This window comes from Olegusella massiliensis (assembly GCF_900078545.1).
GTDB classification, from domain to species: Bacteria; Actinomycetota; Coriobacteriia; order Coriobacteriales; family Atopobiaceae; genus Olegusella; species Olegusella massiliensis.
Window position 1 is genome coordinate 57,672 of the sequence record NZ_FLLS01000002.1, and the last position, 57,671, is coordinate 115,342.

Annotated in this window: 54 protein-coding genes, 2 tRNA genes and 1 other RNA gene (2 of these 57 cut by a window edge); 15 read left to right on the forward strand and 42 right to left on the reverse strand. The window is 50.3% G+C overall.

All coding sequences use genetic code 11. The features are described 5' to 3' along the window. Positions 1 to 541, reverse strand: partial view of a P-loop NTPase family protein gene (locus BN4314_RS00490; RefSeq protein ID WP_021734830.1) — the 5' portion only. Its footprint begins 191 nt before the window's first position; the window shows 541 of its 732 coding nt (coding positions 1–541); the start codon lies at positions 539 to 541; the stop codon falls past the left edge of the window. A 324-nt stretch (positions 542 to 865) separates the two neighbouring features. Between BN4314_RS00490 and gltX the strand changes: the two genes are divergently transcribed. Together gltX and sdaAA are read left to right on the forward strand one after the other, a co-directional pair. Further along, a complete protein-coding gene (gene gltX, locus BN4314_RS00495) occupies positions 866 to 2,389 on the forward strand; it encodes a glutamate--tRNA ligase (RefSeq protein ID WP_021734823.1) in 1,524 nt (507 codons plus the stop codon). A gap of 67 nt (positions 2,390 to 2,456) precedes the next feature. Next, positions 2,457 to 4,058, forward strand: a complete 1,602-nt coding sequence (gene sdaAA, locus BN4314_RS00500; protein WP_035097793.1) for an L-serine ammonia-lyase, iron-sulfur-dependent, subunit alpha — start codon at positions 2,457 to 2,459, stop codon at positions 4,056 to 4,058. A gap of 96 nt (positions 4,059 to 4,154) precedes the next feature. Here the strand turns inward: sdaAA and BN4314_RS00505 are convergent, their stop codons facing one another. From BN4314_RS00505 to BN4314_RS00515, 3 genes are all read right to left on the reverse strand, one after another. Next, entirely contained in the window at positions 4,155 to 5,426 is a 1,272-nt protein-coding gene (locus BN4314_RS00505) for a lysylphosphatidylglycerol synthase transmembrane domain-containing protein (RefSeq protein WP_232309693.1), read from the reverse strand. A 76-nt stretch (positions 5,427 to 5,502) separates the two neighbouring features. Further along, positions 5,503 to 6,930 (reverse strand): D-alanyl-D-alanine carboxypeptidase family protein, encoded by a 1,428-nt coding sequence (locus tag BN4314_RS00510; protein WP_068539193.1) that lies wholly within the window; start codon positions 6,928 to 6,930, stop codon positions 5,503 to 5,505. Positions 6,931 to 7,182: 252 nt separating this feature from the next. Beyond that, positions 7,183 to 7,419 carry a hypothetical protein gene (locus BN4314_RS00515; protein ID WP_068539195.1) on the reverse strand — a complete coding sequence of 79 codons (237 nt, stop codon included), beginning with the start codon at positions 7,417 to 7,419 and terminating at the stop codon, positions 7,183 to 7,185. 315 nt (positions 7,420 to 7,734) lie between these two features. Here BN4314_RS00515 and BN4314_RS00520 point away from each other — a divergent pair. Together BN4314_RS00520 and BN4314_RS00525 are read left to right on the forward strand one after the other, a co-directional pair. After that, positions 7,735 to 7,808, forward strand: a tRNA-Gln gene (locus BN4314_RS00520). Positions 7,809 to 7,830: 22 nt separating this feature from the next. Continuing rightward, positions 7,831 to 7,907 (forward strand) — tRNA-Glu (locus tag BN4314_RS00525). A 236-nt stretch (positions 7,908 to 8,143) separates the two neighbouring features. On the opposite strand, the gene BN4314_RS00530 is transcribed toward BN4314_RS00525, so the two are convergent. After that, on the reverse strand, positions 8,144 to 9,538 hold the full coding sequence (locus tag BN4314_RS00530; protein ID WP_068539197.1) for a CCA tRNA nucleotidyltransferase: 1,395 nt from the start codon (positions 9,536 to 9,538) through the stop codon (positions 8,144 to 8,146). A gap of 156 nt (positions 9,539 to 9,694) precedes the next feature. On the opposite strand from BN4314_RS00530, the gene BN4314_RS00535 reads away from it, so the two are divergent. Both BN4314_RS00535 and BN4314_RS00540 read left to right on the forward strand, forming a co-directional pair. Then, complete coding sequence (locus tag BN4314_RS00535) at positions 9,695 to 11,071, forward strand: C1 family peptidase (RefSeq protein ID WP_068539199.1); 1,377 nt, start codon at positions 9,695 to 9,697, stop codon at positions 11,069 to 11,071. Positions 11,072 to 11,160: 89 nt separating this feature from the next. After that, entirely contained in the window at positions 11,161 to 12,639 is a 1,479-nt protein-coding gene (locus tag BN4314_RS00540; RefSeq protein ID WP_068539201.1) for a C1 family peptidase, read from the forward strand. A 152-nt stretch (positions 12,640 to 12,791) separates the two neighbouring features. Here the strand turns inward: BN4314_RS00540 and BN4314_RS00545 are convergent, their stop codons facing one another. Both BN4314_RS00545 and BN4314_RS00550 read right to left on the reverse strand, forming a co-directional pair. Continuing rightward, positions 12,792 to 13,433 (reverse strand): IMPACT family protein, encoded by a 642-nt coding sequence (locus BN4314_RS00545; RefSeq protein WP_068539202.1) that lies wholly within the window; start codon positions 13,431 to 13,433, stop codon positions 12,792 to 12,794. A 9-nt stretch (positions 13,434 to 13,442) separates the two neighbouring features. Beyond that, positions 13,443 to 13,997 carry a PTS sugar transporter subunit IIA gene (locus BN4314_RS00550; RefSeq protein WP_082911105.1) on the reverse strand — a complete coding sequence of 185 codons (555 nt, stop codon included), beginning with the start codon at positions 13,995 to 13,997 and terminating at the stop codon, positions 13,443 to 13,445. Between the two features lie 113 nt (positions 13,998 to 14,110). On the opposite strand from BN4314_RS00550, the gene rnpB reads away from it, so the two are divergent. Then, positions 14,111 to 14,480: RNase P RNA component class A (gene rnpB / locus BN4314_RS00555), an RNA gene on the forward strand. A gap of 259 nt (positions 14,481 to 14,739) precedes the next feature. On the opposite strand, the gene BN4314_RS00560 is transcribed toward rnpB, so the two are convergent. The 10 genes from BN4314_RS00560 to murC all read right to left on the reverse strand — a co-directional run bounded on the left by BN4314_RS00560 (position 14,740) and on the right by murC (position 24,197). After that, positions 14,740 to 15,456 carry a DivIVA domain-containing protein gene (locus BN4314_RS00560; RefSeq protein WP_068539206.1) on the reverse strand — a complete coding sequence of 239 codons (717 nt, stop codon included), beginning with the start codon at positions 15,454 to 15,456 and terminating at the stop codon, positions 14,740 to 14,742. Between the two features lie 159 nt (positions 15,457 to 15,615). Beyond that, entirely contained in the window at positions 15,616 to 15,879 is a 264-nt protein-coding gene (locus BN4314_RS00565; RefSeq protein WP_021734813.1) for a YggT family protein, read from the reverse strand. A gap of 9 nt (positions 15,880 to 15,888) precedes the next feature. Then, entirely contained in the window at positions 15,889 to 16,695 is an 807-nt protein-coding gene (gene proC, locus BN4314_RS00570) for a pyrroline-5-carboxylate reductase (protein ID WP_068539208.1), read from the reverse strand. Between the two features lies 1 nt (position 16,696). Further along, a complete protein-coding gene (locus BN4314_RS00575; RefSeq protein ID WP_068539210.1) occupies positions 16,697 to 17,383 on the reverse strand; it encodes a cell division protein SepF in 687 nt (228 codons plus the stop codon). 86 nt (positions 17,384 to 17,469) lie between these two features. After that, entirely contained in the window at positions 17,470 to 18,222 is a 753-nt protein-coding gene (locus tag BN4314_RS00580; protein ID WP_068539213.1) for a YggS family pyridoxal phosphate-dependent enzyme, read from the reverse strand. Between the two features lie 23 nt (positions 18,223 to 18,245). Then, positions 18,246 to 19,052, reverse strand: coding sequence for a polyphenol oxidase family protein (locus BN4314_RS00585; RefSeq protein ID WP_068539215.1), 807 nt, complete (start codon positions 19,050 to 19,052; stop codon positions 18,246 to 18,248). Between the two features lies 1 nt (position 19,053). Further along, positions 19,054 to 20,187: a cell division protein FtsZ gene (gene ftsZ / locus BN4314_RS00590; protein ID WP_021735003.1), complete on the reverse strand. Its 1,134-nt coding sequence runs from the start codon at positions 20,185 to 20,187 to the stop codon at positions 19,054 to 19,056. A 367-nt stretch (positions 20,188 to 20,554) separates the two neighbouring features. Further along, the gene (locus BN4314_RS00595; protein ID WP_068539217.1) at positions 20,555 to 21,844 is read right to left on the reverse strand and encodes a cell division protein FtsQ/DivIB; all 1,290 of its coding nucleotides are present in this window, start codon (positions 21,842 to 21,844) and stop codon (positions 20,555 to 20,557) included. 11 nt (positions 21,845 to 21,855) lie between these two features. Further along, on the reverse strand, positions 21,856 to 22,770 hold the full coding sequence (gene murB, locus BN4314_RS00600) for a UDP-N-acetylmuramate dehydrogenase (RefSeq protein ID WP_068539219.1): 915 nt from the start codon (positions 22,768 to 22,770) through the stop codon (positions 21,856 to 21,858). After that, entirely contained in the window at positions 22,767 to 24,197 is a 1,431-nt protein-coding gene (murC, locus tag BN4314_RS00605; protein ID WP_068539221.1) for a UDP-N-acetylmuramate--L-alanine ligase, read from the reverse strand. Before murC ends, murB begins: the two co-directional genes overlap by 4 nt. A gap of 284 nt (positions 24,198 to 24,481) precedes the next feature. Between murC and BN4314_RS00610 the strand changes: the two genes are divergently transcribed. The 6 genes from BN4314_RS00610 (at position 24,482) to BN4314_RS00635 (ending at position 31,445) form a co-directional block, all read left to right on the forward strand. After that, the gene (locus tag BN4314_RS00610) at positions 24,482 to 25,105 is read left to right on the forward strand and encodes a TetR/AcrR family transcriptional regulator (protein ID WP_068539223.1); all 624 of its coding nucleotides are present in this window, start codon (positions 24,482 to 24,484) and stop codon (positions 25,103 to 25,105) included. Positions 25,106 to 25,190: 85 nt separating this feature from the next. Next, on the forward strand, positions 25,191 to 26,897 hold the full coding sequence (locus BN4314_RS00615) for an ABC transporter ATP-binding protein (protein ID WP_148424823.1): 1,707 nt from the start codon (positions 25,191 to 25,193) through the stop codon (positions 26,895 to 26,897). Further along, positions 26,879 to 28,633: an ABC transporter ATP-binding protein gene (locus BN4314_RS00620; protein ID WP_198145535.1), complete on the forward strand. Its 1,755-nt coding sequence runs from the start codon at positions 26,879 to 26,881 to the stop codon at positions 28,631 to 28,633. Before BN4314_RS00615 ends, BN4314_RS00620 begins: the two co-directional genes overlap by 19 nt. 10 nt (positions 28,634 to 28,643) lie before the next feature. Then, complete coding sequence (locus tag BN4314_RS00625; RefSeq protein WP_021626015.1) at positions 28,644 to 29,234, forward strand: MptD family putative ECF transporter S component; 591 nt, start codon at positions 28,644 to 28,646, stop codon at positions 29,232 to 29,234. Then, positions 29,234 to 29,956, forward strand: coding sequence for an energy-coupling factor transporter transmembrane component T (locus BN4314_RS00630; RefSeq protein ID WP_021626014.1), 723 nt, complete (start codon positions 29,234 to 29,236; stop codon positions 29,954 to 29,956). The genes BN4314_RS00625 and BN4314_RS00630 overlap by 1 nt, the downstream gene beginning before the upstream one ends. 1 nt (position 29,957) lies before the next feature. Continuing rightward, positions 29,958 to 31,445, forward strand: coding sequence for an ABC transporter ATP-binding protein (locus BN4314_RS00635; protein WP_035097801.1), 1,488 nt, complete (start codon positions 29,958 to 29,960; stop codon positions 31,443 to 31,445). An 85-nt stretch (positions 31,446 to 31,530) separates the two neighbouring features. Here the strand turns inward: BN4314_RS00635 and murG are convergent, their stop codons facing one another. The 10 genes from murG to BN4314_RS00685 form a co-directional block, all read right to left on the reverse strand. Continuing rightward, entirely contained in the window at positions 31,531 to 32,655 is a 1,125-nt protein-coding gene (gene murG, locus BN4314_RS00640) for an undecaprenyldiphospho-muramoylpentapeptide beta-N-acetylglucosaminyltransferase (RefSeq protein ID WP_021734848.1), read from the reverse strand. After that, positions 32,645 to 34,204: an FtsW/RodA/SpoVE family cell cycle protein gene (locus BN4314_RS00645; protein ID WP_021735046.1), complete on the reverse strand. Its 1,560-nt coding sequence runs from the start codon at positions 34,202 to 34,204 to the stop codon at positions 32,645 to 32,647. The genes murG and BN4314_RS00645 overlap by 11 nt, the downstream gene beginning before the upstream one ends. After that, positions 34,197 to 35,618, reverse strand: a complete 1,422-nt coding sequence (gene murD / locus BN4314_RS00650; protein WP_021734960.1) for a UDP-N-acetylmuramoyl-L-alanine--D-glutamate ligase — start codon at positions 35,616 to 35,618, stop codon at positions 34,197 to 34,199. Before murD ends, BN4314_RS00645 begins: the two co-directional genes overlap by 8 nt. A gap of 75 nt (positions 35,619 to 35,693) precedes the next feature. Beyond that, a complete protein-coding gene (gene mraY, locus BN4314_RS00655) occupies positions 35,694 to 36,725 on the reverse strand; it encodes a phospho-N-acetylmuramoyl-pentapeptide-transferase (protein WP_021734938.1) in 1,032 nt (343 codons plus the stop codon). After that, complete coding sequence (locus BN4314_RS00660) at positions 36,725 to 38,185, reverse strand: UDP-N-acetylmuramoyl-tripeptide--D-alanyl-D-alanine ligase (RefSeq protein ID WP_021734796.1); 1,461 nt, start codon at positions 38,183 to 38,185, stop codon at positions 36,725 to 36,727. Before BN4314_RS00660 ends, mraY begins: the two co-directional genes overlap by 1 nt. Before the next feature lie 14 nt (positions 38,186 to 38,199). Next, positions 38,200 to 39,987 carry a peptidoglycan D,D-transpeptidase FtsI family protein gene (locus BN4314_RS00665; protein WP_148424824.1) on the reverse strand — a complete coding sequence of 596 codons (1,788 nt, stop codon included), beginning with the start codon at positions 39,985 to 39,987 and terminating at the stop codon, positions 38,200 to 38,202. Position 39,988: 1 nt separating this feature from the next. After that, entirely contained in the window at positions 39,989 to 40,462 is a 474-nt protein-coding gene (locus BN4314_RS00670; RefSeq protein ID WP_068539226.1) for an FtsB/FtsL family cell division protein, read from the reverse strand. Between the two features lie 179 nt (positions 40,463 to 40,641). Continuing rightward, complete coding sequence (gene rsmH, locus BN4314_RS00675; protein WP_021734951.1) at positions 40,642 to 41,601, reverse strand: 16S rRNA (cytosine(1402)-N(4))-methyltransferase RsmH; 960 nt, start codon at positions 41,599 to 41,601, stop codon at positions 40,642 to 40,644. A gap of 39 nt (positions 41,602 to 41,640) precedes the next feature. Next, positions 41,641 to 42,072 (reverse strand): division/cell wall cluster transcriptional repressor MraZ, encoded by a 432-nt coding sequence (locus tag BN4314_RS00680; protein ID WP_068539228.1) that lies wholly within the window; start codon positions 42,070 to 42,072, stop codon positions 41,641 to 41,643. A gap of 388 nt (positions 42,073 to 42,460) precedes the next feature. Next, positions 42,461 to 43,441 (reverse strand): site-specific tyrosine recombinase, encoded by a 981-nt coding sequence (locus BN4314_RS00685; protein WP_068539231.1) that lies wholly within the window; start codon positions 43,439 to 43,441, stop codon positions 42,461 to 42,463. 181 nt (positions 43,442 to 43,622) lie between these two features. Between BN4314_RS00685 and BN4314_RS00690 the strand changes: the two genes are divergently transcribed. Continuing rightward, positions 43,623 to 44,438, forward strand: coding sequence for a tRNA threonylcarbamoyladenosine dehydratase (locus BN4314_RS00690; RefSeq protein WP_068539233.1), 816 nt, complete (start codon positions 43,623 to 43,625; stop codon positions 44,436 to 44,438). Positions 44,439 to 44,570: 132 nt separating this feature from the next. Here BN4314_RS00690 and BN4314_RS00695 read toward each other — a convergent pair whose 3' ends face one another. Both BN4314_RS00695 and BN4314_RS00700 read right to left on the reverse strand, forming a co-directional pair. Continuing rightward, positions 44,571 to 44,858, reverse strand: coding sequence for a TMEM199/VMA12 family protein (locus tag BN4314_RS00695; RefSeq protein ID WP_021734918.1), 288 nt, complete (start codon positions 44,856 to 44,858; stop codon positions 44,571 to 44,573). An 83-nt stretch (positions 44,859 to 44,941) separates the two neighbouring features. Beyond that, entirely contained in the window at positions 44,942 to 45,523 is a 582-nt protein-coding gene (locus tag BN4314_RS00700; protein WP_068539235.1) for a TlpA family protein disulfide reductase, read from the reverse strand. A gap of 209 nt (positions 45,524 to 45,732) precedes the next feature. On the opposite strand from BN4314_RS00700, the gene BN4314_RS00705 reads away from it, so the two are divergent. Continuing rightward, positions 45,733 to 46,530, forward strand: coding sequence for a TatD family hydrolase (locus BN4314_RS00705; RefSeq protein WP_187369518.1), 798 nt, complete (start codon positions 45,733 to 45,735; stop codon positions 46,528 to 46,530). Here BN4314_RS00705 and BN4314_RS00710 read toward each other — a convergent pair. The 13 genes from BN4314_RS00710 to BN4314_RS00770 form a co-directional block, all read right to left on the reverse strand. Further along, complete coding sequence (locus BN4314_RS00710; RefSeq protein ID WP_068539237.1) at positions 46,527 to 48,158, reverse strand: DNA repair protein RecN; 1,632 nt, start codon at positions 48,156 to 48,158, stop codon at positions 46,527 to 46,529. The two genes, BN4314_RS00705 and BN4314_RS00710, sit on opposite strands and share 4 nt — an antisense overlap. 2 nt (positions 48,159 to 48,160) lie before the next feature. Beyond that, positions 48,161 to 49,015: an NAD(+)/NADH kinase gene (locus BN4314_RS00715; protein ID WP_068539239.1), complete on the reverse strand. Its 855-nt coding sequence runs from the start codon at positions 49,013 to 49,015 to the stop codon at positions 48,161 to 48,163. Positions 49,016 to 49,187: 172 nt separating this feature from the next. Beyond that, entirely contained in the window at positions 49,188 to 49,922 is a 735-nt protein-coding gene (locus BN4314_RS00720) for a TlyA family RNA methyltransferase (protein WP_068539241.1), read from the reverse strand. Positions 49,923 to 49,927: 5 nt separating this feature from the next. Next, positions 49,928 to 50,212, reverse strand: a complete 285-nt coding sequence (locus tag BN4314_RS00725; RefSeq protein WP_068539242.1) for a hypothetical protein — start codon at positions 50,210 to 50,212, stop codon at positions 49,928 to 49,930. Beyond that, entirely contained in the window at positions 50,212 to 50,820 is a 609-nt protein-coding gene (gene nusB / locus BN4314_RS00730) for a transcription antitermination factor NusB (protein ID WP_068539244.1), read from the reverse strand. Before nusB ends, BN4314_RS00725 begins: the two co-directional genes overlap by 1 nt. 6 nt (positions 50,821 to 50,826) lie before the next feature. Next, complete coding sequence (locus BN4314_RS00735) at positions 50,827 to 51,195, reverse strand: Asp23/Gls24 family envelope stress response protein (RefSeq protein ID WP_021735011.1); 369 nt, start codon at positions 51,193 to 51,195, stop codon at positions 50,827 to 50,829. A 129-nt stretch (positions 51,196 to 51,324) separates the two neighbouring features. Next, on the reverse strand, positions 51,325 to 51,897 hold the full coding sequence (gene efp, locus BN4314_RS00740) for an elongation factor P (RefSeq protein ID WP_021735080.1): 573 nt from the start codon (positions 51,895 to 51,897) through the stop codon (positions 51,325 to 51,327). 144 nt (positions 51,898 to 52,041) lie between these two features. Continuing rightward, positions 52,042 to 52,908 (reverse strand): hypothetical protein, encoded by an 867-nt coding sequence (locus tag BN4314_RS00745; protein WP_068539247.1) that lies wholly within the window; start codon positions 52,906 to 52,908, stop codon positions 52,042 to 52,044. A gap of 3 nt (positions 52,909 to 52,911) precedes the next feature. Continuing rightward, on the reverse strand, positions 52,912 to 53,316 hold the full coding sequence (locus BN4314_RS00750) for a DUF956 family protein (protein ID WP_068539249.1): 405 nt from the start codon (positions 53,314 to 53,316) through the stop codon (positions 52,912 to 52,914). 199 nt (positions 53,317 to 53,515) lie between these two features. Continuing rightward, on the reverse strand, positions 53,516 to 54,493 hold the full coding sequence (locus BN4314_RS00755; protein ID WP_021734947.1) for a PTS system mannose/fructose/sorbose family transporter subunit IID: 978 nt from the start codon (positions 54,491 to 54,493) through the stop codon (positions 53,516 to 53,518). Positions 54,494 to 54,513: 20 nt separating this feature from the next. After that, a complete protein-coding gene (locus BN4314_RS00760) occupies positions 54,514 to 55,323 on the reverse strand; it encodes a PTS mannose/fructose/sorbose transporter subunit IIC (protein ID WP_068539251.1) in 810 nt (269 codons plus the stop codon). Positions 55,324 to 55,335: 12 nt separating this feature from the next. Then, positions 55,336 to 56,325, reverse strand: a complete 990-nt coding sequence (locus BN4314_RS00765) for a PTS sugar transporter subunit IIB (protein ID WP_068539253.1) — start codon at positions 56,323 to 56,325, stop codon at positions 55,336 to 55,338. A gap of 592 nt (positions 56,326 to 56,917) precedes the next feature. Beyond that, positions 56,918 to 57,671 carry the 3' portion of a M24 family metallopeptidase gene (locus BN4314_RS00770; RefSeq protein WP_021734842.1) on the reverse strand. It continues 365 nt past the right edge of the window, so the window shows 754 of its 1,119 coding nt (coding positions 366–1,119); its start codon lies off the right edge, out of view — the gene reads right to left on this strand; its stop codon occupies positions 56,918 to 56,920.

Sequence of the window (57,671 nt, forward strand, 5' to 3'; positions counted from 1 at the left end):
GAAGCTCAGTGAGGTCACGTTCGATTTCTTGTACAACCAAAAGCTTAGGGTTCCCCGCCATACCCAGCGCAATACCTACGAGGTCATAGGTCATACGATCAAGCTCTTCGAGGTTCTTTTCGGCTACATCCAAAAGTCCCCACTGCTCAAGATAGGCATCGGTGGCTACTCGGTTAGACTTTTTGCCCATCAGCCCTAATTCAGCTGAAATGCACGTGCGCACTCTCAGTACTTTTTCGAGCTCGTTGACATGAGAAAACCAGCCCAAACCAGAGAGTTTCTTTATCGTATGAAGTCCCCTGACCGAGCGCGCATTAAGCCCACCTATCGTAAGCTCACCCGAGCTTGCCAACATATGGCCTGCCAAGGTCAGCAACAATTCGCGTTTACCAGCCTTGTGCTCAGCCAACAAAGCATGCGCCTGGCCTGCAGCTAAATCCAAATTAATATCTTTGTATGCCGTCATACGTGCGGTTTTCATCGTCAGCGCCTGCGCATGAATGGCAGGTCCCAACAAGCTGAGTTCGGCTTGTGTACTCATAGGCAAATTCATCTCCCTACACATGCGCTCGGCAGAGTCAGTAGGAGCTCTGTGTGAGCAGTTCATCAACAGCCGTAGGGCACTCTACCCTTTTTTGACTAGTTTTTGACTCTTTTTCAAATATTTTTAATATTTCGAATAAAATCCAAACAACACCTTCACACGCCAGATTTAACCCGCAGCATCCAAGAAGATTTCCGTTGCTTCTTTGACACTTCGTGATGAGTGCATAACAGCTTTGCTGAGCAGCTATACTGTGCTTCGGCTTTGTTAATACTATTGATTGACGCAACGCGCGTCCGATAAGTTCAAAGGAGCATCATTTTGGCTTCGCACGACAACAACATACAAACTGATGGCACACCCAAAATTCGTGTGCGTTTTGCCCCCTCACCTACGGGCAAGCTTCACGTAGGAGGCGCGCGTACGGCAATTTTTAACTGGGCTTTTGCTCGTGCACATGAAGGCACTTTTATTCTACGTATCGACGATACCGACCCTACACGCTCCACTGAGGAAAACACTCAGATTATTTTGCGTGCCATGCGTTGGCTAGGACTGGACTGGGATGAGGGTGAAGGTATTGGTGGTCCTTATGGCCCTTACCGTCAGACCGATCGTATTGAAATCTACCGTAAGGCAGCAGAACGTCTGGTAGCAGAGGGCAAGGCTTATCCTTGCTTCTGCACAGCCGAAAAACTTGCTGCTGATAGAGAAGCAGCCCAACAGCGCCACGACTCTTTCCAAGGCTATCAGCGCACCTGTCGTGATATCGACCCGGCTGAGGCTAAGGCACGTATCGACGCAGGTGAACCATATACCATTCGCATCAAGGTGCCTTTGGATCGTGGCGATGTAGTCATTGACGATGCAGTACATGGTCGCGTAAGCTTCAATGCGCGTGAGCTGGATGATTTTATCCTCATCCGTACTGACGGCACCCCCACCTACAACTTCACCACTGTTGTTGACGATGCGATGATGGGTATTACCCACGTTATCCGTGGTGATGACCATCTCTCCAACACTCCGCGTCAAGTCATGGTATACGAGGCTTTGGGCTATCCCACGCCGACGTTTGCACATATTTCTATGATTTTAGGCTCTGATGGCAAGAAGCTCTCCAAGCGTCATGGCGCAACTTCTGTTGAGGAATATCGCGATGCAGGCTATCTGTCCGATGCTTTTGTAAACTATCTTGCTTTGCTTGGCTGGGCACCTGATGGCGAGACTACTATTGTCCCCCGCGATGTCCTGGCAAAAAGTTTCAGCCTAGACCGTGTCAGCAAAAACCCCGCTACCTTTGACCCCAAAAAACTCGACTGGATTCAGCAGCAGTATCTGCAGGCAATGAGCAATTCAGAGTTTTCTCGGCAGGTGCTGGTGCCCCAGCTAGTCGCTGCAGGCCTTGAGAGCGGCGACACTGAGAGTGCGTATGCAGCACGCCCTGCTTGGTTTGATTTGCTCTCGGAACAACTAAAGCCCCGGACAACCCACATGCCTGAGGTTGTCGACAAAGCGCGCTTTCTCTATGAGGGGGCTAACGTCACGATGGACGAGAAGTCTGTGACAAAAAACCTTGCCAAGGAAGGTGCACGCTCCTTTGTTAGCGCAGCTTATGAGGCACTCAGTAAGCTTGATGAGGAGTCGTGGCATGCCAAGCAAATTGATGCCGCTCTCGAGCCGCTGCCCGAAACCCTTGGAGTCAATAAACGCAAGTTTTATGGTGCGGTCCGGGTAGCTGAATGCGGAAATCAGGTTTCTCCCCCACTGGGCGCTTCCATCGAGCTTCTGGGTCGTGAGATTGGTCTTGCTCGTTTAGATCGTGCGCTATCTTTTACGCTCTAAATTTTGTCGCACACTGTTTAACGTTCTAAATCTTATCGCACACTGCCCTGTGTGACAGAAAGGTACTATCGTGAACATCTCAGCATTCGAGATTCTAGGGCCCATTATGGTAGGTCCTTCAAGCTCGCACACCGCAGGCGCCTTGCGCATCGCGTTGGTTGCGCGTTCGCTGGGACCTAAACATCTGGCACGTGTGGACTTTACTCTATATAACTCTTTTGCCAAAACCTATCGCGGGCACGGTACTGACCGTGCCCTCGTAGCGGGAATGCTGGGCTTTGCTTCCGATGACGAACGAGTGCGCGATTCTTTTGCACAAGCAACCGACGCGGGACTTATCTTTAGCTTTTCGCCTGCTTCTGATGAAGAAGGAGCAGGTCGCCATCCCAATACAGTGACTTGCGTTATGACTGGTGTTGATGACACTACGGTCTCGGTCACCGGCGAATCATTGGGTGGCGGACGCATACGTATCAGCCAGGTAGACGGTGTCAATGTAGAGCTATCGGGCGATTATCCTACCTTATTTATCTCACACCATGACCATCCCGGCGTGCTTGCTGCCCTAACAGGTACGCTTGCTACTGCAGGCGTGAATATCGCTACCATCAATACGTTTCGTAAGGAACGCGGTGGTATGGCATATACCATCATTGAGCTGGACGAATCTGCCTCCAAAAAAGAGCTTGAGGGACTGCGTAAGCTACCTAAGGTTATCAGTGCCTGCGTCGTTGAAATTCCAGGTACGATGCCTATTTCTGCCGATGCAGAAATGACGCTTGATTATAACAATGGCCATGAACTACTCAAGCTTTGTCAAAATAAAAAACTCTCAATTGGTGCGTTAACTCGTGCTCGCGAGATTGAGCAGAGTTCAGGCGATGTAAAAGCGGTGGATGCACAAATGGAGCGTGTACTGGTCGCTATGCGTGGCCAAACCACAGATCCTATTGACCATCCTCGTCCTTCCTTAGGTGGGCTCATTGGAGGACAAGCTCGTGCCGTCTTTGATAATGCGGATACGCTTGCTGCACCTTTGATGGGTAGCACACTTACCCGAGCTTCTGCCTATGCGATGGCTACGCTGGAGCGATCTGCTTCTATGGGTGTCATTGTGGCTGCTCCCACAGCTGGTTCGTCGGGTATTGTTCCTGGCGCCGTCCTTGCTGTAAGCGAGGCGATTGGTGCAAACGATCAACAGATTAAGGAAGCTTTGTGGTGCGCCGCTGGCATTGGAGCCATTATGACCCGCAATGCCACTGTTGCTGGCGCTGAAGGAGGTTGCCAAGCAGAGGTGGGTTCTGCCGCCGCTATGGCTGCTGCTGCAGTTGCTCAACTTTTGGGAGCAACTCCTTCAGTGGCACTATCAGCTGCTTCCACTGCTATCGACAATCTACTTGGCTTGGTCTGCGATCCTGTACGTGGACTCGTTGAACATCCTTGCCAAGACCGTAACGTTATTGGTGTGAGCGCTGCGCTTAGCTCTGCTCAGCTAGCGCTATCAGGTGCCCTTGACCCCTTGCCTTTTGATGAAGTCGTCGAAGCTATGCGTCAGGTGGGTGCAGCTTTGCCTGCGACCCTACGCGAAACTGCACTAGGCGGCCTCGCTGCTGCACCATCTGCACAAAGCGCACGCAGTCGATGTGCCATCTGTGGTCTTTGCGACTAATATTTCCCGCTTCAATACAAAGGTGTTTTCCTCTGCTTCTCAAGTGATTGCAAGAAAACACTTTTGCGCTCGCGCATACATAACGCGCGCTTGCAGCTACTTGTGTTTCTTGTTGAGAGACTTGAGGTCAACCGAAGCTACACCAGGAATCTTGCCGCGCTTTTTTGCAGTGCCACTTTTCTCATGTGACAGAGAGGTCTTTTTGAAGCGAAAACCACCCTTAACGGTAGCAGTTCCCGACTCACGTCCCACAAGTCGCATCCAGCGGTGGTAAATACTTACACCCGAATCAGAACGCAAGCCAAGCAAGGGTGCTGCCAACAAAGTCGGTGCAAAAAAGGTCACAATACGCCAGACCAAGTATCCTGCAGGGGCAGATTCTGCAAAAAGAGGTCCATAAAACAGTGCAAAACCACCCTCAGCACCACCTGTACCTCCCGGCAGAGGTACAGCCGAAGCCACCATTTGCACCATCGACCCCGCTGCCATACAGGCAAGAAAGTCTGCATTATGCCCAAAGGCTCGCAAGACAAACCAAGGAATCACATATAAAGATGCCAACTGCGCCATCGTAACCACCAGCGTTAACAGCATAGAAGGCATATCTTGGGCAGCACGACGAAATGCATCAGCAAACTCTTGCACCTGCACATTAACCAACTCGCGTGCATGCTCGGGATTGCGCATCCACTTGTGACGCTCAGCAAAATTAATGCTCCAGTTGCCAATAGTGCGAACAAAAGAGGGGCAAAGGCAAATAACAAAAAGTGCAACTAACTCAAGAAAATGTACCCCGAAAACAACGAGATTCAGAATAACGATGTCGCCGTAACTCTCAAGAAAAAAGCTAAACTTTGCAACCAGCATAATGGCTGCAAAAAGTACCACACCCAACTGAAACATGATAAAGCGGGTAAACTGCGTTGCACTTGCTTCACCCGCATCAAGTCCCGTATGCGTAAGTCGCAAAATCTGAGACGGCACTGCGCCTGCCATCATGGGCGTGAGATTGCCAAAAAATACACCAGATGCCTCCACACTCATGAGATCACGAATACCTACAGGCGATTCGTGATCAAGCACAACTGCTATCGCATAGGCGATAACACCAAAGAAGAAATAAAAGGCATAACAAAGAGCTGCCAACCAAACCCATCGCATATCAACTTCGCGCAGAGCCTCGATAAAACTACTCATCTGCCCAGAAACTATCAGATAAATAATGTAGGCAATCACAGCTCCAACAAGAAAAAGTGCTCCTTTGCGCGCCTTTGCCTCATTTTCATTATTGGTATTAAGGCTCATTCGTGGCTTGGGCTTGTGCTCAGTAGCAACGCCCTTGTGTGCCTTATTGGCTGTACTTGTCACGTTGCCTACTCCCTATACCGCTCACTCATGAGTACAGATATTTTACTGCAGACAGGAAAAACTGCACACATTACAACTATTGCTTTGCCAAATCGTTTGCTTCTTTTGGACTTTGGCTTTCATCGTGCTTATTGCGTCCAACCATCATGCGTATACCTGAGATAACGAGCACAACAAGCAAAACACTTCCCGCAGCCACACCAGCCAACACAAGTTTGTCTTCATTGCTAAAGGGCATCATAGTCTGATCCACATACAACGGAGTTTCACTTATCAGTTTGCCCTCACAAAATACCTGCATAGTTGCAATCTGACTGCCTGCCTTGATAGGAGTTTGCAACTCACACGTATCTTCGGAGCCTTCTTTAACGCAATTCTTGTCCCAGTTAATTTTAGTTTTATATTTCAGGGTGGCATCGATAGTTACCGTCTTTGGGGCATCTTTGCGCCGCACTCTCAGTGTGATGTTGTGGTTGAGAAAATCCTGTAAAGAGGGATTGTTGATTGTCACCGTATAAGGCAGTACATCTGTACCCCAACTATGGCGTTCATACTCGTTGAGTGCGCTCTCAAGGGCGGCGCCTGTTGTTTTGTAAATAGTAGGCTTATCAGGTAGGTGCAAGACGACGCCAACAAAAGACATCTTTTTGTTTTTACCCGCAAAGGCAAGACAGCGACCTGCTTCTTCGGTATAGCCCGTCTTGATACCTTGGCATTCTGCTTTGTAATAAGGATTATCAACACCCGTCTCGCCCGCATCTACCAATGCGTTTTTCTCAATCTTGCCCGCTGTTTTATCTACGAGCCAGTTGGTGTTGTAAACCGTAACGTTAGCATCCTTTTTATTGACGCATTCATGGGATTGAGTCGAGACTACCTCGCTCAAAAAATTATTTGCGAGTACCGCCTGTGCAATAGATGTGAGGTCATGCGCGCAACTGTAATGATTTTTGTCATGAAAGCCATGTACATTATTAAAGTGAGTTCCAGCTAGGCCCATCGTCTTGGCTTTTTCATTCATCAAACCAATGAATTTTGCAAGAGCGTCTTTAGGGTCAAGTTTAGAATCATTTGCTGATAGGCGACCTACATGGGTGCCCAATACCAATGCCGCATCGCTTCCTGAGGGAAGCATCATGCCATATATCAAATCACGCCAACTGTATACATCACCAGAATGACAGCCCATGATTGTACTATCCTCAGGCGTTAATTTGACCTCATCGCCAACGCTTACTTCTTCGTCTAATTTATCGCCTACATAATCCATTGCGACAAGCGCGGTCATCATCTTGGTAAGACTTGCAGGATACATCTTTTCATCTGCACGCTGCGTAGCAATAACGTCACCTGTTTGGTCATCTATGAGATAGATTGCTGCGTCTTTGGGTAGCTGTGGCATCGATGAGGCCCATACGACAGAGACTGGGGTCACCATTAAAAGACTCAGCACACAGGCAACTAACAGTCGCATAACACGGGTGTTCTTGCTACAAATAGACATTGACATTCCTCGTCCCTGCTTCATCTATCAAGATCTAGCCTTTTTAGCATAGCAGCCTCAGCGGACAGAAAAAGCACTTCGCACGATATCTCTTCGTTTGCGAAGTGCTTTTGCAAAAAGCCCACAGCCATACACTTTTGTGAAAAGCGCCAACTTAAGCGAGCACATGGCATTACCACTCACCCTAAAAAGAAGGGCAAGAAGCTATCACCCCTCGCCCTTTTCCTTGCTAAATTGTAATTACAGAGGAACTTACGCCTCGAAAGCCTCAGCATCCTTCTTGGAAATAGGCTTGAGATCCTCGGTAGGATACGGGGAATCGGCTCCGCCTACGCCCACGACAAAGTAGAGACCCTGTTTAGTCTGATAGAGGGTTTCCTCATAACCAGCAGGATCACCAAAGCCGCCAGAGCTACGGTGTGCAACCTCAGTAGCCTTAGCAGTGTCATAGACATGACGCTTACCTTGAAACATCTTAGTCTTGCGCATAATCTCCCAATCATCGACAACATGGTCTCGTATAAACGAGCCCTTACTAATACTTTAGCGTTTTTTTACCTGCGAGAACAGCCTAGCAATAGAATCGTTACTATTTTGGGATGCATACTCGAGGGATTAACATGTATATGCGGATGCTCGATAAGCTCGCTAAAGAGCCTAATGTGCATATGAATGTACATAAATTCTCAACTTTTTGCCTCCACGAAAAGATTTTTGAAAAGGAGGCTTGCATTGCATTGCGCCTTCCTATAAAGTGAATTCTCGCGTTGAGGAGCATGAGCTTAACGCAAGGACGAAAATCATTGGGATGTCGTCTAGTGGTAGGACAACGGATTCTGGTTCCGTCAGCGGGAGTTCGACTCTCTCCATCCCAGCCATTTTCCGTCCTACACAGTATATGGCCCGTTCGTCTAGCGGTTTAGGACGCCGCCCTCTCAAGGCGGAGATCACCAGTTCGAATCTGGTACGGGCTACCAAATGTTCAAGGTCAGAGTTTCGGCTCTGACCTTTTTGTTTTGACGCAAATGCAAACCTATGCTGTGTTGAAGGACAGTATTTCAGAAGATGGTTCGTTTCTCGAGCTAGGAGAAAATCTGACCTGCGGTTTTATTGTTGCGCAGGTCGACACGTGAACCATTTGGCATTTGGCATATGCCATGTGCTATGCGCTATGTGGCATTTGGTATGTGCCATTCGCCATGTGCTAATAGTGCTAATAGCCTCGAATCTGGGCAAGCAAAACCTCGCGCTCATTGGGGATTTCATCATTAATAACAGCGGCCAGTAAGGTATCCAGTACAAGGCCCACCGCTGGTCCTGGCTCGAGCTGCATCTCTGCTATGACATCCGCCCCACTGATTGCAAGCTGTTGTACTTTCAGTGGAGGCACTGCCGCCACTTCTCGGCGCAAAGCATGCGCAATAACATCCAGCTCGATGGCATAGTTCGCCGCTCGAGGTACCTTTGCCACTGCATCGGAACGCTTCAGATCAATCAGCTGCCAAGTCAGTGCCACCGCACGGCCTGGGCAAGCAAGTTCAAACTTGCGCAACGTACGCCTAATAGAGCGCGTCGTAGGCACAACCACATGGTCATGCATGCGCACCAACATGCGCGTAGCATTGACCAGCTCACTGGGCAACGCCATGCGACGCATAATGCTTTCTGCCATCTCAGCACCAAGCTTGGGATGCCCAAAGAAATGTCCACGTCCCGTGTCATCTTTGCTAAAAGTCGCTGGCTTAGCAATATCGTGAAGCAAAGCAGCCCAGCGTAGCTCTGGGGCAACCACTCCCCCTTCGAATTCTTCTACCGCACGACACACACGCGCCGTGTGCTCTAGCACGTCAAAGGCATGGTAGGGACTGCATTGGTCAAAGCCAACCATCGCTGCAAGCTCAGGAATTGCCTGCACCATAACATCGGTCTGGTGCATCAATGCCCAGTCAACATGACCTGACTCCACGATGCCACGCATTTCTTGTCCTATGCGCTCTTGAGCAACATGTGCTAACTGAGGTGCACAAGCAACTAAGGCAGCGTGCGTCTCTTCTTCCACCTCAAAGCCAAAACGACACGCAAAACGCACCGCACGCAATACGCGCAGGGCATCCTCTTCAAAGCGCTCTTTCGCCACTCCGACCGCGCGTATCAAGCCTCGCTCAAGGTCTGCTTGCCCGCCATAGGGGTCAAGCAGACCACGGGTGGGATGATATGCCATGGCATTAATCGTAAAATCGCGGCGCCCAAGGTCATCACAAACATTGCGGACAAAGCGCACCTCATCGGGATGTCGATGATCGCTGTAACTGCCCTCAACACGATAGGTTGTAACCTCAATAGGCATAAAATCGCAAACAGCTGTAATAGTGCCATGCGCCGTACCCGTCTCGTGCACTGCCATTCCCGCAGCCAAAAGTACCTGTTTTGACTCCTGCCAGCTAGCTGAAGTAGTTACATCAACATCATGACTTGTCCTTGCCAGCAAGGCATCTCGCACCCAGCCACCAACCGCCCATGCCTCAAAGCCTGCAGATTCTAGCGCCTCAATTACACGCAGAGCAGGTCTCGGGAGCTCAAGAGAGATGTCTGATGTCGCGAGAGGCATTCAACTTCCTTCCTCAGCAAAATTACGGGGTGCTGGCGCGTAAAAAGTCGTTGCATTTTCGGTAGAACCAGTATACCGCCGACTCGTTGTCAGTGTCTGGTGCTATCCTCATTGAGGATGTATTCACAACAGTTGTTATTGACTATTGGAGGTCATATGGCAAGTGAAAACGAAAGCGTGCGCGCCATTGGTACAGATGCCCTAAACGAAGCGCGAGAGGAGTTCGCTGCTGACCGCGCGGCTCAGATTGCAAAAAACGCCACCAGCTCTATGGGTCTGCGTGAGGCTGCCCGCGTACCTGAGGGTATTGCAGCAAACGCGCTCGGCTTTGATATTGAGGTCAAGCAGGGCGAGCGTTGCGACCAAATGCGTTCTGGTCGCTGCTGGATGTTTGCCAGCCTTAATACCATGCGCTTCCGCACTATCAAAAAATACAATCTCAAGACTTTTGAGCTTTCTCAGGCATACCCTCTGTTCTTTGACAAACTGGAGAAGTCCAACTGGTTTTTAGCCAATATCCTCGATACACTCAACGAGCCTTTGGATGGTCGCCTCGTATCCTACCTGCTCTCTGATCCTATCGGTGATGGTGGTCAGTGGGATATGTTCTCCGCACTGGTGGAAAAATATGGTGTTGTCCCCAAGGAGGCCATGCCCGAAACTGCGTGCTCCAAAAATACGAGCGACATGGATGGCTATTTGACTCGTTTCCTGCGCAGCTGTGCCAAGCGACTGCGTGAAACTGCCGCTGCTGGCGCAAGCACAGATGACCTTGAAGCAATGCGTGCCGAGATGATTTCTGAGGTGTGGCACTTTCTTGCCATTTGCTTGGGTACACCTCCCGAGAGCTTTGAAGCCCGTATTCGCGACAAAGACGACCAGCTAGTCGAGGCCATCTCTGGTCATTTCACTCCGCAGGAGTTCTTTAAGGCGGCTGTGGGCATGGAGGTTTCCAACTACGTCTCGCTGATTTCTGCTCCTACTGCTGATAAGCCCTTTGGTCACACCTTCACCGTGTCACGTCTCGGAAATGTTATTGAAGCAGGCGGCGTGCGTTATCTCAACCTTCCCATCGATCGTCTTAAGGAACTTGCCATCGCTCAGATGCGCGACGATCTACCTGTATGGTTTGGCTGCGATGTCAACCAGTCCTATCTGCGTAATGAGGGCATCATGGATACCGCTGCTCTCGATATTGACGGGCTGCTGGGCATGACAGTGGAAGGTGGTCTTACCAAGGCCGAGCGCCTGGATTACGGTGAGTCCCTGATGACTCACGCAATGGTACTTGAAGGCGTTCGCCTAGATACTAACGGTAAACCTCAGTCTTGGAAGGTCGAAAATAGTTGGGGCAAAGATCATGGCCGCGATGGCTTTGATACCCTCTCGGATAACTGGTTTAACGAGTATGTCTTCCAGGTTGTTGTGGACAAGAAGTACCTAAGCGATGAAGAGCGCGCCATCTATGAGACCGAGGAAGCAACTGTGCTTGCACCTTGGGATCCCATGGGTTCGCTGGCACTTTGCCACTAGTAAATAAGTCCTGTCTTGAGGCACTGCTTATCTTTTGACAAGCAGTGCCTTTTTTTGCTTGAAATATTTATTCCTAAAAGGAGTGTTGAATGACCAAATCCGCAATCGAGACCAGCTGGTCTGATGAGCGTCGCGAGGAGTTTTTGGCCAATCGCGGCAATCGCGTCGCTCGCAATGCTGTTACCTCTGACAACATTATGAAAGCTGCACGCAATGCCTCTACCTTGCGTACCTATCACGACACATTCTCAGTCAGCCGTCCCAAAACAGGCGAGGTTACCAATCAACGCCACTCTGGTCGCTGCTGGATGTTTTCCTCGTTTAACGTGCTGCGTGCTGCCACGATGAAGCTCCTAGATGTTGATACGTTTGAGTTTTCTCAAGCCTTTGGCATGTTTTATGACAAGCTTGAGAAGTCCAACACCATGCTTGAGAACGTCATCGCACTTATTGATAGACCTATCGATGACCGTGCGCTCTGCTTTGTACTTGAGGAGGGTGTAGGCGATGGTGGCTACTATCCTTACGCAATGAATCTCGTGAGCAAGTGGGGCATTGTTCCTAAGGATGCTATGCCTGAGTCTGCTTGCTCTAAGGATTCCACCCAAATGAACGCCCAGCTTGAGCGCCTCCTGCACCGAGATGCAAGTATTCTGCGTGCGATGCATACCGAAGGTGCTGACGAGGCGACATTGCGTGTCGAGAAGAAAAAAATGCTTGAGGAAGTCTGGCGTCTGCTTGCGGTATGCCTCGGTGAGCCTCCCGTGCGCTTTGACTTTGTTCAGTCTGTAGGAAAAAACGCCACGGTAGACGAAACAAAGGTGTACGAGCAGACCGGCGATGACCGCAAGGATGCCTCAAAAGTTGCAGACGATGCCGCTAGCAAAGAGAAAGATGATGACAAGCCTCGCTGCGTTCTGTGCGACCGCGCTATTACCCCACGCGAGTTTGCCGAGCGCTATGTGCCGATAGATCCTCAGGACTACGTAGAGCTGGTTTCAATTCCAGGTAAGACGCGCCCCTTTGGCACTGCTTGGCATATTCGCTATATGGATAGCGTCCAAGACGGTCGCCAGCTTCGCATGCTCAACGTTGACCAACATACGCTTGAGCAAGCAGCCATTGCTTCACTCAAGGCGGGCGTGCCCTGCGAGATGGCCTGTGATGTTATGCAGGAGTTCCCCCGCGGCATTGAAGACTTCCCTGGTATTTTGGCGCTGGATACCATGGATTACGACGCACTCTTTGATGTGGATTTATCAATGGAGCGCGCAGAGATGTATGACATGCGCGAAAGTTCTCTGACCCATGCTATGACCTTCCAGGGCGTTGAGTTGGATGAGCAGGGTGAGCCTGTAGCATGGCGTGTCGAAAATAGCTGGGGCAAGGATGCTTGTAAGGACGGATACTTGGTAGTTTCTGCTGAGTGGTTCCGTCTGTATGGTGGTGAGGTATCGGTTCGTCGAGAGTTTGTCGATGCCGAGACGCTACGTCAGTGGGATGAAACGCCTGCGACTGATGTTGATCCTTGGTCGGCTGTTGCTGCTGCAGTAGCTCCAAAAGTCTAAGAGTAGCCTTAAAAAATCTTTGAATCCGCAGGTAATTAGTTTTCACCTGCGGATTTTTTATTAATTATTATCCGAACTCTTTGGCGTATGCCCATTCTTATCAATCATGTATCCCCTATCCCCAATAAACTCATAAGAGTTGTAAAGGGCCTTTAGAACTCGGCAAAGCGAGACGTGCCAACGGTGCAAAGTTCATCCCCTGAGGCAAGCTCACGCATTGCTTCCACAAAGCCATGTTCATCTCCTGTATGAAAGACACAGGTAAGCTGCACATCTTCCATAAATATACTCTCATGAATCTTGCCTGCATAATCTTGAACGAGACGCTCAACCCGTCCGTAAGCAGCATAGGGGATGACACACATAACGGGAGTCACGAGCGTCATCTCAACGAGCATATTTTTTTGATACGCAAGCTCTACGGCGCGGCGTGTTACATCAGAGTATGCTCGCACCAAACCTCCAGGACCTAGCAGTGTTCCACCAAAGTAACGAGTAACTACACAGCAAATATCTGCAAGCCCGGATCCTCGCAACACCTCAAGTACTGGCATACCACTTGTACCACGTGGCTCCCCATCATCTGAGCATCTTTCTTTTCCATCTGCCAAAATCCACGCTGGCACATGATGGCGAGCATCGTGGTGACGCGCGCGCACTCTCTCGATAAACTCATCTGCTTCATCCTCACGTGACACCCGTGTGAGATGGGCAATAAAGCGGCTACGTTTCTCAGTAAGCTCTGAATCCAGCTCTTGACCAAAAGAAAGTGTGCGATATGACATCTTGGCCATAGGTAATTACTACACCTTAGCAAGTTCTACATCAATAATTTTTTGTCCTGCATGCACATCACGCGCATCGATAGCGCTGACCTGTTTGTAATCATACGAGTTGGTGACCACCGTAATAACCGTGTCGGAAAAGCCTGCTGCCATAACCTTGGAACGATCAAAGAACATAAGAGGCTCACCTGCTACAACGGACTGACCCTGCGAAACAAAACTCACAAAGCCGTCACCTTTCATGGTAACGGTATCCACACCAATATGAAGGAGCACTTCAACCCCATCGTTAGTTTCTAAACCAAGCGCATGGAGAGTAGGTGTCGTAGCTGTAACAACACCAGTAATAGGACAATAAAGCACACCGTCTATCGGCTCAATACCATACGCGATACCCATCGCCCCACTTGCAAAAACAGGGTCGGGCAAATCAGCCATGACCACACCTTTGCCAGAACACGGCGCACAAATCATCCCAGGAACTGCCTGTACCTCAATAGAGACGGGCTTTTCTACAGAAGATACCTTACGAAATCTATCAAGGAGACCCATGAGCTCAAATCTCTTTTCCATCTAAGCAACTCATAAAACACTCTGTATGTCACTAGTAATCATAACGTATGAAGTCTTCATATATTGTTCTTGCAAAAGCCCAGAATATCAAAGCGTGGTATTATCGCTAACGCGAAGTGGATCAGACAATCGCGGGACGTAGATATTATCTATGGTATCTACGTCATGAGGAAAGTCTGGGCTCCAAAGGGTAGAAAGCTGGCTAACAGCCAGGCGGGGCAACCCGACGGAAAGCGCCGCAGAAAAGAAAACTCCCACTGCTCGTCTTGGCGAGTAAGAGAAAAGCTGAAACGGTGGTGTAAGAGACCACCAGCGTCTAGGCAACTGGACGGCTTGGCAAGCCCCTTTCGGAGCAAGCGCATATAGGAGCGCTCAAGTGTGACCCGCACTGCGCTCGGGTAGCGTGCTAGAGGATGTCAGTAATGGCATTCGTAGATAAATGATTGTCCACGACAGAACCCGGCTTATCGATCCACTTCGCATCCGATTTCTTCCACTTTTATTTTGGTTTTAAGAACTTGTCTACCGGTCTAAATATTTGGTTCTGCACAAATTTTGCAGTCGGTTGGATAACGTTCTTTTTGATGAACTTCGCTGCTGGTCGGATTAGCTTGTGATAGAGGGGCTTGATAACTTCTCTATATACAGACTTTAGCGTCATACAAAAAGACCTCGCCGAAGCGAGGTCTAAATACTGCACCTATGAAGCTAAAAGTCTCAGTAGTTTACAGAGACTCGATACTTAATCAAGGTCATTAAAGTCGTTAGCAGACATAACAGGAGTTGCAGCACCAATGCTGCTGGTGAGCACTGTCGCGCCCGCATCTTGGGGGGCGGAAGGAGCTTCAACAGGAGCGGCTACAGGAGCGGGTGCGGGAGCTGCGGGCTTGGCATTGGCGGGAAGCGCACGCGCAGGAAAGACAGAATCCGCATCATCCATGAAGTGCTGCAGAAGTTTTTTATACTCGCCGCGGAAGTCCTCACGGGACTGCTTGAGACGATCAATCTCATCAAGTTCGGCCTGCTTTTCAGCAAGTGCCTGACGAATAACCTCACGAGCCTTTTGATCGGCCTCGTTGCGAATGGACTCAGCGTTTTCGCGAGCATCAGCAACCAGTTTGTCAGCACTTTGCTGAGCAACAATCAAAACCTTGGAAATCTGGCTCTCGGAAGCAGCGAGTGCACTGGCTGCAGGGGCGGGTGCAGGAACTGCAACCGCATTGGCAGCGGCAACATTGGCGTTCTCGAGCTGAATTTGCAGCTCAGAAACCTGTGCCTGAGATGCGCCTAGCTGGGACTCAGCATTGTTGAGGCGAGTCTTGAGATCAGCAATCTTTTGCAACATTGCGTCAATCTCAGTGGAAAGCGTATCGAGGAATGCGTCAACCTCCTCGGTGTCATAACCATTCTTAGACGGAGAGAAGGTCAGTTGATCGATGTCGGCTGGTGTGATTGCCATCTCTATCCCTTTCATCTATACATGCCTTACAAGGCAAACTATCAGCAATTTTACTCGAACGCACCGTACCATGTACACGTGGGCATGCTCGGATTGAATACCGCACAAAGCAAGCAAAGCCCACATCTGCCCGCAAGCACAAAACTCATGCTCACAAGCTTATATGAGTATACCCACAAGGCCGCGTTTGGCGACCTCGAGAATAACCATCGCAATAACGGGAGAAAAATCTAAGCCTCCCAAAGCTGGGATAAAACGCCTAAAGATATCTACATATGGACGAACAATCCTATCGAGCGCCCCTGCTACGTCACTGATAAGGCCATCACCTGACAGAGGAATCCAGCTCAAAATAACCCATACAACGATGAGCAGTTCATAAAAATCGAGCACTTTCATCAAAAAAGAAATAACTGCAAGCATGTGCGCTCCTTACTTAGCCAACTCTCGTGTGCGCGCAAGAGCTGCATCAACGGCAGCATACGCGCCTTCAACCAATGCTGGCTCCAGAGCTCGCAAGCCTTCAGCGGTTGTACCACCAGGAGATGTCACTTTTTCCATGTATGCGCGGGGATGCTCTCCCCCTTCGCTCAACTGGCGAGCGACACCTTCCATGGTAGAAATCAACATTTCCCGACAAGACGTCGCGGGAAGCCCTGCACGCACGCCCGCACGCGTAAGTGCGTCAATCATCAAAGCAAAGAAAGCAGGACTACAACCCACGACAGCACCTTCAACATCAAGTTGTGCTTCGCTCATCTGTGCACAGGCACCCAACGTCTCAAAAATAGCTGAGACGCGCGCAATGTCCGTAGAGGTCGCAGACGTACCCGCACAGAGTGCAGAGGCACCTGAGCGCACCTGGATGGGCAAATTGGGCATCACGCGCAACACCCGCGCACCAGCTAGCGCTGTTTCTAGCGCAGCAAGAGGAATGCCTGCCACAATAGAAACTAACACGCGCCCTGCCACGCTATCAGCAATATCTGCCATAACGGCGGGTAACACTTGTGGCTTAACTGCAAGAATAACTACATCAGTATCAGCTGCCATAAGATCTGTGGCATCAGCATATACAGGGCAGCCAAGCTGGGCAAACGCTGCGCGCTTTGCTTCACCAGGGTTGCAGACGCAAATGCGCTCAGCAGGTAGCACCCCCGCTTCCAGCAGGCCATGCACAATAGCGCCACCCATAGAGCCAGCGCCTATTACCCCAAGTGAAAAATCGAACTGAGACATACTACTTCACCAAGTCACCATCGTTGACAAGTTTCTCGATATCAGAATCAGAGAGTTCAATACCAGCAGGCAGGACAACAAAAATACGATCGCCCAGTTCCTGAACGGCACCACCCAAACCGCAGGCCAAACCAAAGCAGAAGTCCAAGATACGCTTTGCGGCTTCAATGTTGGTATTGCGGAAAACCAGCACAACAGGCTGGTTGGTGCGGACACGACGCACAACCATCTGAACATCGTCATACGCTGCAGGTTTGAGAACATAGGGAGGAAGCACGCTAGAGCTTGGACGAGCAATAGTCCTACCACCCAAATCGCCAGGAGTCACATTGCTCGTGGCAGCACTCGCATCCGTGCCATAGTCACGGCTAGCAGGAGCAGCATAGCTGTCCTCATCGTAGGAACGACGGGGACGAGGTGTCACGGCGCTACGCTCTTCGCTGCGATAGTCGCCATAGCCTGGTGCAGTCTGAGCGGGGGCTCCTCCTGCAACAGGACGACCAGAGCGCGTATAAACCGAGACGCTCTCGGGCTCAGGACGACGGGAGTTCCCAAGCAAACCTACGTGCTCAGAGCTATTCTCTTCGGGCTCATCGTCGTAGTAACCATCATCGTAATCCTGATCATCGTAATATTCGTCACCACGGTTCTGCTGGAATCTATCCCTCAAGTTGTCTAGAAAACCCATCGCCTACTCCTTCTTCCACGCGGCAAGCCGCAAATTTCACTCATATAGCACGTCTTAAACAAGACGGTCGTACGTACTCTGCCCCGCTATTCCAAATGAAATTCGGGACTAAACACCACACGACCCAATCGCAACAAGGTCGCCCCTTCTTCTACGGCAATCTCAAAATCACCGCTCATACCACAAGAAAGTATCTCTAAAGGCAGTCCTGTCACCTTATGCAACTGATCGCGAAGCTCACGTAAGCCTGAGAAAGTCCGCCGCGCCTCATCTCTATTTCCTGCCGGTGCCATGGTCATCAAGCCTTCAAGTGAAAGCTTGGGCAGAGCTGCGATTTCATTGGCGCAAGTCAACGCCTCGACCATTGTCACCCCAGACTTGGATTGCTCTCCAGATACGTTCACTTCAAGCAAAATCGCAAGCTGCTTGTCTCGAACCTGTGCACGCTTAGAAATCGCGCGGGCCAGCTCAAGAGACGATATTGAATGCACCAGCTCAACATCACAGTCAAGCACCTGATTGATTTTGTTTTTTTGCAGGTTGCCAATCATGTGAAAACGCTGACGCGGCAAACCAGGCACATCTGCGAGCAATCCCAATTTGCGCCTCAGCTCTTGTGGACGGTTTTCGCCAAAGCATTCATAACCCACCATATATGCCGAGACAAGCTGAGGTACATCAACCGTTTTTGAGACAGCAATAGAAGAAATCTCAGCAACATCTCTCGTAGCGCGTTGAGCAGCTGCCTCAATACGCTCTAAGATTTCAGTACGGCGTGCAGCGAGGAAGGTTTCGTAATCCTCAGATGCACGGTAGCTCTGATCGATAAGCGGATTCATAACACTTCCCTCCTCTACGAAAACTATTTTGCCGCCATAAACGCTAGGGCACCATGGCGACCACAGTGACCGTGCTCAGCGCGATACGAAAAGAAACGATCTGTCGTACTCGCCGTTGATTCCTCAACACTCACGATGCGTTCAGGGGCAACTCCCCCATCAAGCAACGCCGCACGCACAGCAAAGCCCAAATCTACATGGCAGCCGTCAGCTGCTGCTGCCTCACCAAACTCAGCTATAAATCGATGTGCCAAATCAGCGGAAACCTCATAGTCCATCTGTCCAATATGCGGGCCCACGTACGCATTGACTTCGCTGGGATGCACGCCCGTCTCTGCACACAGCAGAGACACCGCTTTTTGAGAGATACGCGCAATACTTCCTCGCCACCCAGAATGCACGACGGCAAAGCCACCTGAGCACGCAAGAATGACAGGTACACAGTCAGCAAAGCAAAGCAAAACAGGCACATTGGGGACGGTACAGATGACACCATCAGCACCAGCTCGCGCTTCGTCAAAAGCTGCTGACCAAGCTTCGTTACTCTGCTCACTCAAAACAACTAAATGGTCACCATGAACCTGATGAGGATTGATGAGTTTGTCTGCATAATCTTCACAGCCCAATGCCTCAAGAGCAAGCTTGCGATTAGCGTCTACCACCTTTGGCTCATCGCCACAGGCATCCCCCAAGTTGAGAGAAGTAAAGGGAGCCTGCGAGCGGCCACCCGTGCGTTCCGTAAAGCTAAGTGTGACCCCGCCAGGACGAGCAAAATCGCCAAGCAGGGTCACACCATACGACTCGTGACGGGAAAGAGTCGGCGCTTGCATACTAGATGCGGCTATTCCTGAGGAAGTCGGGAATGTCAAAAGCCTTGTCATTGCCCGACGGCTGAGGAGTGGAGGTGCGGGTGGTGGTCTGAGTGCTGCGAGAGCTAGAAGCAGCAGGACGGCTGGGGCGAGAAGGCCTACGGTCAACGTTCATCTCGGGCAGCTTCTCTTGGACATTACCGCCATCAAAACCGGTAGCGATAACGGTCACGCGAACCTGATCGCCAAGACTCTCGTCAACAACGGTACCAAAGATGATGTTGGCCTCAGGGTCAACATTTTTAGCGACAACGTCTGCAGCATCGTTAATCTCTTGGATGCCCAAGTCCTTGTTGCCAGCAATGGAAAGCAGAACACGAGTTGCGCCATCAATAGAGCTCTCAAGCAGGCGGCTAGAAATGGCTTCTTCGGCAGCATCGACTGCACGATTGTCACCAGAAGCAGTACCGATACCCATCATTGCGGTGCCAGCACCCTTCATGATGGTAGTGACATCTGCAAAGTCGAGGTTAATCAAACCAGGAACAGTAATGAGGTCGGTAATACCTTGGGTGCCCTGGCAGAGGACATCATCTGCCATGTGGAAGGCCTCGAGCATCGTGGTCTTTTTCTCAGAAAGATCAAGGAGACGATCGTTGGGGATAACGATGAGGGTATCAACGTTCTCAGAGAGACGCTCGATACCATCAACAGCATTAGCAGAACGCTTACGACCCTCAAAGGTAAAGGGGCGCGTAACAACACCAACAGTCAAAGCGCCGAGATCATTTTTTGCAATATCGGCAACAACGGGTGCGGCTCCTGTGCCTGTGCCGCCACCCTCGCCAGCCGTAATAAAGACCATATCGGAGCCGGCAAGTGCAGCCTTGATCTCATCATGCGAATCCTCAGCAGCCTCAGCACCAACCTCAGGACGAGCGCCAGCACCCAGACCCTTGGTCAAATCAGATCCAATGTGCACCTTAATGTCAGCATCGGAAATAGCAAGCTGCTGTGCGTCCGTGTTGATTGCCACGAACTCGACACCACGAATTCCCTCTTCAATCATACGGTTGACAGCGTTCGTGCCGCCGCCACCAACGCCAACCACCTTGATGACTGCAAGGTAATTGTTGAGGTTATCGTCGTTCGTCATGGTAGGACCTCCTGTTGTTTGTTGTACGACTCTTTGGTGCACCTGTGCCTGTATTGCATGTGTGTTGCGTTTACGTACATTCCTGTTTTTTGCCATGTAGTACTTCTTTCTGCCGCGCCTCCGTGCATCGCCGCTTACGCGGCAGAACGCGCTTTAGAAGATTCGAGAAACACTAAACCTCAAGTTGACCTCGATGTTTGTTCTAAAGCGCGTTATGTTTGCACATGCGCGGAGTCACGTCAAGCAAAATTTTTTAAATTGTGGAAATTGCAGGAAAAAGCAGCTTATTTGCTTATTTATCCCGTCTTACCGTGAGTTTTTTTAATTATTTGGCTGGAACTGTGCTAAATGTCTCAAGGCAGATACTTTAGACTTCAGAGTTTGACTCATCTGGAGAGCTTGAATCTACTTGAGGGTTTTCATTGTCGCCTTCAAGGCTTTGTTCGCTCTCGTCAGACACAGCGCTACTACCATCATCAGAGCCCGTATTACCCTGACTCTTTGATCCACTGGAATTTGCTGCAATGACAGAATCATCGGTACTGACGCCTTCACCTAAAGCGCCCGTTCCTTCTTGGACATTATCTGATTCAATCATGCGATATGACGGATTACTTGCTACGCGAACGTTGATATAGGTAATCTTGCCCGGATGCTTTTTGAGCAAAGCCAAAATAACTGATTCTTTGGCAGTAATATCTGTTGCCTTACCCAAAGAAACGGTAACACCTGACTTGAGCGTACAACTCACACTCGCAGCAGACGGTGCAGAATAACTCAAAATCTGTTTCGAAAGCTCTTTGGTAAAGTCTTCATCAAACTTGATAGCAGCTTGCAAACTCTCGGCTTTGGCCTGAGAGCCAGCATGCGGATTGAGTTTTGCCGGTGAGTCTGCAATAAGCAGGGCTCCCATACTCTGAGCTTTCTTGAGTACAGCGGCTTTGAAACTTTCACCGCTTTCGGCTTTGACCGAGATGGGCTCTAACCATACGTCGCCATCACCCAAACACCACACAACCTCACTGCCATTCATAATGACTAAAGCCCTTACCTTATGCTCGGTCACCGTAATTTTGAGGGTTGAAGGAAAGACACGTGATAGATGTACCTCAGCAACCCAGGGATTACGCTTGATGTTTTCCTCAATTTTGTCAGCGTCAAAATTGAGCAGCGTTGCTCCCTCTTCTACTTGAGCAAGACGCACAATACTGCTATCCGAGACATGCTCACTAGAGGTCGCCACCACATTGTTAATAGTAAAGACGCTTGTATATGAAAGAGCAGTAAGCGCAATAACTCCAATAACAGCGAGTGTAGCCAATACAATGACCGCAATAGCAATGCTCTTGAGGGTTGGGGTATGCCGCGCACCCTCATCAGACGGTGTTGTTGACTGACGCTGGCTACGGCGTGCGGCAGGAGATGGCGCAGCAAAGATTTGCTTCTTTTTAGGAGTCGCCGAAGCTGCTGGTACAGGGGTTTGCAGACGTCCTGTTTGAACAGAACGTTTGCCTATTTTAGGTAGACGTGAACCTGCACTGCTCGTAGCTGCTGAAAGCTTAGGCGTGCTCTTCTTGCTACCCCCAGTCACAGAAGCTTTGCTTCGTGGGGTGGGCTTACGGGGAGTTGGCTTTTTTGGTGTGTTGTCTTGAGCCATACGTAACTTTCCTATATCTCAAAACCGAGGAGCTTAAGCTCGGAATGTAAATCAACGGAACTATTTGCCAAGACTTCACTATGTACACGATTCATCAAGGCAAGCACATCAGCTGCGCAGGCTCCACCACGATTGACCACATAATTTGCTTGGCTAGGATGCAATTGTGCGCCACCTTCACGAGCTCCGCGCAAACCACAACGTCTCACCAATTCATTCACCGACGCAGCACGTGGTTCTACAAAAAGCGCCCCACAACTCTGAGCACCTAAAGGCAAAATACTACGCTCACCAAGATGCGTTTCCATCTTCTGAGCAATTGCCTCTACCTGAGCTGGCTGCAAAGAAAAAGTAACTTCGAGGATAATCTCGTCTGTTGGCAAAGAACACCACCGACGATCCCAATCAATCTCTGCAGCTGGACGCCGAACGAGTCCTACACCAGGTTTAAGGCTTACTACATCGTGCACGATACTACTCAGCCAGCGACGTTCAGTACCAGCATTCATTAAGAGTGCCCCGCCTACGCTACCTGGAATACCTGCGAGAAACTCCATACCAGAAAGTCCTGCTGTAAGAGCAGTTGAGCAGGCCTTAGCCAGACGAGTCGCAGCACCAGCAGTTACCATGCCTGTTGGGCCGTCTACACTGAGCTTTTCAAACTCCCCTGTCAGGACAATAACGCAACCACGGTAACCCTCATCAGAAGCAAGTATTGATGACCCACGGCCTAAAATAACCCAAGGCAGTTTCTGCATACTCAGCACTTCTAACGTACGCGAAAGTGCTGCATAGTCATGCGGAGCAACATAAAGCGCCGCGGCGCCACCAATGCGCACAGACGTCAAGCGAGACAGAGCTACGTCCCGTTTTACCTCAGCATGTATCTTCCCCGAAAGGGCTATGTAGGCATTAAATACGCTCACAAGCTCTCGCTTGTCCCTTCCGCGTCACGCTCTCGTAGAGCATCAAGCAAAGCTGGCCCAACCTGAGTAACATCGCCCGCACCCTGAGTAATCACCAAATCACCTGGACGGCATAATTGGACAAGCTGGGAGATAAGCTTACGACGATTAGGCTGATATTCCACCTGTTGAACATGCCCGTTGTCTTTGACCGAATTTGCAACCGTTTTACCCGAAACGCCAGGAATCGGCATTTCCCCAGCAGAAAAAACGTCCATCACTACAAGCACATCAGCATTATCAAAAGCAGCGCCAAATTCACTCGCCAGCGCCTGAGTTCTGCTGTAGCGATGCGGTTGAAAAACGCAGACTACGCGTTCAAAGCCTAGTTTGGAAGCCGCAGTAAGGGTAGCCTCAATCTCAGTGGGATGGTGTCCATAATCATCAACCACAGTGATTCCTGCTACATCACCGACATGCGTAAAACGACGGTGGGCACCCTTGAACTCGGCTACAGCTGCAGCTGCCTTTTCAAGGTCAAGATTCAAAACGCCCGCTACCGCAAGAGCAGCTGTTGCATTTGCCATATTGTGCTCACCTGGATTGGCGTGTAAACCAGAATGCACCGTCACACCACAAGGGCAGACCACATCAAAGTAACTCTGCAGGCCCCGCTGCGTCTCACTAGGCACACAGCGATAATCGACATTTTCACCAAAACCATAGGTCACGACCTTGCAACCTGTAGACTTGGCAAGTTCAACATAGTGGGGATTGTCACCAAAGATAACAATGGTGCCCTCTTCGCCTACCAGCTCCATGAACTGACAAAAGGTCTTCTCGATATTCTCCAGCGTGCCGTAGTGATCGAGGTGATCGGCCTCAATGTTGGTTACAACAACCACATTGGGATTGAGAAAGAGAAAAGAGCCATCAGACTCATCTGCTTCGCAGACAAAGTAGCCACCAGAACCATTGCGACCATTGGTGCCATATTCCTCAACGATGCCACCAATGAGGAAAGAAGGGTCACAACCTAGATGGTCAAGCATGGTGGCCACCAGAGAGCTTGTTGTAGTTTTTCCATGGGTGCCAGCAACGGCAATCGTCTTTGCACCCTCTCCCAGCGCAGAAAGCATCTGAGCACGACGCCAGACGGTAATACCCAGCTCACGCGCACGAACAAGCTCGGGGTTAGTCTCGGGAATTGCGGTAGAAATAACAACCACATCGGGCTTGAGCTCGTCAATAGTTGCTGCTTGATGACCAATGCGGACATCAATGCCCGCATGCTCTAGGTCACGCACGTAACTCGAGTTCTTCAGATCAGAACCTGTGACCTTGCAACCCCGCTGAAAAAGAACAAGCGCAATACCACTCATGCCTGCGCCACCGATACCAATAAAATGTGCACTCGAGAACTTAGGAGCCTGGGTAGTTTGAGTCATGTAAGCCTCTTCTCTTGCAAATACATTTTTAAATACTTTAACGGATAGAGAAGTACTTGGTCGCCTACAGCAAACAGTTGCCATGAAAAGACCCTCTTATCTTGCCTCGTCACCTACTCAGCAGCGCGTCATGACTTCATTTCGAAAGAGATTGTGTGCCGTCCAACGCACAAACAGTCCCAACGTAATGCCGCAAGAAAATCATGGTTGACATCTAAGTTAGCAAGCATTAACTTACTGTGATAACAACGTTATCACCCTTGAAATCTGCACATAGGAGCAGTATGGCAACCTTCGATAAAGCAATTGATCCAATGATTAAGGAGAGTGCAAAAGAAGAATTTCTAGAAAAGGGTTTCCTTAACGCATCTCTGCGTAAAATTTGCGCGAAGGCTGGCGTCACAACGGGAGCGTTGTACAAGCGTTACGGTGGAAAAGAAGACCTTTTCCAAGCACTGGTGCAGCCTACCGTGGACGATATCGACGCGGTCATTGCATCCAAGAGCATCAATTACTCCACAATGACAGATGGTCAGCTCTACGACATGTGGACGCTAACCGAAGGCTATATGGACTGGTGGTTCGAATTCATGATCGCCCGAAAAGATGGCTTCACACTGCTCGTCAAGTGCTCGGAGGGAACGCGCTATCAGGACTTCCAACACGAACTTGTCGAAAAAGTATGCGCGGAAACCTACAAGTGTTATCAAGCAGCAGCGGATCGCAGCCTTGCCAGAGTCGGCATCACTCCGCGGGAACTTCACGTGCTGACAACCGCATTCTGGAGCACGATGTTCGAACCTTTCATACATGATTTCACCGACGAGGAAATCCGGCTCCACTGTCAGCTGACCATCCAATTCATCGATTGGCATCGCGCCCTTGGCTTTTCGGAGCCGAAGGCCTGATAAAGAAGAGTTTATTTTTTAGCTATCGAGTTAGATAAATCTAACTAAGAGAGGTGATTCAGTGTTTAAAAAAGTCCGACCATACATGGAAGGATACATGGGCTACACATACAAGGCAGTGGCGTGCGTCTGCATCGCCATCGTGTTGGGCGTCGTCCCATACTTCTTCCTGTATCAAATCCTTGTTCCACTAATCGCAGGACAATCGCTGGAAATGGGATACGTGCTGCTAATAGTGACGTGTACAGCGGTGTGTCTGGCGGGCAACGCGGTACTGTATGTGAAAGGCCTTGAATATTCCCATATCTGTGCCTATAACACGTTGAAGAATATCCGCACCATCCTGCAGCAAAAGCTGGAGATGCAGCCGCTTGGCACCATTCGTGAACTAGGCAACGGACGCATCAAAAAGATGTTCACCGATGACATCGAAACCATCGAGATCTTGCTTGCGCACGCCATTCCCGAAGGCATCGGAAACTTGCTCGTACCAGTTATTGTGATTTTAGCCATGTTCTTCGTGGACTGGAAACTTGCCCTGCTATGCATCGCCTCCCTGCCGTTGGGCCTGCTGGCCATGGGCATGATGTACAAGGCGGGCATGAGTCGCATGGACGCCTACTACGGCTCAGCAGCAAAGATGAACAACACCATCATCGAGTACATCAACGGCATGGAGGTCGTAAAGATCTTCAACCGCGACGGCGAAAGCTATAAGCGCTTTAAGACCGACATCACGAGCTACCGCGACTTCACGCTGGCGTGGTACAAGGTCTGCTGGCCCTGGATGGCGCTCTATTCCAGCATCATCCCTTGTGTGGCACTGTTCACGATTCCCGTCGGTGCTTGGTTTGTGTTACAGGGCTGGAGCACGCTGGCCAACCTCATCCTAGTTGTGTGCATGTCGTTTGCAGTGGGGTCACCACTGCTGAAGGCCATGAGCTTCGGCGGTAAGTTCCCGCAACTCAACTACAAGATCGACGAGCTGGAGAAGCTCATTGAGCATCCTGCGCTCAAGCAATCCGAGCGCAGCTTTGAGGGCGCAAACCACGATATCCGTTTCGAGAATGTGCACTTCACCTACAAGGATACCGAGGTCATCCATGGCATCAACCTGGAACTGAATGAAGGCACCATGACAGCACTTGTAGGCGAGAGCGGCAGCGGGAAATCCACCCTGGCAAAGCTGCTGGTACACTTCTACGACCTTGACAGCGGACGCATCACACTGGGCGAGCAGGACCTAACCGACATGCGCATCGAGGCACTGAACGATCAGATCTCCTACGTTTCTCAGGAGCAGTTCCTGTTCAACACCAGTCTGTACGAGAACATCCTCATTGGCCGACCTGAGGCCAGCCGTGAGGAGGTGTTAGAAGCTGCCCGCCGTGCACAATGCGATGAGTTCCTTGCGCGTCTTTCCCAAGGAATCGACACGCCCGCAGGCGATGGTGGAAAGATGTTATCCGGCGGCGAGCGACAGCGCATCTCTCTCGCGCGGGCATTACTGAAGGATTCTCCGGTCATCGTGCTGGACGAGGCAACTGCATTCATCGACCCGGAAAACGAGGAGAAGATGAACGCCGCCATCTCCGAGATTATAAAGGGCAAGACAGTGTTGGTCATCGCCCACCGGTTGCACACCATTACAGGGGCAAACAAGATAGTTGTGCTAAAAGGCGGCACCATAGATGCGCAAGGCACGCACGAAGAGCTGCTGGACGCTTCGGAGGAATACCGACGCCTGTGGGCGGCTGCGCAGGAGAGCGCCGCATGGGAGGTAAGGGCATGATCGCATTCATCAGCAGAATCCTGAAGGTTGCGCAGGACTTGCGCAGGAGGATCTACGGGGCCGCCGTGTGCTCTTTCTTGAAGGCACTTCTGGGCAAAGCGCCCATCGTGGTTATGTTCTTCCTGATCATGGGCTTTTTAAATAACACCGTCACGAACATGAGCTGCCTCTGGGCGGGCATCGCGATCGTAACCTGCATCGCATTGCAGTGCATGTTCCAGAACATCGCTGACCGACTCCAATCCGCAGCTGGCTTCGAGATTTTCGCGGATATGCGCCTAAAGCTAGGTGAACACCTACGGAAGATGCCTATGGGCTTCTTCACGGAGGGCAACATCGGACGTATAAGCTCCGTTCTTTCCACTGATATGAACTTTATCGAAGAGAACCTGATGATGGTACTGGCCGACTTGATGAGTTACATCTTTTCCGCTGTCATTTTCATCCTGTTCCTGTTCGTCTTCGATTGGCGGCTAGGGTTGCTTGGCCTGCTCATCAGCAGCATCGTGTTTTGCATCGGTGAGGCTATGAAGAAGAATACGCTGATGCACTCCAACGAGCGCCAAGAAACAAGTCAGCAGCTCACCGAGGCTGTCATCGACTTCACTGAGGGCATGGGCATCATCAAGACCTACAACATGCTGGGTGAGAAGTCTAAGGAGTTAACGGAAAGCTTCCAAGCATCATGCGACAAGAACTTGAGCTTCGAATTCGATTTCGCGCCTTGGGCGAAAGCACTCAACCTTACCTGCGGGATTGGCAGCGCCACAATGCTCGGCGCCATGTGGCTGCTATACCAAAGAGAATCTCTATCGCTTGCTTTCTTCATCGGTATGCTGCTGTTTGTGTTCGAGCTGTTCAGGCCGCTCAAAGCCTTTTACGGGCAGGTAGCTCGGCTCACCGTGATGGACGCCTGCTTAGATCGCATTGAGGCAATATTTGCTGAACCAGAGCTTTCGGACAGCGGCAACAAGGCAATCCCAGCTAACGGCTCACCAGAAATCGAGTTTGAGGACGTCAGCTTTGCCTACGACAACAAAGATGTCCTTCACAAAATCAGTTTTGTAGCGCAACGTAACACCATGACGGCACTCGTCGGACCCTCTGGCGGCGGAAAATCAACCATCGCCAGCCTTCTCGCCCGCTTCTGGGACGTGCGAGAAGGCAGTATACGACTTCGCGGTAAGAACATCCGCGAGGTACCGCTTGCCCAGGTAATGGACAATATCAGCATGGTATTCCAGCGGGTCTACTTGTTCCAAGACACGATATATAACAACATCGCCATGGGTCGCACGGACGCCTCAAAAGAAGAAGTGTACACAGCTGCAAAGAAGGCTCGATGCTACGACTTTATCATGGCACTGCCACAAGGCTTCGACACAATGGTCGGCGAGGGCGGCATGTCACTTTCTGGCGGTGAGCAGCAGCGCATCTCCATTGCGCGTTGCATTCTCAAGGACGCCCCCATCATCGTCTTGGACGAGGCCACAGCCAGCGTAGACGCGGATAACGAGAGGTGCATCCAGGATGCAATATCTGAGCTCGTGAATAACAAGACTGTGCTGGTCATCGCTCACCGCCTACACACAATCGCTGGTGCTGACCAGATTCTGGTGGTGAACGACGGACAAATCGTCGAGCGCGGGGATCACGAGACGCTCATAACGCAAGGCGGCATCTACGCGGACATGGTCCAAAAAAGAGCTTCCATGCGTAGTTTCATGGACAAATAGGAGGAAAAACATGGAAGAAAACAACAAACTTGCCGTAAAGGACCTCATCAATATTGGCGTGTTCACCTCACTCTACTTCATGGTGTTTTTCGTCGTCAGCTTCATCGGGTATATCCCAATCCTGTTGGTTCTTCTTCCTGCCATCTGCCCCATCGTTGCGGGAATCCCGTATATGCTCTTCCTCACAAGGGCGAAGAAATTTGGCATGGTAACCATCATGGCACTTATCCTAGGCCTGCTGGAGCTGGTGATGGGACGACCTTGGCCGGTACTCTTCATCGCAATTGCTGCTGGATTGTGCGCCGACCTGATCCTTAAGGCTGGCCAATACAAGAGTGTGAAATCCTGTGTACTCTCTTCTGGCATTCTTTCCTTGTGGATGATAGGCATGGCGCTACCCTTGTTCTTCAGCTATCGCGACAACTACCTTGCCGGCCTTGTCAGTAGCTACGGTCAAGCCTACGTAGACACCCTTGCTAGCCTCACACCAGATTGGGCGTTGTTCGTATTGATCGCGCTGTGCTTTGTGGGCGGCATTATCGGCGGTCTTATGGGCTCAGCAGTACTGAAGAAGCACTTCAGGAAGGCGGGTATGGCCTGATGCAGGCTGAGTTAAGTACATTCCAAATCACTGGCGAGCGTTCGCTTCTGGATCCCAGGGTTGGACTGCTCGCCATTCTGACCGTAAGTTCCGTGATGATTGATGGCAGCATCGTCGGTATCGACTTCTGGCTGCGTCTAGTCTGTTGCATCCTGCCGCTGCTCGGGCTCTTGGCACTCCAACGTTGGCAGTTCGCTGCAGTTTACACAGCGCTCTATGTCTTCGCATTATTAATGGAGGGTGCAGCCTTCCGACTAACCAGCGGTGCACTCAACATGATTGTCATGATATTAGGTGGGCTTATCTCACGATTCCTTGCACCCATCGTGATGGGGTACTGTGTGATGCAGAGCACCACTGTTGCCGAGTTCATCGCCGCTATGGAACGTATGCGCATACCGTCTACAGTGACGATTCCCTTATCAGTGATGTTCCGTTTCTTTCCAACAATCGCCGAAGAGAATAGCGCCATCACCGATGCTATGCGGATGCGGCAGGTTACCGGTATGCATTCAGGTTTCGTGAAGCGCATAGAGTACGAACTAGTCCCCGTCATGATGAGTACCGTGCGTATCGCCGACGAGCTCTCGCAGGCAGCATTGACTAAGGGGCTCGGCGGCAGCGTGAGACGCACACACATCTGCGAGGTCGGCTTCCGCGCACGCGACTATATCCTGCTGACACTGCTCATAGCAGTACTAGTTCTGTTTGTGGTGACTTGACATGATCGAGTTCAAAGACGTCTATTATGCCTATCGTGTAACGGACTCGGACGGAAGCGTTCGGATGCGTTCGGCCCTGAAAGACGTGAGCCTGTCCATCCAAACTGGTGAGTTCGTTGTCCTCACTGGCAACTCGGGCTGTGGGAAAACAACTGCCTGTCGACTAGTCAACGGGCTCATTCCCCATTACTTCGAGGGAAATCTGAAAGGCGAGGTTCTGCTGGCGGGCAAAAACGTTACCGCACAGCCCCTCTACGAGACGGCCAAACGCGTGGGCAGCGTCTTCCAAAACCCTCGCAACCAGTTCTTCAATGTAGATACCACGAGTGAATTGGCCTTCGCCGCAGAAAACCAGGGACGAGACCCAAAGCAAATTAAACATAACATTGCTAATACAGCCGAGCTACTCGACCTAAAACCGCTGTTGAGACGGAATATGTTCGCACTGTCTGGCGGCGAGAAGCAGAAGATTGCCTGCGGTAGCGTAGCTGTAGCAGGCAGCGACGTAATTGTGCTGGACGAGCCGTCGTCCAACTTGGATATGGAGAGCATCAAGGCACTGCGAAAGACGCTCGCCCTATGGAAGGAGCAGGGCAAGACGGTCATCATTGCAGAGCACCGACTCTTCTTTTTGAAAGGACTTGCCGATCGTGTGCTAGTCTTCCGCGATGGAGAGATTATCCAGTCGCTGGACGCGGATGTATTCGCCGCGATGACCACTAGGGAATGTGCGGGGATGGGTCTTCGGACGACAGATCTAGGCTCTGTTTCCTTCCCCACCCGAAGCACGAGTAGAGCCCCCATGATAAGGCTCGAGGATGTCTGTTTCCATTACTCAGGCACACTCGGTATAGATATTCCGGACTTAGCATTCCCCCAAAGCCACATCACAGCCATAGTTGGACGGAACGGTGCCGGCAAGAGCACGCTGGCACGAACGCTTTGCGGGTTGAACAGACGAGCAAAAGGCACAGTGTTCCTAGACGGAAAAGAAATTCCCATTGGCAAGATGCTGTCTTTCTGCTACATGGTCATGCAAGACGTGAACCACCAGCTATTCACTGACAGTGTGCTGGAAGAAGTGTTAATCAGTGTGCCAGGGGCAATCCCAAAAGATCTGCGCGAGAAAAAGGCACACAAGGCGCTTCAACTCATGGATATGGAAGACCTTTCGGAGCAACATCCAATGGCACTCTCAGGTGGCCAGAAACAGCGCGTGGCCATTGCCAGCGCACTAGCCGCAGATGAGGAGATACTAATTTTCGACGAGCCTACAAGTGGATTCGACTACCGCCACATGCGCCAGACCGCTCAAGCACTGAAGATGCTTTGCAATCTTGGGAAGACAACTCTCATCATTACCCATGACCTGGAACTCATCGCATTGTGCGCTGACTATGTTGTGCAGATGGATGGAGGATACGCCACTGAAAGCTATTTCATAAACAACGAGACTGCCTCGCGAATAGCCTCGTTTTTTCTGAACTAGCTTGGAACATGGGGTTCGGAGTATACCTCAAGGTCAGAAGTGCATCTGACCTGTGTCAATCTATGCATCCGTGTGTCCAACGACCTTAACGACGAGCGGTGGCTACCACTTGGTCTGCCAAAGCTGCAGCAGCAGTGGCACCGCCAAGGCCTTGGGCAGCGTGGCGCATCTGGGCGCGAGCATCGGCATCCGCAAGTAACCCGATGAGCTCATCAGCAAAGCTCTGCTCATCAATAGCTTTGTCGGTATACATACGAGCTGCCCCCGCATCCACCAACAAATGCGCGTTGGTCTCCTGATGATTTTCTGTTGCAAAAGGATAAGGGACTAATACCGAAGGCACTGCAAGCGCTGCAATTTCTGCAATAGATGAAGCACCTGCGCGGGATACCACAAGATCGGCAGCTGCTAGTGCCCCTCCCATATCTTCTATGTACGGCAACAGTTGCCAGCGAGCCTTCTCCTCTGCTGTCAAATCCAAAGCAGCAAGTGTCTCGTCAAAGTCCTTAGCACCTGTCGAGTGGATGATGTAGAGCTTATCCTGTGCCAGTAGCTGTTTTTTAAGCTCGACAATACGATGATTGAGATGGCGAGCACCAAGACTACCGCCAAAGACTAAAAGCACGGTGGCATCCTCAGGGACACCAAACGTAGCACGGCCTGCAGCTCTACTCGCCTGAACCACGGCGCGACGCACAGGATTTCCCGTCAGTACCACTTGGGTCTGCTCGCCTGTTTTACCCGTAAAGGCAGAGCGCGCTGCAGAAAATGACAAGCAAAGACAAGACGCGTGTTTGGCACAGAGTTTATTGGCGAGCCCTGGCACAGAATTTTGCTCGTGAAGCACATATGGCACGCCCCGTGATGCGCACCAACGCAGCAAGGGCATTTCAACGTAAGCACCAAAGCCAACAGCAACATCAGGCATACCTTTGTCAGCCATAATCTTGCCTACTGCGCCCTGAGCCTTGTGCATATGCCAAACTGCACTCAAGGCAGTCCAAGGACGACTGCGATTAAAACCCGTTACACGAATGGGCACAAAATCAAAACCTGCAGCTGGTACCAGCTGGGCCTCCAGACGAGTTGATTGTCCAAAGAAAAGCACCTCATGACCGCGAGAAGCAAGTTCATCAGCAAGCGCTAGTGCAGGATTGATGTGACCTGCAGTACCGCCCGCAGCAATAGCAATCTTGAGCTTATCTCCCACGTCGATCACTCCTTCTCTCACGAGTCGAATTGTTACGTTTGGGACGGAGGCGATCTGCCGCATCTGGTCCCAAGTCTATTCTTCTGCGTCCATAGGCATCTTCGCTCATGCGAGCACGATTTAGCAAATCTGTACGATTAGCGCGTGGCTGAGTAGCTGAATTACTACTTCCACCTTCGTATACTTGAAACCGTGGACGAGCAGAGCTGGACGTGAGCGGCGTACTTTGTGTGAGCGGTGTACTTAACTGACGAGCCGAACGCGGTCGTGCTTCTCCAACCATGCCACTATCTTCATAGCTGTAAGCTGCGCGACCACGAGAGGCAAGCGAGAAATCTTCACGACGACGGTCAGACTCTGTCTCTTCTAAGCGTGAATGCAGAGCTACTGAGCTAACCACACCTACGGTCATCAATGTTGAAATAATTGAAGATCCACCGTAAGACAAAAAAGGCACGGGCTTGCCTGTCATGGGCATAATTGCTAAGACGCCACAGATATTAACAAAGAGCTGAATGACCATCATCGATACGCTACCTGCAGCAATAAGCCTGCCAGCAAGGTCAGGCGCATTGCGAGATATGCGCATACCTGCCCAAAAGATGACCGCAAACCCTGCAACCACACCCAAGGTGCCTACAAGACCACATTCTTCTCCTACTACAGCAAAAATAAAGTCGTTGTGAGCAAAGGGAAGATAGGAGTATTTTTGTCTACTTGCTCCAATGCCGACGCCAAAAATACCGCCAGCCGCAAAGGCATAAAAACCTTGGATAATCTGATATCCCGTATCCAGAGGATCGGACCAGGGATTCAAGACCGTAAGAATACGCTGACGCGAATAAGCATCTTTCATGGAATATGCAAAGAAAGCTACAAGGAGAGCGCCCGCAAGCATAACAAGGAACTTGCCTGGTACACCGCTTAGATAGGCCATAACCAAAAGCGTTGCTACACAAATCATCGTTGTACCCTTATCAGGCTGAATAAGGATGAGTGCCAAGGGTAGACCAATACCAACCACAGAGAGCCAAACAAATTTTTTAAAGGAAATAGAGTCGTCTTCAAAGTATGCGTGCGCAAGATTGGCCCCTGTGAGCACGATGACAATTTTTGCAAACTCGGACGGTTGAAATCTAAAACCAGCAATTGCAATCCAACGAGTAGCACCATAGGCATCAGAACCAGATGAGGTGAATTTCACAATAAGCAACAGTACTACGGTAATGACCCAAAGTGCTGACAGCAGCTTAACACCCCAAATATGGTAATCAACCTTTGCGAGAAAGACCAAAATCACCAGTCCAATAGCAGCATACTTAAGCTGGCGTGAAACAAAAAAAGTCGAATCATTATTAAAGTTTTTACTCGTGAGCGCCATAATGGACGAGGCAGAATAAATCATCACCAAGCCAAAAAGAAAAAGCGCCAAGGATGCTACCAAAAACAGCGTCAGAGGTCGTGCAAAACGCTCGGGACGTCCACTAATAGCACGCTCGATTCTTCCTCTTTGGCGCGAAGACACCTCACGCGCGGTGCTTCTATTCATGCTGCAGACCTCCTGCGGCAATGAGACGGGCTACAAGGTCTTTGAAGGCGCGCCCACGCTCTTCAAAACCAGAAAATTCATCAAAACTAGAGCAGGCAGGAGAGAGCAAGATGTACTGACCGTTATGAGCAAGTTCCCAAGCGGCATCCACAGCATCAGCAAGGTGTGCCACAGTCCTCAGGCTTAGCGCAGAGTTATTGCGCAGCTGCGCACCGATCGCCTTTGCAAAACGAGGCCCTGCTTCGCCAAAACAAACAACACCCGCACAGGTTTTGACTACAAGATGGCTCAGCTCATCAAGATCAGTGCCCTTGTCATGGCCACCAAGTAACAACACCAACGAGCCCGGCGCAAACGCTGCCAGCGCTTTTTCGGTAGCATCAACATTGGTGGCCTTGGAATCATTCACAAAGTGAATGCCCTTAAGTTCACCACAGGGTTCAATACGATGCTCAAGCGGATGGAAGCTTTTTAAGCAACGATTAACCGCTTCAACATCAATACCCAACTCAAGGGCTGCAGCCGCAGCCGCAAGTGCATCAGCAAGGTTGTGTTCACCTTTTATCTGCAATTCGTTGGCATGTACCAAGAGGTGCTCCGTACCGTCTAGGCGTACCACCAACTGCCCTGCTCGCACAAAAGCAGCACAGGGACTACCTGCATCATGTGCAGGATCAAGCAGACAAACCCGCAAATTGCGCGCCTGGAGACGCTCTGCAATAGCACAGCACCACATATCAGAATCAGAGATAAGAGCGAGATCTCCCGCCTCAAGGTTGGCAAAAATACGCTCTTTAGCAGCGGCGTAGTTTTCGATTGACTTATGCCAAGCGATATGATCAGGCGTCACATTCAGCAGCATTGCAACACGCGGATGCAACGTCTTGCAGCAGGCCAACTGAAAACTCGAAAGCTCTGCCACAAACCATTCATCGTCGGCGCGCCCCGTAAGTGCTTTGGTCGCAAGAAAGCCAATATTGCCAACCGACGTTGCCTTACGCTGACCTTCGTGCAAAATCGCAGTCGTCAAGCTCGTTGTGGTGGTCTTGCCATTGGTACCTGTAATAGCAATCCAATTACGTGGCGATTCACGCCAGGCAAACTCGGGCTCAGAAATTATCTCCTTGCTGCAGTTTTTTGCCGCCACAAAGAAAGGTGAGAATTCAGAAATACCAGGAGAAGCAATGCAGAGATCATAGCTGCCCTCCACAGCTTCGGAACCCAACACGCAATGAACACCTTGCGCCGTCAAAGCCTCACTTGTATCACCTTGAGTAGACCTTGCCCCACCATAGAGTGTGACGGACAAGACACGGCTGCCCAACAAAGCCGCACAATAACGCGCGACATACTCGCCAGTCATCCCCATTCCAAGGACGAGCACATGACCCAGAACAGTTTGGCTTTCTGTCATCTTGCAAGACTCCCCAGCAATTAGCAGACGCTTATAAGCGCGTCTCTTATAAGTTCATTTTGACTCTACTCTGCCCTAGCGAAGCTGGAAGTACAGAGCAAAGCCAAGAGCTGCAAAAGCAGCAGACACAATCCAAAAACGAATAACTACCTTAGTCTCCGACCAGCCCTTCTTTTCAAAATGGTGATGAAGAGGAGCCATCAAAAAGACACGCTTTCCCGTCAACTTAAAGGACGCAACCTGAATCATGACTGAAAGTGCCTCAACGATAAAAAGGCCTCCCATGACCAGCGAGCTCAATTCAGTCTTAGTAAGTACCGCAAGAGCTGCAAAAGCAGCGCCGAGACCTAAAGAACCGGTATCACCCATAAAAATCTGAGCAGGATAACAGTTATACCAAAGAAAACCAACGATAGCGCCAGCAAGAGACCCCGCAAAGACGGCCAGATTTGCTTCGTTATATGAAAAAGCAACCATCGCCATAATCAAAAAGACAACCATCGAACAGCCGCCAGCCAGACCATCCAGCCCATCGGTAAGGTTAACCGCATTGGATAGACCAGCCATAAGCAAAAATACAAAGATAAGGTAGAGCCAAGGGAAATGAATCCATTTCCCGAAAATCAAAAAATGAGACGTCACTACCCCTAAATCAACGGTAAAACCACCCGGAAATTCCACGGTAGGACGCACATAACAAAAATTCGTCGCAATGGTACAAAAACTTAGCGAAATCAGCGCTAACCCCAGCATCTTTTGACCCGGAGTCAAACCGAGGGAGCGTTTATGAGCCACAGACTCAATATCATCAAGCAGGCCCAAAGAGCCTGTAAGCAACGTTGCAATTACCGCAAGCCTAAGACCAGGCGTCCACTGTGCCTGGATAGCTGTCGCAACTAAGGCAGCAAGCAAAATAATAATACCGCCCATCGTTGGAGTACCCTGCTTGACAAGATGGGTGCCCGGACCGTCAGCACGAATTTGCTGTCCTAGTTGTTCGTGATGCATCAGCTTGATAAAGAACGGCATGAGCACTATAGAAACTGCTGCAGCAATAGCAGTCGCTAAAAAGATTCGATAGCTAGGATATGCAGGACTGCCAAACATTAGGCAAGTACTCCTTTCACAAACGCATCAAGGCCTGCCGAACGCGAGGCTTTCACCAAGACAAGGTCTTTGGCATTAAGGATAGGCTTGATAGTAGCAAGCGCGGATGCTGCATCAGCAAAAGACTCCATATGGTCATCAGAAAACCCCATAACGAGAGCCGCTTCGCGCATAAGGGCCGCATCTTTTGTACCAACCCACACAATCAGGTCAGGTTTTTTTGCCGCTGCATAACAGCCCACGTATTCATGAAGACGGGCAGATTCGTCGCCCATCTCCCCCATCTCACCTAATACTGCGATACGCCTGCCTGTGCAAGGAAGAGATGCAAGCACATCGAGGGCGGCTGCCATTGATGTTGGACTCGCATTGTAAGAGTCATCAATAAGACGGGGCTGCTCGCCACCGCCAACCACCTCAAGACGCATATGGGAGGCAGGCATATGCTCCATGGCAGAGCAGACCATATCTCTTTTGGCACCTAAGCGCTCGGCAATGGCCAAGGCAAGTAGATAATCAGAAACAACCGCAGCGCCAGGAAGTTCTAACTTGCTGTGGCGCATAGTGCCATCAGAAAAGCTCACATCAAACTCAGGACGCCCGAGCTCATCAAGGGCAATGGAGCCACAGCTCAAGCTGGTCTTCTCGCCTTCGCCAACATAACTCGTCTCAACTGCTGCCGGACGACAAAACTCTTTTTCGATGAAAGGAGCAAAATCATTGTCACTGGTCATAACCAAGCAAGAGTGAACCTCACCAATTGACAGCTGCTGCGGCACTGCGCTGAGCTGAAGGCCTTCGATAATTTCAGCTTTGGCGCGCGCAATATTTTCGCGGCTACCCAACAGGCCAATGTGACTCGTACCAACATTGGTAATCAATGCAACGCTTGGACGCGCTGCTTTGGTAAGACGCGAAAGCTCACCTTTGTGATTCATGCCCATCTCACAGATCACAACTTCATCGCTAGGATCAGCTGAAAGCAAGGTGAGAGGCAGGCCAATCAGATTATTAAAGTTACCTGCAGTAGCATGCGTCTTCCAACAAGCACCAAGACCAGCTGCAAGTAAGTCTTTGGTAGTAGTTTTACCTACCGAGCCTGTTACGCCTACGACCGCCCATTGGGGGTTGCGAAGGCGCCATGCCTCAGCTAGACGTAGCATAAATTCAGTAGGATCATCATCTGCAACACGCAGTAGAGCACAGGAGCTCCTCTGAGCTGCAGACACAAGCTCACAGCTCGGCTCACGGGTCAAAGCAATAGCAGCGGCTCCTGCTTTCACGGCAGACGCAGCAAAATCATTGCCATCGACACGCTCACCCGGAAAGCAAACAAAAAGCGTCCCCGCCGCTACGCGGCGCGAATCGGTTTCTACTGTTGTGACCTGCTTGTCCGTATCTCCACACACTATAGTTGCAGCAGTTGCAGCCGCAATATCTGCAACAGGTAAATCTAGCATCGGCACTCCTTGTGCTACGTATCACTCGCTGGTCTGACTCCCATGTCAGAAAGTGCTTCACTCATGATAGCCGAGAAAGCAGGTCCTGCTGCAGAGCCATGATATCCCGTTCCGTTCAGACCTACATAGACCAAAACTCGAGGGTCGCTCGCATTGGCAAAACCGATAAGAGAAGACACAAAGCTATCAGGCTTGTAGCCAGATCCGTCTTCGGTTACCTGCTGACCTGTACCCGTTTTTGCTGCAACATCATAACCCTCAACATCACCATTCATTGCCGTACCTTCATCGACAACGGTACGCATAATATCGCTCACCATGGCACAGGTCTTGGATGAGATAGATTTGCCACGACTCTTCCACTCCACCTCTTTGCCATCTTTAGTCTTGAGAAAATGAGGAGTATAGAGTGTACCGCCGTTGGCAACAGAGCCCACCGCTTCCACCATTTGCACCATCGGAATGGCAAGACCTTGGCCAAAGGCCATATTGCCTAAAGTAGAGCCATCGTATTGCTTCATGGTTTTAACAATGCCTTCGGTTTCACCAGGATAGTCAATACCAGTTTTATGACCAATATGGAAATCATCAACACCTTGCGAGAAGCGCTTGGGACCGATAACTTGCTGACCTATGAGAGCCATACCCGTATTGGATGAGCGACGCATTATCTCGCGAAGACTCATTGTCATGGTGTAGTCACGGCTATCGACATCGGTGACATAATTATCGCCTACTTTGACCTCAGCAGGTACCGTCCAAGTACTGGTGTCTTCCATTAACTTATTATCAATGCCAATAGCAGCGGTAAGAACTTTAAAAATCGAACCCGGCTCATATGAGCTCGTGACGGGACGCAAGGTATAGGCGGCAGATTCTGCTTCGGAAAGGTCCGTCAAATCTAGAAGGGGCGTCGAGCACGCAGCAAGTATTTCCCCCGTTGTCGGATCCGTCACCATGACCGAGCCAGAGTCTGCGGTATAAGTCTTTACTGCCTCGCTAATTTGTTCTTCGGCAACTCGCTGAATATTGATATCAAGACTAAGCATGATGTCGGCACCGTTTTTGGCAGGTGTAATCTCGGCAGTGGCACCCGCAATGGGCTCGCCATGCAGGCCGCGTTCCATAATCATCTCGCCATCGCTGCCGTGCAGAATGTCTTCATAGTAAAGTTCAAGGCCTGAAAGACCTTCCCCATCTACACCGACAACACCAAGCACCTGTCCCGCCACCCCTTTGTAGGGATAAACTCTTTTGGTGTCATCGAGAAAGTAAATACCGGTGATCTTGTTTTTTTCAAGTTCACTCTGAAGCTGTTTTGCAAGCTTGGTATCAACCTGACGATGCACATAAACAAAACTCGCATCTTGGCGCAGTTTGGGAATATAGTCCGACGACATGCCACCAAACACCTTTGCGAGAACACGAGCTGCTTTGCGTACATCAGATATTTCTTTAGGGTTAGCGTAGATAGTTTTGCAGTCTTCACTCACCGCAAGCACATTACCATTGCGATCATAGACAGTGCCGCGCTTGGCATGTAACGCAATGACATTGGTACGCTGCGCTTTGCCTGTGGCTGCAAGCTTGGGAGCATCAATCACTTGCAAAATAAGTAGACGCGCCGCAACAACAATGGCCACTGCTAAAAACCAGCGAAAGATAATGGCAAAGCCATAATCAGTCGCACCCTGACCTTGCGATCCATAGTGCTGGCGGCGCATTTCTTCACGATGGCGGCGAGCTTCATCATAAGAGGCTCCGGGTACATCCCCGAAGCCTCGACCCCTTGTGCGGGTCATCTTAAGACTCGACTTTGCTCGAGGCTTCAGAGACTGCACTACTTGTATCTGCGCTCTTGTGATCAAGCTTGATGGTATCCACATCACTGGCGTATACCATGCCGTAATTCTGAGTTGCAATCGCAATAATACGTTGGGAAGAAGACTCTACTGAACGTTCAATCTCAAGTTCAGCGTTTATGTTTTGCAAACTCTCAACCTTACTCCGCAAGCCTGAACTAGCCTGAAGTTCATGTACTGTTGCCACCGATAGAGCAACGCGAAATGCTCCAACGATAACAACGGCAAACACTACAAGGGCAACCATACGCACACGAGAGATGAAGGTAGAATCGACTCCCTGACGGGCACGAGCGTCGAGACCACCACCTTCGTAAACCTCGAAGGAGGGGGCAGCAACTGGAGAGCTGTAGGGACGCGCACTACGTGCTTGTGCGCCTTCGAGACGAAGTGCCTCGGCCCCCTCATAAATCATTGTTCTGCTTCCTATCTGAGAGCTTTAGCTCTCCCTCGTTTGTGTTGCGGTAGTACTTCATTGGTGCTGCGTTGGTGGTGCGTTTAAACTTCGTTTTGCGTCGTACTGTTGCGTCGTGCTCCATATATGCTGCGGTAGTGCAAATAACACTTTGCAAGACGACCCGAGGGTCGGAATTGCTATTTCGTGCCCTTCTCGTCGAGCTTGAGAGCGGCTCTAAGAAGCGCGCTTCTTGCTCGCGCGTTCTGGGCAACCTCCTCATCAGTAGCAATGAGGGGCTTGCGGGTCGTGACTTTGAGTATCGGCACGTAAGTCGAAATTGGAATGTCAGGCGGGGTGTTATCGTGTGAGTACTCAGCAAACACGTGCTTGACAATACGGTCCTCAAGTGAGTGATATGAAATCACACAAATGCGGCCACCAGGATTAGCCCAACGAACTGCCGCGCGCAGGCCCTGTTCGAGTGCATCCAGTTCATGATTCACCTCGATGCGTAGTGCTTGGAAGGTCTTACGCGCAGGATGTCCGCCACTGCGGCGCGCTGCTGCGGGAATTGCTGACTTGATAACATCTACCAGCTGAAGCGTCGTCTCAATGGGTGTCTGCTGTCTCCGTCTGCAAATCTCGTGAGCAATGCGTTTGGCAAAGCGTTCGTCCCCATATACGCGGAGGATCCGGGCGAGGTCGGATTCGTTTGTAGTGTTGATGACCTCTGCTGCGTTTTTTGGATTGTTTTCCGGATCCATGCGCATATCAAGTGGTGCGTCCTCGTGGTAGCTAAAGCCACGCTCGGGAACATCAAGTTGCGGAGAAGAAACTCCCAAGTCAAAAAGGAAACAATCTACTCCGGGAACTCCAGCTTTAAGCAGCAAACTATCCATCTCGTCAAAGTTACCCTTGAGAAAGATATGCTCAGCACCTGGCACCTCAGTATCAAAGCGCTCAGTTGCTGCAGCAAGTGCTGCATCATCCTGATCGATGCCAATTGAAAGTCCATCAGGTGCAATACGCTCGGCAAGCTTAACGCTATGCCCTGCTCCCCCAAGCGTACAATCACAAACCACATCCCCTGCTTTGGGGTCAAGCACAGCGAGGACTTCGTTTAGCATCACGGGTACGTGTCGATATTCTTCTGTCAAAACCTTCACTCCCTCAACGGCAAAACATAACACCTTGGATTAGCCAAAGAGATATGCTTCAAATTCCTCGTCCTCTGCATCCGCCTGCAACTGATCCCAACGTGTTGCATCCCAAATCTCGAAGTGATCGCCGTTACCAGCAATTACAACCTCGCGCTTTAGACCAAGGCGCTCGCGGTCCTGCTCGCTCGACTTACCCACGCTAATGCGGCCAGCAGCATCAATGTCAACCTCAACAGCATGGGAATTGAGCGCACGGGCACGACGGGCGTCAGCGCTTTTGGGATCGCTCGCATTGGGGCAGACACCGGTAACCCAGTTGACATAGCCCTCAGGAGTGAATCCGTACAATGCGCCCTGAACGGGAACGAGTTTGATTTTGCCATCAGGAAAATCGCGACGATAGTCAGCCTGGAGAGTCAGACGGCACTTGGAATCAAGGTTTGCACGCTTGGAACCAGTGAGATACATCTGAGCCTCCCTTCTAACTCGACGCCATTCTTCTCAACAACAAACACTCGTCCCAAAAAGGGCCGTGGCAATACTATAGAGGGAATATCCGACACTTTTTGACACAATTCGACATTTTTATGCCGAAAGCTAAAAAAGGACGCCGAACGGCAAAAATGTCGTCAAGAAATTGAGAATGAGCGTCGGTCACATCCTGCACTTTCTTAAAAAGAAAATACTTTCATTTTTTTAAACCACTATATGTAGTGGAAAGGGATTCTAATAACCACAAGAAATTCAATACAAAATTTATTTTTCTTAATGTGGAGATTTGATGGTGAACCGGTAATCGTTCTCACATTTAGTGCCCGGACACGAACTTCACACCATCAAACCTACCGCTCTAAAACTAGCGAACGTGCGCTCGAGGATGAGCCTCAAGATACACTTCACGCAGGTGAGTACGATCGACATGGGTATACAGCTGCGTCGTCGAAACCGACGCATGTCCTAATAACTCCTGCACAACGCGCAAGTCTGCACCGCCTTCCAACAAATGCGTTGCAAAGCTGTGACGCAAGGTATGCGGATGTAAACCATGCCGCTTGCCATCAGCACCTTCGGGAGTTGGAATGCCTGCGCGCTCCCCCGCCTGCGCTACTATCGAAAACACCGCCTGGCGCGTAATGCGTGTTCCTCTTGTAGAAAGAAAAAGGGCATCTCCACTACGACTACCTTCCAGCACGGGACGTCCGTCCTGCAAATAGCGCACAAGCGCACGTGCAGCTGCTCCCATAATGGGTACAACGCGTTCCTTTGAACCCTTGCCAAAGACGCGCAGCAGCTCCTCTTCGAGAAAGACGGTCCGCCGATTAAGTCCGCAGAGCTCGGATACACGCAAACCACAGCCATACAACAGCTCAATCATTGCTTTGTCACGCAGACCGCAGGCAACTCGTTTGCGGAAACGCAACGACTCTTCCTTCTCGCCCGGGCGTGGTGTTACCTCAAAGTTTTGCTCATCCAAAAGATGCGCCATGCGCGCGCGCGACACCACATCGGGGAGGTGAAGCGGGGACTTAGGCGCAGGTAGATCTGCTGTCGGCAAAGTTTCACAAATCTGATCAGCCACCATAAAGCGGTGAAAGCTACGGATGGCCGATACCGCTCGATCGATAGAACGTGCCGCATAGCCTTCATCTGAAAGCGTCGCAATATAGGTCGTTACATCTGCACGTTTAACAGCATCCGGAGCTGTGATGTTTTGCTTGGCAAGATAGTCAACATAACGCTGTAGGTCGCGGGCGTAGGAGTCGGTCGTATTAGACGAACTGCCGCGCTCGATAGTGAGATAACCCAAAAAATCCTCTCGCGCTTGATCAAGATTCATTGCTGGATTACTACCTCCCTACAAAGATCGTGGTTGCTTCTCGTATTTTTATGACAGCAAAATCTATCCGTTTGATACTGAGTATCCCGCTAAAGTATATATATTTATAGATAGCAGGTTGGTATTTCCTATTAAATGGTAGACGGCCTGCACCTGTCCAAATAGCGTATCGAGGATATACATGACCGCCATACCCACCAGCAAGCTTCTTAGCTCACAAAATAATAGTTCAGCACAAGACCGTCTGCTGCCTGTCTTTGGTGCAGAAGGCCTCGCAAAACTTAGCGGTGCCTGCGTCATGGTCATAGGACTCGGCGGCGTGGGCTCAAGCTGTGTGGAAGCGCTTGCACGCGGAGGAATTGGCCATCTTATTTTGGTAGACCGCGATGTCGTTGAACCCAGCAATATCAACCGTCAAGCACTTGCGTTTCATTCCACAATCGGCATGGCAAAAACCGATGCTATGCGCCGAATGGTGGCAGATATCAATCCTGACTGTGTCATTGAGACGCACCATCTTTTTGTCACGCGAGACAATTTAGCTGAACTTTTTGCACCCTATCTCGGCAAGCTTGATTATGTGATTGATGCAATTGATACCATTTCGCAAAAACTTGAACTGGCGCGCTTTGCACAGGAACTCGAACGTAAAGGGCGCAGTTTTCCTTTAGTAGCTTCGGCGGGTGCTGCCCATAAAGTCCGCCCTGAACTGCTGAAATTTGCTGATATTAGCAAAACACACACCTGCCCTCTGTGCAAAGACCTCCGCAAGCTCTGTCGAAAGCGCGGAGTGAAAAAACTTGAAGTACTCTTCTCCACCGAGCTACCGCTCAACCGTGTACAAGGTACAGCGACAGGTGAGCGAGGACCACTAGGCACAGCTTCCTTTATGCCACCTATCATGGGTCAGATGATTGCAGGACGGGTGATTTGTCGTATTGCTGGCATCAAGGGCGGACCTGATGCTGGAATCGGCGGCGCAGGTGCGGGTAAGTAGGCAGCATAGATACAGGTAATCAAGCAGAGCGTGCGAATGTTCCAACGCCACACAAGAGACCCACATCTATAGTTGAGATGTGGGTCTCATAAGTAATCTTAGATCTGAAGCATCTTCTGTGTGACACAAAAACTACTTACCGGAAAACATCAGGTAGATAAAAATATCAGCAAGTAGAATTAATATTCCTAACGCGAACAAGAGCTTTGCTGAACTAGAATCCCCGGTAGCGCTCTTTGCCCATGCATCCTCAAAAACAGAAACAACAAACAATACTCCCGCAACGAGTCCAAACATATTTGAACTCACAATGCCTCTCCATACCAATAGTCCTACTACGAAGAGAATAATGCTTGCTACAACAATGAATGTAGTCCCAGAGAAAAAAGGTCTCTTTTCGCTTGTAATCTTTGTACCCATGGCTTTAATCCTTACATCTTGGAGCATACCCATAGGGTGTATGCAGCACTTGCTGTGGCTGAATAAATCCCCGTAGGAGCTTCCTATTGGTTATTCTTCACATATTCGTCTAGTAGATGACCACAATCCTCCTCTCCTTGCGCAGAAGCAAGCAGATTTCCCTTATCATCAAGAACAATAAGAGCGGGTATATATTCCAGACCAATTTTATTGAAGCAATCCCCTTCCAAGTCAAGGTGAGTCGGGAATTTGGGTTTAGCTTTTTGTAATGACTCTAAAGACTCATCTTCTGAAATGCTGAAAAGATTCTTCTCAATAATTTTTTGATTACTAACCCATCGTTTTGATTTGACAAGGTTTTCACAATATGAACACCATGATGCCCAAAAGAACAGGAGATTCTCTTCACCTTTTTTCAAGTGGGAGTAATATGTATCGCTTCCTGTTAGTCTGAAATCTGGCATTTGTTTTATCGATAGGGCTTGGCTTTCATATCTATGATTATTTCCACCGCTCGAACCTGAACCTAAGTCATCTTTCTGCGCTGCATTATGTACAGCGCATCCGCTCTGGAAAAATATAAAAATACAAACGGTAAACACAATAAATAACAAGGACGGCATGCGAATTTTCATTTGCTTCGAATCGCGTTTAGAAAATTGCACAATAACCTCCTAATAAATAACTAAAAAATATTCAAAGTAAATCTAAATCCGCTTGTAAGAAAAGTATCTTGAGGGTAATACATATCCACATTTTCACTTAACTATTTCTTAGATAAACTACTCCCGTACTCCTCTTTTTTTCAAAGCAAAACAGGTTTAAGTTACGTGCTAGATTTAATTATATGCAGCCTAAGGGTGAAAGAGAGCATATGGATACACGTGGTCAAGCAGAACTCACGGATATGCCAGCGTTATATGACATGCACTGTCACCTAGATTTTTGTCGCGACGTTACGGGCACAGCACGTGAACTGGCAAAACGACAGGTTGCAGGCGGACTTTGCTGCATGGTAACGCCCGAGGTTTATGATGAGGTCGCAGCGGAGCTTGCTGGAGACCAGTGGCTCGTCGGCGTTGGTTTGCATCCCTGGTGGATTGAACGCGCAGGCGAAGCTGGAGTTGCCACCACCTGTGATCTGCTTGCCCAAGGGCCCTGTCTTGTAGGAGAAATAGGGCTTGACTTTGGAACGGCGCACCTCCCGAGCAAAGATGCGCAGCTTGCAGCTCTCAGACGCATTGCAAACACTATCCAGCCCGGATCAATCCTGTCGCTGCATGGCATAAAATCCGTGGATGCAATTTTGAATATCTTGGACGATGCTGGAGTGCTTGCAAGCTGCATATGTATCATGCACTGGTTTTCTGCAAGCAGTCCTGAGCTCACACGAGCCGTACGCACAGGTTGCCTTTTTTCTATAGGCAAACTTATGCTCGCATCCAAACGCGGACGCGAATATGCACGCCAGTTACCCGCCGAGCGCCTGTTACTTGAAACTGATTTTCCCCCTCAAAACAATGCGACAGATGCAATAGTTGTCGCGCAGAGCATGTCTGATGCGCTACATCAAGCGCTCGTGCAGCTGGCACATATTCGTAAGGTGGAACCTACTCTTTTGGCAGAGCACATTTCCAAGCGTAGCCAGCAGCTCATCGCTACGCTGCGCTAGCACACTGCTTCCTCAAGCATTTCGCGGGCATGCGCAAGGGATGCTGCTGTTTCATCGCCCGAAAGCATACGAGCAATTTCATGAACGCGCGCTTCGCCCGTGATGTGTTCGATGGTTGTCTCGGGCAGCGAACCGTCGGATTTGGACACCAAATAATGACGTGTCGCAAGGACTGCCACTTGTGGGAGGTGAGTTACAACAATTACCTGATGGCTTTTACCCAAGCGTCCAAGCATCTGCGCCAACGCTACAGCGGTAGTACCGCCAACACCAGCATCCACCTCATCAAAGACGAGTGTATCGCTCGCGTCTGTCTCACCTTGTACCACCTTGATGGCAAGCATTACGCGGCTTACCTCACCACCCGAGGCAATACGCCTAAGGGGTCGCGCACTAAGACCTGCAGCAGGACGATACATCAATGTCACTCGGCTAGGTCCCTCGCTACTCCACTGCGAACGCGGCAAGCGTTCTACGGCCAACTCTATTGAGGCACTGCCCATCTGTAAAAAGGCCATCTGCTCGCTCACTTCTCGAGCAAAGCGAGGCGCTGCTTCCTGGCGCAAGGCATCAAGCGTGTCTGCCTTTTGGACAAGGGTGGCCTCAGCTGCTGCCAACGCCGCCTCCGCTCTGCGTAAAGTTTCTCCCTCATCAGCTGCTGCCGCCACAATACGTGACGCACGCGCGCGACGTTCAAGCACGTCTTGTATACCAGGACCATAACTGCGCATGAGTCCACGCAGATTTGCCATGCGACTTTGCATTTGATCAAGCTCGCCAGGATTAAAGTCCACCGAATCGCGATAATCACGCAGCTCGCGCGACACATCCTCAATTTCGATAAGCGCGCTTTCAAGCGTGTCTGCGAGCTGGGCGAGTTGCTTGTCATAGCGCGCAGCTTCACGCAGATTTGCTATGGCATCAGAAAGCTGATCTTCTGCAGCATTATCGCCCGTCAGCACACGATGAGCCGTCAAAGCGGCACCCATCAATGCTTCAGCATGCTCAAAGCGCGGCAACTGTTCTTCAAGCTCTTCGTATTCACCCTCGTGAGGATCAACTGCATTAATGCGATTCAGAGTAAACTGCGCTTCATCTAAGCGCTCAGCTGCATTGCGCCCATCTTCACGCACGCGCTCAAGCTCGCGCGATGCTGCACGTGCAGATGCTAAGGCCTCACCATATGCATCCCGAGCTTCTTGTGCTGTGTTTCCAATCCAGCCATCAAGCATTGCAGCGTGACTTGCCTGACTAATCAGCCGTTGATGCTCATGCTGGCCACACAAATCAATCGAACTGCCCACTTGCTCGGCAAGCTCACGCACCGAAGCCATCTGCCCATCGATATCTACACGGCCCCGGCCTCCAGCCTCAACGCGCCGGCGCACAATCATGCCATCAGGATCGCCTCCGGCAAGAAAAAGACGTGCTTCTACAACAAGAGCATCTGAACCTTCACGTACTGCTCCCGCATCGGCACGCTCACCCATCAGCAACTTTATTGAAGAAAGCAGAGCAGACTTGCCGGTACCCGTCTCACCAGTCAGTACTGTCAGACCTGTTGCAGCAGGGCTGATTGTTGCATCTTTTATTAGCGCTACATTTTGTGCACGCAGCTCATCAATCATGTTTATTGCCCTGCTTTGCCATAAAAGACGCGTGAAACCGACTCGTAAAAACTCCTTAAACTATGGTCAAGAAGAATGATATCCGAAGGACCGCGCCGCACGGTTGCTTTGATGCCACGATGTTTACCATCACCAATGGGCTGACCATCGGCATAAAAGAGGCGGTCTGCGTTGCGTTCGTCACTGATAGCAATCTCAACAACATCAGACGGCGAGGTAAGAAATGCACGTGCCATCAACGTATGAGGAGCCACTGGTACACAAACCATGCCTTTGAACTCGGGCGTTACGATGGGACCACCCGCCGCAAGCGCGTAACCTGTTGAACCCGTCGCTGTTGAAACGACAAAGCCATCGCCACGTAGGCGATCAATATGATGACCAGAAACTGATACATCAAAGACAATCATGTCACCATGTGCGCCATGCGTGAGCGACATATCATTAAGCGCAAAGTGATGTTCCACGTATGCCGAGCCATTCTCCTGCTCAAACTCGACTTCAATATCGAGCGTTGCACGTTTGGAAGCGTGCAGTTCTCCTGCTAGGGCTGCTTCCACCAACTGCAACATCTCACCTGGTTCACCACACGTAAGAAAACCCAGATGACCATAGGAAATACCCATGATAGGAATCTCCTGGTAGCCTACAAGACGCGCCGCACGCAAAAGCGTGCCATCACCCCCCAACGAAACGACAAGGTTTACATCTTCTGTATCAGCTGGCGCATTGGGAAAGAGTTTTTTGTCAGGAGCCCATGCGACCTCAACGTTTTGCTCTTCCAGCCACTCAGCGAGTTGACGAGCACCCTGCACTGCGGCTTCCCGTGAGTAATTGGGGACAAAAAGAACTTTCACATTGGCTCCATTCAACGCAGCATTGGCAACAAGCAAGTAGTGCGCTCTCGCCTTTACCGTTCTGCGAAAACATTTCAACGTATCTGCAGTGTATCACCCTCCGGCTCTTCCGCATCCCGCGCCTGACCCTCTTTCGCAAAAGTGTCTTTTGATCTACTTGTCATGCGAGATGCTAGCAGCCACAGGTGCCGTAAAGAAGATATTCGATATTGCCTTTACGCCCCGTAATGGGACTTTCACAGCTTCCCTGTACACAAAGGCCCGCTTGGCTAAAGGCGTCAGAAATTTTTTGCACAGCAGCGAGACGAACGGTGGAGTCCCGGACAATGCCACCTTCGCCTACGTCCTCACGCGGCGCCTCAAACTGTGGCTTTACCAAGGTCAAAAAAGCAGCAGTAGGCTTAAGCAGCGCCATCACGGCAGGCAAAATTGTCTCGACAGAGGTAAAGGACACATCACATACAGCAAGGTCAATGGTGGAGCAACGCTCAGGAGTCGCCACATCCACGATATTGGTACCCTCAAGCAGAATCACACGCGGATCATTGCGCAAGGCCCAAGAAAACTCAGCGCGGCCTACATCCACCGCAAGCACCGTTTTTGCACCATGCTGCAATAAACAATCAGTAAAACCACCTGTAGAACAGCCCACATCAAGACAAGCAAGCCCGGTAGGGTCAACACCAAAATAAGCCAGACCATGTTCCAGCTTGAGACCACCGCGTGACACATAAGAAAGCGCTCCGCGTACATGCAAATAAATACCTGGTTTAACTTGGTCTCCAGGGTGCTCTAGACGTTTATGAGAAGTAGAGACACGTCCCTCAAGTACCGCTGCAGCAGCTTCGACTTGACTTGAAAAAAAGCCCTGTTCTACCAATTCAAGATCGAGACGCCTATGTGCCATGAGCGCTAATCCTGCAAAGAAGAGCTCTGCTCAACTGAGGCGTCAACAGGAGAAGAACTGTCTTCTGTAGCCTGAGCCGCCTCTTCCTGGAGTCGCGCTTCTTCTGTAGGAGATAACTCAGTCACATCAACCATCTCGACTGCTGCCGAACCCAAGGCAATTGCCTCATCAAATAAGTCAAGCGAACGCTCGAGGGAAGTATCCTTATCGCGCACAGATCCAATAATTCCATCAAGACGATCGCAAATCTGGTCAAAACTACGGTACTGGGAAATATCGGGGTTGGCCATTAAAGCTCTCCTCCGCTGGTAACTACATCCCTATCGGTACCCTCACAGCCCTCAACGTCCGTCTGAGCATCCATAGCATCTGCATCCCCGACTTCATTAGCTGAAACTTCACTCTCCCAGCCAAAGCCCGATGCAGACGAGGCTTTACGCGACGTGAGCTCTGCACGTGACAACTCAACAGGATCTTCTCCTGCTTCAAGCTGGTCGGCAACACGGCCCAAAATACCATTTACAAAACGCGGAGTCTCATCGGTGCCATATGCTTTTGCCAGCTCAACGCATTCGTCAATGGCAACAGCAATATCGACTTCCTTAACGTAGAGCATTTCATAGATAGCAATACGCAGCAAGTTACGGTCAACGAGCGGCATGCGCTCAACAGGCCAAGCTGCAGAACGCGCAGAAATAATGGTATCAAGCTCGCGCAGAGAATCCTCAACGCCCAAAGCTAGCTCACGACCAAAATCATCCAAGGGCCCCTTCTCAAGACAAGGTCCCTGAGTGAGGACATCCTCAACACTACGATCACGCAACTCAGCTTGGAAAAGCAACTGCAGCGCTTGAGAGCGGGCGAGGCTTCGTCCGACAAAAGATCTATCTTTTAGCACGAGAGGCTACTCCTTGGGAAAGACAATGCTATCAATGCACACATCCACAGCGTCAACCTGAACGCCCATCTGCTCTTGGACTGCCAGCTCAACAGCCTCACGTACAGAAGCAGCCAGCTGGGTGAACGGATAGCCATACAAAACCGTGAGATGCACCGTGGCATGCAGCTTTCCATCAACAACCTCAGCATCCACTGGGTCATTTTCAGGCATAGCAGAACCCGTAGCAAAGAAGGACGACACCAAATTGGAAGCGGTGGCCTTCTGACCCACAGAAGCAACGCCTTCGACCTTCTCGGCCGCAGCTGCCACAATGGATGACACGACCGTGCGCGAGATGCCGATACCTTCGATGTTCAGCTCTGAGCTAGACATGTGAGACCCTTTCGGACGCGCCGCGGACAAGCCGCCTACGGCTGTGAACAAACAATCTACATGTGCGCCAACGTCTATGCCAACGTGTCACATCAACAACAAACGTCAGCGCACAATCAAACGCAAAAACTAAACGCGCTGAACAAACTTACCCGTACGTGTATCAACCTTAATACGCTCGCCTTGGTTGATATACATAGGCACCTGAATAGTGGCACCTGTCTCGATAGTAGCAGGCTTGGTACCACCCTGAACAGTGTCACCCTTAAAACCAGGATCCGTCTGGGTAATCTCAGTCTCAATAAACATAGGAGGCTGGACGCCAAGAAGCTCGGTATCAGCATAGAGCAGCTGACACGTATCATTTTCCTTGAGCCACTGAGCGTTATCGCCAATGTAGCTAGGATCAACCGTTACCTGATCGTAGGTCTCGTTGTCCATAAAGACATAGTTGATGCCATCATTGTAGAGATACTGCATCTCATGGGTAATAAGCTGGACACTCTCAAACTTGCTGCCTGCATTGCACGTCTGGTTGTTTAGAGTCTTGCCAGATTGCAAATCCTTGAGGGTGTAGCGCACAAATGCACCGCCCTTACCAGGCTTGACATGCTGAAACTCAACAAGAGTGTAGTAGTGATTGTTGAGATAAATACCCATGCCATTGCGGAAATCTGCGGTGCTAATAGTTGTTGTAGCCACTGGTGCTGCCCTTCTTTATTACAGCCTGCCTACCTGCGACAGGCAACTCGCATACGTGTTAACTATACGCCAAGAAACGCAGCGCAAAAAGCCTAAGTCATGGTTTTACACATCTTGACTAGTTTGCTGGCGCGCTCGATAAAGCTAATGACGTTTGCGCCTTGCAGCTTTCTCTGCTTTTTCTTTGGCACGAGCTTCACGCGAAGCTTTAATAAATGCTTCGCCACGACGGCGATCAAACTCTTGCTTGCGCTCTTCAGCCTTCTCAGCCTCAATGCTCTCAAATGCGCCACTAAAGTAGCTCTCTCGCTCCCCTACTAAAAGACCAGCAAGTCGTGCGCATTCAGCAGCTTCAGCAGAATCATTATTGCGTGCCGCCATCCCCAGACGGTCAAGCAAAGATCCAATCTGGGACTCAATCTTAAGTGTTCCTTCGTAGGACTGTTTAGTAGCCTTTTCCAGTGCAGCAACCAAATCAACAATATAGCCACGAGCCTCATCGCCAAGACAAGCCATTTCAGCCTTTGCCAAACGAGCTTGGTGCTTAAGCTGCTCTACTCTATCGGTGCCCATAGCAGCCCCTAAACGAGCAGACAGGGGATCTTCTTCTCCCGCCTTACGAGAATCACGTGCCATCGCAAAAGAAATTGTTGACGCAAAAACGATGAGCAATGCCAACTGTATAAAAAAGCAGAGAAATATACGGTCAAAGCCATAGTGAATAAAAAATGCACCGACTAATAATTCGATTGAAAAATAGGTGGTGCACATACGGGTTACCAAGTTACCAAGAATGGATGAGGTAGTTGGCGTATTAAGGTCATAGGTCATTCGCCGCGGAGATACGCGTGGAACTAAAATCATCAGCACAAGCGCTACAGCAATCATGGTGATAGAGACGGTCTTTGCATTGGCAAGACCAAATCGTGCTGCAACAATATAGGCAATAACGCTAGCCACAATAAAGCTCAAAATGAGTCGTACGGGCTTGTAATACACATTGCGAGCCATAATCTAGCCTCTATCCTTGTTGCCGCTAAAAAAGCCTTTAATATCACGACCTACCTTGGTGGCCCCCAGCTTTAAAACTTTAAAAAATCCCAGGCCACTCCTCATTGCATCTTCAGGCAAATACTTACGCATCGCACGCAGTGTTGCAATGTTATCGCGGGTAGAAAAAGCAAATTTACCGTCTTTTTTTGTATATATCAAAAAGCGCGAGATTTTTTTCTTACCTAAAACCTCGGCTTCAATATGGTCAATTTCAATCCAGGGAATCTGGACATAGTCTTCAACGTTTTTTTCGTTGTAATACTCAAATGCGCGATCGCCTACCATAACGTTGCCATAGGTGCTGATAGCTCGCAGCGAGGTAGCTTTTATCGTCAAATCAACACTGCTATTAAGTGACTGTGCCATGCCAATCCCATCGAACTGCGTAGATTCTAAACAGATATCTCGACTGCTTCTTAAGTAGCGTATATCTTAGCCAAAACACTCAAACAAACCTAACAAAGAAGGGCCGTACCCTCGACTCCTTGTGCCAAAAGGCGCGTCGTGAGTCTTGCAGGGTACGACCCCGTCTAACACAAAGTGACGAAGCTAATCGTCAGAAGACTTACATCAGGCCAATTACGTGGAACACGATGCCGACCACAAAGAGGGCAAGGATGATTACGATGGGCGAAACACCCTTCTTGAGGAGCTTCGCGCAGCCCAAGGTAAGAAGCACTGCAACAAGACCAGGAATCAGGGAGTTAAGCTGATCTTGCAGGGTTGCGGTAGCAACGACATGATAGCCACCATCAACAGCCTGGACGCTACCAACGCTTAGAGCGGAGTTTGCATCAGCAACACCAGCAGCAAACTGATCGGGGGTTACTTGACCACCAGCGAGGCCCTGAGAAAGAGCCATCAGGTTGGGATAGGAAGCCTCAAACTTGTCGGGAGCAACTTTCTCAAGCGTGGAAACCGTCGGGGTAAAGGTAATGGAAACCCAGCGCTCGACGAGGGCGCCGATAACGAACATACCCAAAATAGAAGCGATGTTGGTGATTCTACCCAGCACGCCACCAGAAAGGTCCTTCGTAATCTCGGTACCGAGGTTATAGCCAAGCTCCTGGCTGTACCACAGGAAGGCAAGACGAATTACATTCCACGCCACAAAGAAGAGTAGAGGTCCAACAGGGTTACCAGAAACGGCCATCGAGGCACCAAGAGCACCAAGGATGGGGCGTACGGTGAACCAGAAGACAGGGTCGCCGACACCGGCCAGAGGACCCATCATACCGACCTTGACACCCTGAATGGTTGCGTCATCAATCGGTGTACCGTTTGCACGGTCCTGCTCAAGAGCAAGCGTAACACCAATAACAGGTGCAGATACGTAGGGGTGAGTGTTATAGAACTCCATGTGACGCTTCAGGGCAGCAGACTGCTCCTCCTTAGAGGAGTACAGGCGCTTGATTGCGGGAACCATGGAAAAGCACCAGCCGCCGTTCTGCATACGCTCGTAGTTCCAAGAGCCCTGCAAGAACTGGTGACGCCACATGACGTCGAGGCGGTCCTTCTTGCTCAGAATAATCTTTTCAGCCATTTTCGTCTCCTCTCTTAAAATCAGTAGTTGTCCAGAATGTCACCGAGGGGATCGGTAGATCCACCACCGCCACCACCGTGAGCAGCAGCCTCCTTGAGGCCAACATACAGCAGGGCAATGCAAACACCGATGACACCAAGAGCGATAAGGGTGAGCTGAGAGATAGCTGCAACGACGAAGCCAAGGGCAAAGAAGGGCCAGACCTCGGGAGTAGCAATCATGTTGAGAACCATTGCGTAACCGACTGCAGCAATCATGCCGCCGCCGATTGCCATGCCGCTAGCAAGCCATGAAGGCATTGCAGACAGAGCAGCCTGAACAGCCTCAGCAGGAACGAAGCACAGAGCAGCTGCAGGGACGGCGATACGAACGCCCTGCATTGCGATAGCCGTCATCTGCCAACGGTCGATTGCTGCAAAGTCGCCGCGATCAGCAGCTGAATCCATGGCGTGAACAACAGGAATAGCAATGGTACGAACGACCATGGTAAGGAAGAGGCCAGCAACAGACAGAGGAACTGCTGCTGCAATGGAGGTTGTAATAACATTGGCAACGTTAGCGGCACCAGTCAGACCCTTGACCATGATGATGGCCGAGGCAATGGAGGCCAGAGCTGCATCAGGAGCGACAGCTGCGCCAATGTTTGCCCAACCAAGAGCAATAAGCTGGAGCGAGCCGCCCAGCATGATGCCCTCTGCGGGGTGACCAGTTACCAAGCCAACGAGAGTACAAGCCACCAGAGGCTGGTGGAACTGCCACTCGTCGAGAATGCCCTCCATACCAGCGAAGAACGCCACGATAATGACGAGCACGATGCTAATAAAGCTCACTTTCGACCTCCTTTACTTGCCCTGAGCAGCGAGCTCGGACTTTGCTTTCTTGAGCATGGCTTCGAAGTTCTCGGGTGCATCAGTCGGGACCTTGCGAACGTCAAACTCAACGCCCTTTGCCTTGAGCTCCTCGAGGCACTTAACATCCTCAGGACCCATAGCAATAGCGTTGGTGCAAACAACCTTACCCACGGAGTGGGCCATGGAACCAAGGTTGACCTTCTTGATGTCAACGCCATCGTTGATGGCCTCGAGCACCTCTTGAGGAGTCTCAAAGAGGAGGAAGGCCTTGGTGTTGCCAAAGCGGACGTCCTTGGAAACCTCAATCAGCTTGCTCATAGGAATAACATGGACGTGAACTCCAGGAGGTGCAGCCTGAACAATCATGGTCTTGCGCAGCTCATCTTTGGAGACGCTGTCAGACACGACGATGATACGATTGGGCTGAATGGTCTTGGTCCATGCAGTTGCAACCTGACCATGAAGCAGACGAGTGTCCACGCGCACGTGGGCAAGCTTGATGTGGCCATCACCAAGTACCGTTCCCGGAGGAATAGCACCTTGCGTGGCAACAGGAGCGGCGGCAGCTGCTTTCTCGGCAGGCACAATGGAGTCAGGCTTGCCGTTGATGCCCTCGCGGCCAACCTCAATGAGCTTGCCTGCAAGCTCAAGGGCAGTCTCGCAATCATCGCGATCAGAGACAGCCTCCATAAGCAGAGGTAGGTTCAAGCCAGTAATCAAAGCCCAAGTGGGGTGATCATTGAGGAGCAAAGAAGCCTGGTTGAAAGGCGTGCCTCCCCACAGGTCAGCCAGAATTACGAGCTGCTCTGGATCGTCCATTTTCTTGGACGCCGCAACAAGCTTGTCGCGGTAGTCATCCGGACCCATATCGGGTGTCAGGACACAGGCCTCAAGATTCTTCTCGCCAGGCATAAACATGCCAAGCGTGTCGAGAATCCCTTCGGCCAACTGGCCGTGAGAGGCGACAATAATGCCGATCATCGTTCTCCTTCCTTCAGGACGTGGGCATCGCTGCCAATGTTTACAGGTGCAGAAAGCGGCATACGCATTCCCCCTTTCCCGTACATGTACAAGTTTCTTTTGCACGTGCTCGGTGCTATCTAGCTGTTTTTTGCGTACTTGTACATCAACTAATCATACTTCATACAAATAGTCTTCACAAGTAAGAGCTTCCAATTTTGGAAATGAGTGAGAGATATTTTTTGAGAATATATAAAAGTTTAGTATATATTTTATCTATAGAAATAGCTGTTTTAATGCTAATTTATAGAGTATGGGTACAATATTTATGTTCTAATTTTTTCTTTTATCGTCGGCTAACTTAGTCCTTTTTTCCAATCAGATAAAAATTAACCGTAAAAACACTTGACTCTTTTAAACATTAATGAACAAAACTATTCAAAATAGCACATCAAACAGTTGTTTTGGTTTTTGATATCAACATGTGTGCACACATTAGTTTGTTTACCTCCTATTTTTATATCAAAAAGAAGACTGCGCAGGTGATACCTCATAAAAAAGCCGCGCAGTAAAGCGCGGCTTTAAATACAGTATTGATTGCGGCAAAGTAAACCTAGCCGACACACATCAACTCATGGCTGATACGACTAAAGGGATGGTAGCCCTGCTCGTCTACCAAACCACAATCCTCAATTCGTACGCCAAACTTACCAGGCAAATAGATACCTGGCTCAACTGTAATAACCGAACCAGCGCCAATCACATCAAGGCTACGACGGTTGAAGTTGGGCTTCTCGTGAATCTGAATTCCAACGCCATGACCCAAACCATGACCAAAATACTCGCCATAACCAGCATCACTAATGAGCTTGACTGCAAGTTCATGGATATCGCGACCTATAACGCCTGCATGGATGGCACGAGCGCAACTTTCGTTTGTCTGACGTACGATATCGTAAACCTTACGAGCCTCATCGCTGGGCTTGCCTACACAAACCGTACGAGTCATATCAGCATGATAATCGTGGTAGGCCGCACCATAATCCAGCACAACCATGTCACCATCCTTGAGCACATAGTCAGAAGGTTGCGCATGAGGATTGGCACCATTAGGACCTGCAGCAACAATACTCGCAAAAGACAGAGCCTCAGCACCATGAGTAAGCATGTATCCCTCAAGCTCTGCTCGCAGCTCAAGCTCGGTCATACCCGCATGGATATACGTGCAAATATGCTCAAAAGCATCATCAGTAATACGCTGAGCCTCACGAAGTAGCGCCAGCTCCTCATCATCTTTGACAACACGCAATTTGGCAGCAATATCATCGTGCATGCGAGGCAGCGTACAATCAACGCCGCTATGCTTC

Bases quoted from the DNA above. Each gene is read 5' to 3' on its own strand.
- BN4314_RS00510 (WP_068539193.1), bottom strand. From the start codon at position 6,930: ATGTCTATTTGTAGCAAGAACACCCGTGTTATGCGACTGTTAGTTGCC.
- BN4314_RS00515 (WP_068539195.1), bottom strand. From the start codon at position 7,419: ATGCGCAAGACTAAGATGTTTCAAGGTAAGCGTCATGTCTATGACACT.
- BN4314_RS00530 (WP_068539197.1), bottom strand. From the start codon at position 9,538: ATGCCTCTCGCGACATCAGACATCTCTCTTGAGCTCCCGAGACCTGCT.
- BN4314_RS00535 (WP_068539199.1), top strand. From the start codon at position 9,695: ATGGCAAGTGAAAACGAAAGCGTGCGCGCCATTGGTACAGATGCCCTA.
- BN4314_RS00540 (WP_068539201.1), top strand. From the start codon at position 11,161: ATGACCAAATCCGCAATCGAGACCAGCTGGTCTGATGAGCGTCGCGAG.
- BN4314_RS00545 (WP_068539202.1), bottom strand. From the start codon at position 13,433: ATGGCCAAGATGTCATATCGCACACTTTCTTTTGGTCAAGAGCTGGAT.
- BN4314_RS00550 (WP_082911105.1), bottom strand. From the start codon at position 13,997: ATGGAAAAGAGATTTGAGCTCATGGGTCTCCTTGATAGATTTCGTAAG.
- BN4314_RS00560 (WP_068539206.1), bottom strand. From the start codon at position 15,456: ATGGCAATCACACCAGCCGACATCGATCAACTGACCTTCTCTCCGTCT.
- BN4314_RS00565 (WP_021734813.1), bottom strand. From the start codon at position 15,879: ATGCTTGCAGTTATTTCTTTTTTGATGAAAGTGCTCGATTTTTATGAA.
- proC (WP_068539208.1), bottom strand. From the start codon at position 16,695: ATGTCTCAGTTCGATTTTTCACTTGGGGTAATAGGCGCTGGCTCTATG.
- BN4314_RS00575 (WP_068539210.1), bottom strand. From the start codon at position 17,383: ATGGGTTTTCTAGACAACTTGAGGGATAGATTCCAGCAGAACCGTGGT.
- BN4314_RS00580 (WP_068539213.1), bottom strand. From the start codon at position 18,222: ATGAATCCGCTTATCGATCAGAGCTACCGTGCATCTGAGGATTACGAA.
- BN4314_RS00585 (WP_068539215.1), bottom strand. From the start codon at position 19,052: ATGCAAGCGCCGACTCTTTCCCGTCACGAGTCGTATGGTGTGACCCTG.
- ftsZ (WP_021735003.1), bottom strand. From the start codon at position 20,187: ATGACGAACGACGATAACCTCAACAATTACCTTGCAGTCATCAAGGTG.
- BN4314_RS00595 (WP_068539217.1), bottom strand. From the start codon at position 21,844: ATGGCTCAAGACAACACACCAAAAAAGCCAACTCCCCGTAAGCCCACC.
- murC (WP_068539221.1), bottom strand. From the start codon at position 24,197: ATGACTCAAACTACCCAGGCTCCTAAGTTCTCGAGTGCACATTTTATT.
- BN4314_RS00610 (WP_068539223.1), top strand. From the start codon at position 24,482: ATGGCAACCTTCGATAAAGCAATTGATCCAATGATTAAGGAGAGTGCA.
- BN4314_RS00615 (WP_148424823.1), top strand. From the start codon at position 25,191: ATGGAAGGATACATGGGCTACACATACAAGGCAGTGGCGTGCGTCTGC.
- BN4314_RS00620 (WP_198145535.1), top strand. From the start codon at position 26,879: ATGGGAGGTAAGGGCATGATCGCATTCATCAGCAGAATCCTGAAGGTT.
- BN4314_RS00625 (WP_021626015.1), top strand. From the start codon at position 28,644: ATGGAAGAAAACAACAAACTTGCCGTAAAGGACCTCATCAATATTGGC.
- BN4314_RS00630 (WP_021626014.1), top strand. From the start codon at position 29,234: ATGCAGGCTGAGTTAAGTACATTCCAAATCACTGGCGAGCGTTCGCTT.
- BN4314_RS00635 (WP_035097801.1), top strand. From the start codon at position 29,958: ATGATCGAGTTCAAAGACGTCTATTATGCCTATCGTGTAACGGACTCG.
- BN4314_RS00645 (WP_021735046.1), bottom strand. From the start codon at position 34,204: ATGAATAGAAGCACCGCGCGTGAGGTGTCTTCGCGCCAAAGAGGAAGA.
- murD (WP_021734960.1), bottom strand. From the start codon at position 35,618: ATGACAGAAAGCCAAACTGTTCTGGGTCATGTGCTCGTCCTTGGAATG.
- mraY (WP_021734938.1), bottom strand. From the start codon at position 36,725: ATGTTTGGCAGTCCTGCATATCCTAGCTATCGAATCTTTTTAGCGACT.
- BN4314_RS00660 (WP_021734796.1), bottom strand. From the start codon at position 38,185: ATGCTAGATTTACCTGTTGCAGATATTGCGGCTGCAACTGCTGCAACT.
- BN4314_RS00665 (WP_148424824.1), bottom strand. From the start codon at position 39,987: ATGACCCGCACAAGGGGTCGAGGCTTCGGGGATGTACCCGGAGCCTCT.
- BN4314_RS00670 (WP_068539226.1), bottom strand. From the start codon at position 40,462: ATGATTTATGAGGGGGCCGAGGCACTTCGTCTCGAAGGCGCACAAGCA.
- BN4314_RS00680 (WP_068539228.1), bottom strand. From the start codon at position 42,072: ATGTATCTCACTGGTTCCAAGCGTGCAAACCTTGATTCCAAGTGCCGT.
- BN4314_RS00685 (WP_068539231.1), bottom strand. From the start codon at position 43,441: ATGAATCTTGATCAAGCGCGAGAGGATTTTTTGGGTTATCTCACTATC.
- BN4314_RS00690 (WP_068539233.1), top strand. From the start codon at position 43,623: ATGACCGCCATACCCACCAGCAAGCTTCTTAGCTCACAAAATAATAGT.
- BN4314_RS00695 (WP_021734918.1), bottom strand. From the start codon at position 44,858: ATGGGTACAAAGATTACAAGCGAAAAGAGACCTTTTTTCTCTGGGACT.
- BN4314_RS00705 (WP_187369518.1), top strand. From the start codon at position 45,733: ATGGATACACGTGGTCAAGCAGAACTCACGGATATGCCAGCGTTATAT.
- BN4314_RS00710 (WP_068539237.1), bottom strand. From the start codon at position 48,158: ATGATTGATGAGCTGCGTGCACAAAATGTAGCGCTAATAAAAGATGCA.
- BN4314_RS00720 (WP_068539241.1), bottom strand. From the start codon at position 49,922: ATGGCACATAGGCGTCTCGATCTTGAATTGGTAGAACAGGGCTTTTTT.
- BN4314_RS00725 (WP_068539242.1), bottom strand. From the start codon at position 50,212: ATGGCCAACCCCGATATTTCCCAGTACCGTAGTTTTGACCAGATTTGC.
- BN4314_RS00735 (WP_021735011.1), bottom strand. From the start codon at position 51,195: ATGTCTAGCTCAGAGCTGAACATCGAAGGTATCGGCATCTCGCGCACG.
- BN4314_RS00745 (WP_068539247.1), bottom strand. From the start codon at position 52,908: ATGGCTCGCAATGTGTATTACAAGCCCGTACGACTCATTTTGAGCTTT.
- BN4314_RS00750 (WP_068539249.1), bottom strand. From the start codon at position 53,316: ATGGCACAGTCACTTAATAGCAGTGTTGATTTGACGATAAAAGCTACC.
- BN4314_RS00755 (WP_021734947.1), bottom strand. From the start codon at position 54,493: ATGGCTGAAAAGATTATTCTGAGCAAGAAGGACCGCCTCGACGTCATG.
- BN4314_RS00765 (WP_068539253.1), bottom strand. From the start codon at position 56,325: ATGATCGGCATTATTGTCGCCTCTCACGGCCAGTTGGCCGAAGGGATT.